Origin of the sequence: Desulfosporosinus sp. OT (assembly GCF_000224515.1) — a bacterium.
Taxonomy (GTDB): domain Bacteria; phylum Bacillota; class Desulfitobacteriia; order Desulfitobacteriales; family Desulfitobacteriaceae; genus Desulfosporosinus.
Map to the genome: position 1 here is coordinate 1 of NZ_AGAF01000169.1, position 57,671 is coordinate 57,671.

63 protein-coding genes and 1 riboswitch are annotated in these 57,671 nt (G+C 45.5%); of the genes, 4 read left to right on the plus strand and 59 right to left on the minus strand.

The features are described from left to right. The 8 genes from DOT_RS16060 to pta all read right to left on the minus strand — a co-directional run. A partial coding sequence (locus DOT_RS16060) for a carbamoyl-phosphate synthase subunit L (protein ID WP_009620905.1) occupies positions 1-303 on the minus strand: 303 nt, incomplete at its 3' end. Continuing rightward, a complete protein-coding gene (gene carA, locus DOT_RS16065) occupies positions 304-1,416 on the minus strand; it encodes a glutamine-hydrolyzing carbamoyl-phosphate synthase small subunit (protein ID WP_009620907.1) in 1,113 nt (370 codons plus the stop codon). A gap of 70 nt (positions 1,417-1,486) precedes the next feature. Next, on the minus strand, positions 1,487-2,803 hold the full coding sequence (locus DOT_RS16070) for a dihydroorotase (protein WP_009620909.1): 1,317 nt from the start codon (positions 2,801-2,803) through the stop codon (positions 1,487-1,489). Next, complete coding sequence (locus tag DOT_RS16075; RefSeq protein ID WP_009620911.1) at positions 2,790-3,725, minus strand: aspartate carbamoyltransferase catalytic subunit; 936 nt, start codon at positions 3,723-3,725, stop codon at positions 2,790-2,792. Before DOT_RS16075 ends, DOT_RS16070 begins: the two co-directional genes overlap by 14 nt. Before the next feature lie 195 nt (positions 3,726-3,920). Next, entirely contained in the window at positions 3,921-4,481 is a 561-nt protein-coding gene (gene pyrR, locus DOT_RS16080; RefSeq protein ID WP_009620913.1) for a bifunctional pyr operon transcriptional regulator/uracil phosphoribosyltransferase PyrR, read from the minus strand. Positions 4,482-4,666: 185 nt separating this feature from the next. Next, entirely contained in the window at positions 4,667-5,671 is a 1,005-nt protein-coding gene (locus DOT_RS16085; RefSeq protein WP_009620915.1) for an RluA family pseudouridine synthase, read from the minus strand. A gap of 36 nt (positions 5,672-5,707) precedes the next feature. Then, the gene (gene lspA / locus DOT_RS16090; RefSeq protein ID WP_009620917.1) at positions 5,708-6,172 is read right to left on the minus strand and encodes a signal peptidase II; all 465 of its coding nucleotides are present in this window, start codon (positions 6,170-6,172) and stop codon (positions 5,708-5,710) included. A 156-nt stretch (positions 6,173-6,328) separates the two neighbouring features. After that, on the minus strand, positions 6,329-7,300 hold the full coding sequence (pta, locus tag DOT_RS16095) for a phosphate acetyltransferase (RefSeq protein ID WP_009620919.1): 972 nt from the start codon (positions 7,298-7,300) through the stop codon (positions 6,329-6,331). 390 nt (positions 7,301-7,690) lie between these two features. Between pta and DOT_RS30575 the strand changes: the two genes are divergently transcribed. Beyond that, positions 7,691-7,840, plus strand: a complete 150-nt coding sequence (locus tag DOT_RS30575) for a hypothetical protein (RefSeq protein ID WP_157998473.1) — start codon at positions 7,691-7,693, stop codon at positions 7,838-7,840. Positions 7,841-7,934: 94 nt separating this feature from the next. Here the strand turns inward: DOT_RS30575 and DOT_RS16100 are convergent, their stop codons facing one another. After that, positions 7,935-8,609: a TraR/DksA C4-type zinc finger protein gene (locus tag DOT_RS16100; protein ID WP_009620926.1), complete on the minus strand. Its 675-nt coding sequence runs from the start codon at positions 8,607-8,609 to the stop codon at positions 7,935-7,937. 244 nt (positions 8,610-8,853) lie between these two features. Here DOT_RS16100 and DOT_RS29810 point away from each other — a divergent pair, with 244 nt between their 5' ends. After that, positions 8,854-9,111: a hypothetical protein gene (locus DOT_RS29810; protein WP_139024230.1), complete on the plus strand. Its 258-nt coding sequence runs from the start codon at positions 8,854-8,856 to the stop codon at positions 9,109-9,111. Positions 9,112-9,151: 40 nt separating this feature from the next. On the opposite strand, the gene DOT_RS16105 is transcribed toward DOT_RS29810, so the two are convergent. The 31 genes from DOT_RS16105 to DOT_RS32440 form a co-directional block, all read right to left on the minus strand. Then, positions 9,152-9,493, minus strand: coding sequence for a DUF5665 domain-containing protein (locus tag DOT_RS16105; protein ID WP_009620932.1), 342 nt, complete (start codon positions 9,491-9,493; stop codon positions 9,152-9,154). A gap of 262 nt (positions 9,494-9,755) precedes the next feature. Beyond that, positions 9,756-10,334 (minus strand): phosphate propanoyltransferase, encoded by a 579-nt coding sequence (locus DOT_RS16110; protein ID WP_009620934.1) that lies wholly within the window; start codon positions 10,332-10,334, stop codon positions 9,756-9,758. Positions 10,335-10,521: 187 nt separating this feature from the next. Further along, positions 10,522-11,253 (minus strand): 2-phosphosulfolactate phosphatase, encoded by a 732-nt coding sequence (locus DOT_RS16115; RefSeq protein ID WP_009620936.1) that lies wholly within the window; start codon positions 11,251-11,253, stop codon positions 10,522-10,524. A gap of 249 nt (positions 11,254-11,502) precedes the next feature. Then, on the minus strand, positions 11,503-12,969 hold the full coding sequence (gene gcvPB, locus DOT_RS16120; protein WP_009620938.1) for an aminomethyl-transferring glycine dehydrogenase subunit GcvPB: 1,467 nt from the start codon (positions 12,967-12,969) through the stop codon (positions 11,503-11,505). Further along, entirely contained in the window at positions 12,966-14,306 is a 1,341-nt protein-coding gene (gene gcvPA / locus DOT_RS16125) for an aminomethyl-transferring glycine dehydrogenase subunit GcvPA (RefSeq protein ID WP_009620940.1), read from the minus strand. Before gcvPA ends, gcvPB begins: the two co-directional genes overlap by 4 nt. Position 14,307: 1 nt before the next feature. Continuing rightward, entirely contained in the window at positions 14,308-14,694 is a 387-nt protein-coding gene (gcvH, locus tag DOT_RS16130; protein WP_009620942.1) for a glycine cleavage system protein GcvH, read from the minus strand. Positions 14,695-14,821: 127 nt separating this feature from the next. Further along, on the minus strand, positions 14,822-15,919 hold the full coding sequence (gene gcvT, locus DOT_RS16135) for a glycine cleavage system aminomethyltransferase GcvT (RefSeq protein WP_009620944.1): 1,098 nt from the start codon (positions 15,917-15,919) through the stop codon (positions 14,822-14,824). Between the two features lie 184 nt (positions 15,920-16,103). Then, a riboswitch (glycine riboswitch) is annotated at positions 16,104-16,211 on the minus strand. Positions 16,212-16,507: 296 nt separating this feature from the next. Beyond that, positions 16,508-16,981 (minus strand): hypothetical protein, encoded by a 474-nt coding sequence (locus DOT_RS16140; protein ID WP_040412471.1) that lies wholly within the window; start codon positions 16,979-16,981, stop codon positions 16,508-16,510. An 86-nt stretch (positions 16,982-17,067) separates the two neighbouring features. After that, complete coding sequence (locus DOT_RS16145) at positions 17,068-17,529, minus strand: DivIVA domain-containing protein (RefSeq protein ID WP_009620948.1); 462 nt, start codon at positions 17,527-17,529, stop codon at positions 17,068-17,070. Positions 17,530-17,542: 13 nt separating this feature from the next. Continuing rightward, positions 17,543-18,340 carry a YlmH/Sll1252 family protein gene (locus DOT_RS16150; RefSeq protein WP_009620955.1) on the minus strand — a complete coding sequence of 266 codons (798 nt, stop codon included), beginning with the start codon at positions 18,338-18,340 and terminating at the stop codon, positions 17,543-17,545. A 4-nt stretch (positions 18,341-18,344) separates the two neighbouring features. After that, positions 18,345-18,578, minus strand: coding sequence for a YggT family protein (locus DOT_RS16155; protein WP_009620956.1), 234 nt, complete (start codon positions 18,576-18,578; stop codon positions 18,345-18,347). A 40-nt stretch (positions 18,579-18,618) separates the two neighbouring features. Beyond that, complete coding sequence (gene sepF, locus DOT_RS16160) at positions 18,619-19,062, minus strand: cell division protein SepF (protein ID WP_009620957.1); 444 nt, start codon at positions 19,060-19,062, stop codon at positions 18,619-18,621. Positions 19,063-19,224: 162 nt separating this feature from the next. Further along, positions 19,225-19,917, minus strand: coding sequence for a YggS family pyridoxal phosphate-dependent enzyme (locus tag DOT_RS16165; protein ID WP_009620958.1), 693 nt, complete (start codon positions 19,915-19,917; stop codon positions 19,225-19,227). 76 nt (positions 19,918-19,993) lie between these two features. Further along, on the minus strand, positions 19,994-20,926 hold the full coding sequence (locus DOT_RS16170) for an HlyD family efflux transporter periplasmic adaptor subunit (protein WP_009620959.1): 933 nt from the start codon (positions 20,924-20,926) through the stop codon (positions 19,994-19,996). A gap of 66 nt (positions 20,927-20,992) precedes the next feature. Then, positions 20,993-22,366 carry a HAMP domain-containing sensor histidine kinase gene (locus DOT_RS16175; RefSeq protein ID WP_040412476.1) on the minus strand — a complete coding sequence of 458 codons (1,374 nt, stop codon included), beginning with the start codon at positions 22,364-22,366 and terminating at the stop codon, positions 20,993-20,995. A 5-nt stretch (positions 22,367-22,371) separates the two neighbouring features. Beyond that, a complete protein-coding gene (locus DOT_RS16180) occupies positions 22,372-23,058 on the minus strand; it encodes a response regulator transcription factor (protein WP_009620961.1) in 687 nt (228 codons plus the stop codon). Positions 23,059-23,116: 58 nt separating this feature from the next. Beyond that, entirely contained in the window at positions 23,117-23,929 is an 813-nt protein-coding gene (gene pgeF, locus DOT_RS16185) for a peptidoglycan editing factor PgeF (RefSeq protein ID WP_040412496.1), read from the minus strand. A 482-nt stretch (positions 23,930-24,411) separates the two neighbouring features. Beyond that, on the minus strand, positions 24,412-24,687 hold the full coding sequence (locus DOT_RS16190) for a YlmC/YmxH family sporulation protein (protein WP_009620965.1): 276 nt from the start codon (positions 24,685-24,687) through the stop codon (positions 24,412-24,414). 327 nt (positions 24,688-25,014) lie between these two features. Then, on the minus strand, positions 25,015-25,788 hold the full coding sequence (sigG, locus tag DOT_RS16195) for an RNA polymerase sporulation sigma factor SigG (protein ID WP_009620967.1): 774 nt from the start codon (positions 25,786-25,788) through the stop codon (positions 25,015-25,017). Positions 25,789-25,845: 57 nt separating this feature from the next. After that, complete coding sequence (sigE, locus tag DOT_RS16200) at positions 25,846-26,571, minus strand: RNA polymerase sporulation sigma factor SigE (RefSeq protein WP_009620969.1); 726 nt, start codon at positions 26,569-26,571, stop codon at positions 25,846-25,848. 3 nt (positions 26,572-26,574) lie between these two features. Further along, the gene (locus DOT_RS16205; protein WP_040412479.1) at positions 26,575-27,492 is read right to left on the minus strand and encodes a sigma-E processing peptidase SpoIIGA; all 918 of its coding nucleotides are present in this window, start codon (positions 27,490-27,492) and stop codon (positions 26,575-26,577) included. A gap of 551 nt (positions 27,493-28,043) precedes the next feature. Continuing rightward, positions 28,044-29,105: a cell division protein FtsZ gene (gene ftsZ / locus DOT_RS16210; protein WP_009620973.1), complete on the minus strand. Its 1,062-nt coding sequence runs from the start codon at positions 29,103-29,105 to the stop codon at positions 28,044-28,046. Positions 29,106-29,373: 268 nt separating this feature from the next. Continuing rightward, the gene (locus tag DOT_RS16215; protein ID WP_009620974.1) at positions 29,374-29,703 is read right to left on the minus strand and encodes a small basic family protein; all 330 of its coding nucleotides are present in this window, start codon (positions 29,701-29,703) and stop codon (positions 29,374-29,376) included. Positions 29,704-29,722: 19 nt separating this feature from the next. Beyond that, positions 29,723-30,448, minus strand: a complete 726-nt coding sequence (locus DOT_RS16220) for a cell division protein FtsQ/DivIB (RefSeq protein ID WP_009620976.1) — start codon at positions 30,446-30,448, stop codon at positions 29,723-29,725. Positions 30,449-30,654: 206 nt separating this feature from the next. Further along, positions 30,655-31,920: a UDP-N-acetylglucosamine 1-carboxyvinyltransferase gene (gene murA, locus DOT_RS16225; RefSeq protein ID WP_009620978.1), complete on the minus strand. Its 1,266-nt coding sequence runs from the start codon at positions 31,918-31,920 to the stop codon at positions 30,655-30,657. Between the two features lie 114 nt (positions 31,921-32,034). Next, on the minus strand, positions 32,035-32,970 hold the full coding sequence (murB, locus tag DOT_RS16230; RefSeq protein ID WP_192807823.1) for a UDP-N-acetylmuramate dehydrogenase: 936 nt from the start codon (positions 32,968-32,970) through the stop codon (positions 32,035-32,037). Beyond that, on the minus strand, positions 32,885-33,754 hold the full coding sequence (locus tag DOT_RS16235; protein ID WP_009620981.1) for a hypothetical protein: 870 nt from the start codon (positions 33,752-33,754) through the stop codon (positions 32,885-32,887). The genes murB and DOT_RS16235 overlap by 86 nt, the downstream gene beginning before the upstream one ends. Before the next feature lie 166 nt (positions 33,755-33,920). Continuing rightward, positions 33,921-35,030: an undecaprenyldiphospho-muramoylpentapeptide beta-N-acetylglucosaminyltransferase gene (gene murG, locus DOT_RS16240; RefSeq protein WP_009620983.1), complete on the minus strand. Its 1,110-nt coding sequence runs from the start codon at positions 35,028-35,030 to the stop codon at positions 33,921-33,923. An 18-nt stretch (positions 35,031-35,048) separates the two neighbouring features. After that, positions 35,049-36,143 (minus strand): stage V sporulation protein E, encoded by a 1,095-nt coding sequence (gene spoVE, locus DOT_RS16245; RefSeq protein WP_040412481.1) that lies wholly within the window; start codon positions 36,141-36,143, stop codon positions 35,049-35,051. 17 nt (positions 36,144-36,160) lie between these two features. After that, positions 36,161-37,519, minus strand: coding sequence for a UDP-N-acetylmuramoyl-L-alanine--D-glutamate ligase (murD, locus tag DOT_RS16250; protein WP_040412501.1), 1,359 nt, complete (start codon positions 37,517-37,519; stop codon positions 36,161-36,163). 329 nt (positions 37,520-37,848) lie between these two features. After that, positions 37,849-37,974 carry a hypothetical protein gene (locus DOT_RS32440; protein ID WP_009620994.1) on the minus strand — a complete coding sequence of 42 codons (126 nt, stop codon included), beginning with the start codon at positions 37,972-37,974 and terminating at the stop codon, positions 37,849-37,851. A 116-nt stretch (positions 37,975-38,090) separates the two neighbouring features. Here DOT_RS32440 and DOT_RS30580 point away from each other — a divergent pair, with 116 nt between their 5' ends. Beyond that, entirely contained in the window at positions 38,091-38,243 is a 153-nt protein-coding gene (locus tag DOT_RS30580) for a hypothetical protein (protein WP_157998474.1), read from the plus strand. 132 nt (positions 38,244-38,375) lie between these two features. Here DOT_RS30580 and mraY read toward each other — a convergent pair whose 3' ends face one another. The 12 genes from mraY to DOT_RS16315 all read right to left on the minus strand — a co-directional run bounded on the left by mraY (position 38,376) and on the right by DOT_RS16315 (position 49,770). Beyond that, complete coding sequence (mraY, locus tag DOT_RS16260; RefSeq protein WP_009620995.1) at positions 38,376-39,383, minus strand: phospho-N-acetylmuramoyl-pentapeptide-transferase; 1,008 nt, start codon at positions 39,381-39,383, stop codon at positions 38,376-38,378. A gap of 51 nt (positions 39,384-39,434) precedes the next feature. Beyond that, positions 39,435-40,859 (minus strand): UDP-N-acetylmuramoyl-tripeptide--D-alanyl-D-alanine ligase, encoded by a 1,425-nt coding sequence (gene murF / locus DOT_RS16265; RefSeq protein WP_009620997.1) that lies wholly within the window; start codon positions 40,857-40,859, stop codon positions 39,435-39,437. Further along, entirely contained in the window at positions 40,840-42,327 is a 1,488-nt protein-coding gene (locus DOT_RS16270; RefSeq protein WP_009620999.1) for a UDP-N-acetylmuramoyl-L-alanyl-D-glutamate--2,6-diaminopimelate ligase, read from the minus strand. The genes murF and DOT_RS16270 overlap by 20 nt, the downstream gene beginning before the upstream one ends. Before the next feature lie 184 nt (positions 42,328-42,511). Then, a complete protein-coding gene (locus DOT_RS16275; RefSeq protein ID WP_009621001.1) occupies positions 42,512-44,566 on the minus strand; it encodes a penicillin-binding transpeptidase domain-containing protein in 2,055 nt (684 codons plus the stop codon). A gap of 47 nt (positions 44,567-44,613) precedes the next feature. Further along, the gene (locus DOT_RS16280) at positions 44,614-45,102 is read right to left on the minus strand and encodes a hypothetical protein (protein WP_009621003.1); all 489 of its coding nucleotides are present in this window, start codon (positions 45,100-45,102) and stop codon (positions 44,614-44,616) included. Positions 45,103-45,132: 30 nt separating this feature from the next. Continuing rightward, entirely contained in the window at positions 45,133-46,065 is a 933-nt protein-coding gene (gene rsmH / locus DOT_RS16285) for a 16S rRNA (cytosine(1402)-N(4))-methyltransferase RsmH (protein ID WP_009621005.1), read from the minus strand. Between the two features lie 16 nt (positions 46,066-46,081). Further along, positions 46,082-46,513, minus strand: coding sequence for a division/cell wall cluster transcriptional repressor MraZ (mraZ, locus tag DOT_RS16290; RefSeq protein WP_176716330.1), 432 nt, complete (start codon positions 46,511-46,513; stop codon positions 46,082-46,084). A gap of 409 nt (positions 46,514-46,922) precedes the next feature. Then, on the minus strand, positions 46,923-47,513 hold the full coding sequence (locus DOT_RS16295; RefSeq protein WP_009621014.1) for a LysM peptidoglycan-binding domain-containing protein: 591 nt from the start codon (positions 47,511-47,513) through the stop codon (positions 46,923-46,925). Positions 47,514-47,719: 206 nt separating this feature from the next. Next, positions 47,720-47,917, minus strand: a complete 198-nt coding sequence (locus DOT_RS16300) for a DUF1858 domain-containing protein (RefSeq protein WP_009621016.1) — start codon at positions 47,915-47,917, stop codon at positions 47,720-47,722. A gap of 125 nt (positions 47,918-48,042) precedes the next feature. Continuing rightward, positions 48,043-48,348 (minus strand): hypothetical protein, encoded by a 306-nt coding sequence (locus DOT_RS16305; protein WP_040412486.1) that lies wholly within the window; start codon positions 48,346-48,348, stop codon positions 48,043-48,045. Between the two features lie 29 nt (positions 48,349-48,377). After that, on the minus strand, positions 48,378-48,713 hold the full coding sequence (locus DOT_RS16310; RefSeq protein ID WP_040412489.1) for a hypothetical protein: 336 nt from the start codon (positions 48,711-48,713) through the stop codon (positions 48,378-48,380). Then, positions 48,706-49,770, minus strand: a complete 1,065-nt coding sequence (locus DOT_RS16315; protein ID WP_009621018.1) for a methionine synthase — start codon at positions 49,768-49,770, stop codon at positions 48,706-48,708. Before DOT_RS16315 ends, DOT_RS16310 begins: the two co-directional genes overlap by 8 nt. A 155-nt stretch (positions 49,771-49,925) precedes the next feature. Here DOT_RS16315 and DOT_RS30585 point away from each other — a divergent pair, with 155 nt between their 5' ends. Then, positions 49,926-50,075 (plus strand): hypothetical protein, encoded by a 150-nt coding sequence (locus DOT_RS30585; protein ID WP_207637050.1) that lies wholly within the window; start codon positions 49,926-49,928, stop codon positions 50,073-50,075. 115 nt (positions 50,076-50,190) lie between these two features. Here the strand turns inward: DOT_RS30585 and DOT_RS16320 are convergent, their stop codons facing one another. From DOT_RS16320 to DOT_RS16345, 7 genes are all read right to left on the minus strand, one after another. Then, complete coding sequence (locus tag DOT_RS16320) at positions 50,191-52,317, minus strand: glycosyl hydrolase (RefSeq protein WP_009621022.1); 2,127 nt, start codon at positions 52,315-52,317, stop codon at positions 50,191-50,193. A 149-nt stretch (positions 52,318-52,466) separates the two neighbouring features. Then, complete coding sequence (locus DOT_RS16325; RefSeq protein WP_009621024.1) at positions 52,467-52,895, minus strand: transcriptional repressor; 429 nt, start codon at positions 52,893-52,895, stop codon at positions 52,467-52,469. A 140-nt stretch (positions 52,896-53,035) separates the two neighbouring features. Beyond that, positions 53,036-53,206, minus strand: a complete 171-nt coding sequence (locus tag DOT_RS28800) for a 4Fe-4S binding protein (RefSeq protein ID WP_009621026.1) — start codon at positions 53,204-53,206, stop codon at positions 53,036-53,038. Between the two features lie 385 nt (positions 53,207-53,591). Continuing rightward, the gene (locus DOT_RS16330) at positions 53,592-54,935 is read right to left on the minus strand and encodes a VWA domain-containing protein (RefSeq protein WP_009621049.1); all 1,344 of its coding nucleotides are present in this window, start codon (positions 54,933-54,935) and stop codon (positions 53,592-53,594) included. Further along, the gene (locus tag DOT_RS16335) at positions 54,916-55,854 is read right to left on the minus strand and encodes a MoxR family ATPase (protein ID WP_009621051.1); all 939 of its coding nucleotides are present in this window, start codon (positions 55,852-55,854) and stop codon (positions 54,916-54,918) included. The genes DOT_RS16330 and DOT_RS16335 overlap by 20 nt, the downstream gene beginning before the upstream one ends. Positions 55,855-55,975: 121 nt before the next feature. Further along, positions 55,976-57,106: an N-acetyl-alpha-D-glucosaminyl L-malate synthase BshA gene (bshA, locus tag DOT_RS16340; RefSeq protein WP_009621053.1), complete on the minus strand. Its 1,131-nt coding sequence runs from the start codon at positions 57,104-57,106 to the stop codon at positions 55,976-55,978. 134 nt (positions 57,107-57,240) lie between these two features. Continuing rightward, positions 57,241-57,609, minus strand: coding sequence for a YlbF family regulator (locus DOT_RS16345; protein WP_009621057.1), 369 nt, complete (start codon positions 57,607-57,609; stop codon positions 57,241-57,243). Between the last annotated feature and the right edge of the window lie 62 nt (positions 57,610-57,671).

Here is a 57,671-nt window from a genome sequence, read left to right on the forward strand (position 1 = left end):
AAGCTGATAGGCTAGGTTCAGCCCTGTTTGCCCGCCCATAGTGGGGATTAAGCCATCGGGCCGCTCCCGCTCAATAATCCGTTCCACGGATTCAACCGTCAACGGTTCAATATAGATTCGGTCGGCAGTTTCTCGATCTGTCATAATTGTTGCTGGGTTGGAATTTACAAGAATGACTTCTACCCCTTCTTCGCGCAGAGCTCGACAAGCCTGCGTACCTGCATAGTCAAACTCAGCAGCCTGCCCAATGACAATGGGGCCTGATCCAATCACCAGAACCTTTTTCCACTCTTTCTTGGGCATTTATAGTCTCCCCTTTTTTGCTAAATTTCTCTCAACTATTGCTCTGAAACGATCAAAAATTTCTGCATTTTCCTCTGGCCCTGGAGCGCCTTCGGGATGAAATTGTACGGATAGAATCGGGTAGGTCTGATGCTCCATTCCTTCTACAGTTCCATCATTGAGATTACGCAACGTTACTTCAAACCCTGAACCCTTTAATGAAGCTTCCTGTACAGCGTAGCCGTGGTTTTGGGAGGTCATAGTCGCCTTGCCAGTTCGAATGTCTATGACCGGATGATTTCCGCCACGATGCCCAAAGGGAAGTTTATAGGTTTCTCCGCCAGCGGCTAAAGCCAAGAGCTGATGCCCCAGACAAATACCTAATACCGGTAGTTTGTCATACAAACTACGAACAGTAGCGACACATTCCGGTAGCTTTTCCGGATCTCCAGGACCATTGCTTAACACGATCCCACTGGGATGATGCCTTAGAATCTCTTCTGGAGTCGATCTAGCCGGGAACACCATGATCCTATACCCTCTCTCCTGAAGATGACGAATGATGTTGCGCTTAGCCCCAAAGTCGAGGACAGCGAGTAGTGAGCCTGATCCTGGGATTTCGTAAGCTTCCTTAACCGTTGATCGATAAACCCAGTGTTCACTGTTACCCTCAAGCTCTTCGTTTTCCTGGAAATTTGCCCAGAATTCCAGGCCGATCTCCCGTGTATGAACCAGTACACCAGGTAAAGTTCCAAATTGGCGCAGGTATCTTGTCAAGGCCCGCGTATCGACTCCCTTTAATCCCTGAACACCGTGTTGCTGACAATAATCCTCCAAGGACCCTTCACAATGCAAACTTCCCTCTCCCTCGGAGAGTTCTCGTACAATGAGTCCCTGAAGACGGGTTTTATCCGCTTCGTTTTCTTCATGGTGCCACCCATAATTTCCTATTTGCGGTTGCGTCAGGACGAGAATCTGTCCGGCATAGGACAAATCTGTGACCATTTCCTGATAGCCGCTCATTGATGTATTGAAAACCACTTCATGCGCTGCCACCGAGGTTATGTCATTCAGCCAAGCCCCAAAGGCTTCTCCCTCAAAGGATGTCCCATCTTTTAAAACAAGATATGCCACGTTCGACACTTCCTCTCTGACCGTAGTAAAATCGATCACTTTTATCTGTCTATACAAACCTTTGCCTAATCTACTTTCCTAAAACCGTCCGGTTCTTTTGCACAAGTTGACCTTCTACCCAAACCATGACTGGAAACCCTTGTAAGTTTTTACCTAAGAACGGGGTATTGCGCGCTTTCGAAACCAACTGAGTCGAATCAATCACCTCTGAAAAATCCGGATCAAAAAGCACCATATCGGCTATAGCTCCAGGTTTCAGCGATCCCCCGGGTAAGCCAAACCGCTTGGCGGGAGATACGCTCCAAGCCTCGATCACTCGCTCAAACGACAACCGCCCAGGCACCACTAGATGTTGCCAAATCGCACTCAGGGCCGTCTCGAGACTCGCAATCCCAAAGGGAGCCTCTGCAAAAGGTCGGGATTTTTCGGCCATGGTGTGTGGTGCATGGTCGGTCGCGATCATATCTAATGTTCCATCCCGGAGTCCTTCAATAAGTGACTCTCGGTCCTTTTGGGAACCCAGCGGAGGATTTACTTTAAGAGCAGTATCGGTAATACCCATCTCTTCATCGCAGAAAATCAAATGATGCGGATTAACTTCTGCCGTGATATTCACGCCTCGTGCTTTAGCCTGTCGGATTAAATCGACACTCTCTGTCGTCGAAATATGGGCCAGATGAAGTTTTCCACCTGTTTCCTCAGCCAGTAACAAATCCCTAGCCACAATCACGCTTTCTGCACTAGCAGGAATTCCTTTTAACCCCATCCGAGCTGAGACCATCCCGCGACGCATTTGCCCTTCTCCAGCCAAGTCCTTATCTTCGCAATGACTGATAATGGGGAGCCCGGTTATTTTGGCATATTCTAAAGCGAGCCGCATCACTTCCGCATTTTGAATGTTTTTACCATCATCAGAAAAGGCTGCTGCTCCACCTGCTTTCATATCCGCCATCTCGACCAATTCGCCGCCCTGCATCCCTTTAGTCACTGTTCCTATGGGTAGTACATGCGCATAGCCAGCGCGTTCACCCTGCATGCGTACAAATTCAATCAGAGCCCGATTGTCAATGACTGGTTTCGTGTTGGCCATGGCCAGAATCGTCGTAAATCCGCCGCGTACCGCAGCGCGTGAGCCACTTAGAATATCCTCTTTTTCTTCTTGCCCTGGTTCACGCAAGTGAGTGTGAACATCAATAAGCCCCGGGAAAAGAAACTTTCCTTCACCATTGATCGTTTCCACCGATTCACCCTGCGCTATCGTTAGAACCTCTTCCTCTGTCATCGAGGCGAACATTTCTAACACCTGCCCACCTTTAATGAGAACATGCCGAGGGGCAGATAAGGTTTGGCTCGGATCAATTACCCATACATCTTTAAGCCACCACATTGCTAGACCCCCCAATCAGTAAGTAAATTAAAGCCATGCGAATGGCCACACCATTCGTAACCTGGCGCTCAATTAAAGCCTGTGCGCTATCAGCCACTTCATCAGAGATTTCCACATTCCGATTCATTGGTCCGGGGTGTAAGATGATACTCTGTTTTTCCGTTTTCTTTAATCGCTCAGTCGTCAATCCATAGAGTTGGCTATACTCACGGAGGCTAGGGAACAACCCGCTTTTCTGCCGTTCAAGTTGGAGGCGCAGGGCCATCACAACATCTGCCCCAGGTAAAACACTATCCAGATCATGAGCTAATTTAACCCCCAGGCCCTCCATTTCAAAGGGAACCAGAGTTGGAGGACCCACAAAGGTCACATCAACACCAAGTTTTTGAAGACACCAAGCATTGCTTCGGGCCACCCTGGAATGCAAGACATCCCCAACGATGACAACTTTCTTACCATTCATGTCACCGAGCTGCTCCTCCATAGTGAAAATGTCTAGTAATGCTTGGGTTGGATGCGCATGCTGCCCATCTCCCGCATTAATCACACCCGCATCAAGGATATCCGCCAAGAATTTTGCCGAGCCAGAACTGGAATGCCTTATAATCACTAGGTCAGCCCGCATCGCTTGAATCGTCTTAGCCGTATCGTATAAACTCTCCCCTTTGCTCACGCTGCTCTGAGCAACTGCAATACTCGTCGTGTCTGCCCCCAACACTTTCCCAGCCATTTCAAAAGAGGTGCGAGTGCGTGTACTTGCTTCGTAGAAAAGATTAACCACTGACTTACCTTTTAACGTAGGCAATTTCTTAATCGGGCGCATCAAAATTTCTTTCATTACTTTCGCAGTATGCAGAATATGGCGAATTTCATCTACGCTCATATCCTCTATTGCTAGAACGTCTTTACGCTGCCACTTCATCGTAACCCTCCCTATCTTCTTTCACCCTTTATTATCTCTTATGGGGTAGTGCTCATACCCCTAAAAAAGTATTAAGCACCTAAAAATAAAATATATCCTCTTCCCCTAGGGGGAGAGGATATATTAATAGGCATAACCTAATCCACTCGCCCCTTGACTATCTCTCTGGATAGCATTTAAAGGGTAAAGTTCCATTTATTTCGAAGTATCTTCTTCGTGCTCCAGGAGAAGCACGTCTTCTTCCTTATCCACTTCCTGCAACCGCACTGCCACAATTTCCCGCCGCGACGTTGGTAAGTTTTTACCAACATAATCCGCCCGTATGGGTAACTCTCGATGTCCACGATCCACAAGCACTGCTAATTGAATGCGCGCCGGTCTCCCTAAATCCATAGTTGCATCTAATGCCGCCCGGGCAGTTCGCCCGGTATACAGCACGTCGTCGACTAAAATCACAGATTTTCCTTCTATGCTTACCGGGATATCCGTTTCATGGACGACAGGATGTATGTCAATGGTACTTAAGTCGTCACGATAAAGAGTGATATCCAGAATTCCAAGGGGAACTTGTACCCCTTCAAGCTTCTCAATGTATTGTCGAATTCGTTCTGCTAAGGGCACCCCTCGGCGACGAATCCCTACCAGAACAAGTCGGTCAGTTCCTTTATTCTTTTCGACAATCTCGTGCGCAATACGAGTTATAGCACGACGAATTCCATCCGCATCTAAAATCTTGCTTTTAATCGTTCCTTCCAAAACCGCTTACTCCTTTCTCCTACTAGGGCTAATCCATAAAGTCTGTAGAAAGGTAATAAAAAAAACTATCTGAACAGCAGACAGTCCTCCCTTGTTTTCCGTCTGCCTTCCCAAGCCTCTCGGGACTTCATTAAAGGCCATATAACTGTCACTAAGTTTACTTTATGATGGCTTAAAAGTCAACGTCAGGATGAATGCAATTTCTCAACAAGCATCGCAAAAGTTTTGGGCACTGGGGCATCAAATTCCATCCATATCCCACTGCGTGGATGCTCAAATCCCAAATGGACGGCATGCAGCATTTGCCCAGGAAGCCCATATTTATTGCGTTTCGGTCCATAAATAGGGTCCCCGAGAACAGGATGCTTAAGATAGGCCATATGGACACGGATCTGATGCGTTCTACCTGTTTCTAAACGTACTTCGAGATATGTAGCCTCACTAAACCGTTCTAATACGGTATAATGCGTCACTGCGGGTTTCGAGTGATGCATTACCACAGCCATTCTCTTTCGCTCAGAAGGGTCCCGTCCGATAGGTGCGTCGACCGTACCGGAAGGTTCTAATACCACCCCATGTACCAAGGCCAGGTACTTCCTGGCCATGCTATGCTCTTTAAGCTGAACAGCGAGCCCTTGATGGGCGATATCATTTTTAGCCACCACCAAAATCCCCGATGTATCTTTGTCAATACGATGTACGATTCCTGGTCGTAATACCCCGTTGATTCCAGAAAGATTGCGGCAGTGGAATAGCAGAGCATTGACCATAGTCCCAGTCCATGCCCCTGGAGCCGGGTGCACTACCATTCCCTGACGCTTATTAACAACCAAAACATCCTCATCCTCATACAGAATATCGAGGGGGATATTCTCCGGTTCGGCCGTAGACTCGCGTAAAATAGGGAACTCAACTTCAATCTGGTCACCCTGGCGTACCTTATAATTAGCTTTTTTAGGAGAACCATTAACTCTTACGCATTCTTGGGCTATAAGTCCTTGAACAAACGATCTACTCTTTCCCAGAACATCCGTCACACCCACATCGAGGCGAATTCCTTCCGCAAGTTCGAAGGTTTCCTTTTTTGCCGCTATGTTAGGACCTACTAAGGAATTCTCTTCCTCAGAAACTTGTTCTTCAAATTCAAAATCTTCTAAGGCAGATTCGTGAATTTCTTTTTCCACTCGCATAACCCCGCCAATTCTTAAAATACCATTTTATCTTTTTTATTCTTCCGTAATCGATTTACGCTCTGCCTTTTCCTCCAAATATAAGCGGAGCATAAATAACCCCACTCCTATAACAATCATACTATCTGCAAAGTTAAAGACAAAAGGCCAAATCTGAAAATCCAAATAGTCCACCACACGTCCGATCACAAGGCGGTCATAAAGATTTCCTAATGCCCCACCTCCGATCATTCCGATCGCTAAACGTGTGAGTCTTTCGCTACGCGGAATACGAAACTGCCCATAAATCACCCCACTCACAACTGCTAGAGCGGTAACAACAAAAATCCAGGTCCGACCGGCCAAGAGGCCAAATGCCGCGCCTGGATTCAAGACAAATGTCAGATGAAATATTTTGGGAATGACTATCAACGTATCACCCGGAATAAAGTTTGACTGGACTAAAACTTTAAATAAGCGATCAATAATCCATACCCCGATCATTGTAAGCCAAACCAACAACCGTCTAACCCCCCTGTGTTTTCCTTCATCTTAACACAGGGCTTAAGTGGGGGCAAATTATTCATGATGAAAATGAAACTGTCCTTGATTGCACGTAAAAGGGTCCTCGCGATAAGTCACGAAGACCCTTGATTTTATCAATGTATGAAAACTATCTTAGTCAAGCACTGCTGTAATGATAGCCATCTTGTAAACTTCTTCTGCGTTACACCCTCTGGAAAGGTCATTGATCGGAGCGTTCAGACCCTGCAGAATAGGCCCGTAAGCATCAAAGCCCCCAAGTCGCTGAGCAATCTTGTAACCGATGTTACCTGCATTAATATCTGGGAAGATAAATGTATTAGCTTGACCTGCAACAGGAGAGTTGGAACACTTTATCTTGGCAACTTCAGGGGAGAAAGCAGCATCAAACTGAAGCTCTCCGTCTACCGGAAACTCAAGGTTCATTGCCTTAAGCTTCTCTGTAGCGTTATGCACCTTATCAACTGATTCGCCTTTGCCCGATCCCATTGTACTATAGGAAAGCATAGCAACCTTTGGCTCAACATCGAAAGCCTTAGCTGATCTAGCTGTTTCAACAGCGATTTCAACAAGCTCATCTTCAGATGGGAAAAGGTTAATTGCGCAGTCAGCCAAAACATACTTCTCAGTGCCGTTTTCTGTCGCACGATTCATAATGAAGCAGCTGGATACAATCTTATTGCCGGGTCTTGTCTTGACAAGCTGAAGAGCAGGACGAACTGTATCAGCTGTAGAATAGGTAGCGCCACCCAAAAGACCGTGAGCTAAACCCATTTTAACAAGCATTGTGCCGAAATAGTTAGACTTTGACAGGGCCTCACGACAAGCAACCTCATCCATCTTGCCTTTTCTCAGTTCAACCATCTTGGCAACCATGGCCTCAAAATCAGCATAGTTCAAAGGATCAACAATTTCAATACCATCTATCGACCAACCGCACTCCTTTGCAGCAACCGCTATTTGATCAGGATTGCCTAAAAGTACCGGAGCAAGGATACCATCCTTATGTAGGCGACTGGCTGCCTCAATAATTCTGGGGTCTAATCCCTCTGTAAAAACAAGTTTCCTCTTATTAGCTTTTAACTTTGCAATCATATTTTCAAACATGATTCAATTCCTCCACTTACATTATTTTCATTAAAAATATTATACACCTAGTACCAAGGATATTTCAACATCAAAGAAGGCCTAAAAATGTCGTTATTCTAAATATTCTTAATATTCTTTAAAAATGTATAAAGAAGAAGTTTTGAAAGTCTTATAGATATAGCATGTGCAAAACAAACAAAGACACCATATCGGCCCAAACCCAGAGAGTTCCTTAACTAAGAGCACTATTACAAAATTACGTCAACATGCAAGCAAGAACCTTCCCTACTTGCAAAGCGTCTTTGCGTTAAAACGCAAGCAGCATTATAACACTCACGTCCCAACCCCGTCAACCCAAGCCAAGAGGAAGTTTCTTAGCTTAGTGAGCACTTTAGTGGAATTGCGTCAATGAGCGCAGCCGATAAGGCGTTAAGAAACGCAACGGGACTTGTCCATGACTCAAACAACAGGACGTTTGAGGTTAGAGCACCGCCCGAAGACACTGTCTTCGCACGTATTAGCCCTCTTGCAGGATGGCAAGGAGCGGCGCACTTGTGACGGAACAGGATGTTCCTAGTGTCGAATGCGCCAAGGATTGCATAGCATTCGACCAGAAAGCACAAGGGTTTTGCGTTTCACTTCCTCCCCCTCCCTAGGTCCGTCCATGCTCTTTGCTATAATGAATTGAATTTCCTCGCCCTTCTGGTTCTCTTTGCGTTTCGAGCGTTTCAATATATTGGACCGCCCCAATTACTTCATCCGCATCTTCATAGTTATTATTCGGATCCCTGACATCTCGATTTGTCCCCAAATCTTGAGCAGAATCCGAGGTCCCGTAGCGAGCCACAGCCTGCCAAGAATCTTCTCCATCGAACCCTACCTGATCTGTGCCATCGTTAAAAGTTCGAGAAAAGGGGCGATTTAGAAGTTCATTCTCAACCGGTTCGCGATGTAACGAATGTTGCTCTTCCCGCTCCTCTTCACGGCTACATTCCGTACATACCGTAGTATAGGGCAGAGCCTCAAGTCGTTCAAAGGGGATCTCATGACCACAGTGTTCACAAACACCATACTTACCTTGGTCATAGCGGTCTAACGCCACATCAATTGCCTCAACTTTGTGAACTAACCGATCATGTTGAGCCACATCCCGAGAACGCTCATATACCTCAGTCGCAATGTCTGCAGGATGATTATCTATGAGCGACAATTCACCCAACGACTCTCGCATATCTCCATTAAAAAGTTCTGTTGCTGTTTCCAGGGAATTTCGTCTCTCGTCACGGAGCGCCTCAATTATTTTAGCATAACGCGTTTGGTTTTCCATAGTTTCTTCCTCCCTATTTCATCTATACTGATTATTGTTCTTACTTTGTTCAATAAAAGTTCCTTCGATACAAAGCGAATAATTAATGCAAGCACAAACCCTCCATAGTGCATCAAAGCATCTTTGCGTCAAAACGCAAACAGTCTACAATACTTTCCCGTCCCTCTTCCGCCTCCAAACCCCGTCGACCACAAGTCAAGAGAAAGTTTCTTAGCTTAGTGAGCACTTTAGTGGAATTGCGTCAATGAGCGCAGACGATAAGGCGTTAAGAAACTCAACGGGACTTGTCCAAGGATGGACTGATGCCGCGGTGCCCGAAGACACTGTCTTCGCACGTATTAGCCTTCTGCAGGATGGCAGGAGCGGCGCACATGCAGAAAGCTCGGAGGTTTTGAGTTTTAGTATTAGCGACAAGCGAATAGCAATGGAACGTGTGCGAATACGATACTCTCCAGTGACGATAGTCTCCAGTGGAGACTATCGCCGAAGCCGTGATCCTTAAACGAACACTTACCGCCGTAGGATGCTAAGAAACTTTCTCCCTATGGCTGATGAACGTACTTGCTTAGCTCTGCAATAAGCCCTCCAATAACGGGCAAATTAAGGATGACGATACGTTTTAACAGGAAATAAGCCACTCCTGCGAGGAAACCGGCTCCCAGTGCAGTTCCTAGTCCTCGTACAAGACCGACTACAAAATTAATCCAGATCAGTCGTCCTGGGCGATTTAGGTACGCTATGTATTCCGCCAATCTCATCTTTTCAAGAGTCACAGCCAATGATGTGACTTGATGTCTTATGTAGGCCCACTCCTGAACTTGCAAAGGATTGACTTCTTCACTCGGAGAAGATGTTAATTCACCTTTTTCATCTAAAACGGTCACTTTTTCACCTCTTATTAAACATCAAATTCAGTGTTCCCATAGGCCGCTAAATTTACGCAGAGATTCAAAGATTACTTAGCTTGTACCAATCCTTCGGACACCTTGTACAAGTCTTAGTTTCACTTATGTGAAAATTTGATGCGTATGCAGAAAGCCAGGAAATATTTCCTGACTTTTTTTCAACCTAATGTGTCCGATTACTTTATGCAACGCTAATGGTATTACTTATAATGAAGAGACCCTACCCTGACGCAAATCAAACTTAATCAAACGAAACGTCCAATTCCTGACCGTTAACCAAACTAAATGCATTACCTTCATCTGTGTCTATATGCATATCCAAAGCATAATTGGCATTGACTCTGACAAGAACATGTTCAAAAATGCCCCCACGAACACCGGGAACTAGAACATGAACATGATCGCCGTCTATTAATGAGTACCGTTCTGCCTCATCGGGGGTCATGTGGATATGACGTGCTGCAAGCATCACGCCTTGCTCCAATTGAATGCGCCCCATCGGACCTTCTATAACTATACCAGGGGTTCCATCGAGCTTGCCTGAATCGCGAACAGGCGGCTTCACCCCCACTTTGAAGGTATCCGTCGCAGAAAGCTCCACTTGAGATTCTCTCCTTGCAGGTCCTAAAACACGAACTCCCGACATCGTGCCTTTCGGTCCAATAATGGTTACGGTCTCTTCACAAGCAAATTGACCTGGCTGGCTCAAGTCTTTCGTCTTTGTCAAGGTATGTCCTGCGCCAAAAAGTGCATCAATATGTTCCTGGGATAAATGAACGTGTCGATTAGAAATACCAACGGGAACTTTAAAAGTTACCATACTAATTATCATCTCCTTGTTAATTACTGTCCATTTTTCATTTTGCCGAAAAAAATACAATTTTATAATTAATATTTAAAAGGACCGAGGCAGTAAAGTTCGTACTGCCTCGGTCCTTATTGTACTTGGATATCTAAACTGCGGAGGGACGGTTGAATCGACATCACCTAGTTATAGGGGGGCCTCTTCACTCCTTCGTCAACCAAACAATTTCCCCATCTTCGAAGGCTGGGATAATCGGCAAAATGTTAGGGGTAGAACAATAAATTAAATCTCGTTCAAACCCTAAAGAAATGAGTTTTTTTCCATGAGCTGAATCTCTGATCTTATCTATGATATGGGTCTCTGAGCTGCGATATAATATACGTGCAGCTTCACCCAAATCATTAAGCACAACATTCGGCCCTAACGCATCAATAAGCATTCCCGCACAAAGAGTATCGGGCAGATCAAAACGTTCTTCTGTACCAGCACAAAACACCACAACCCCATCGAATTTACAGTTGTTTTCAAATTGCTTAACAATCGCCAAAACAATGCTCTGCATATTCAGAAATGAAGCCATCCATATCATAGGCGCAGCACTTGCATCGCGAATAGCTCTTGTGCCATTCGTCGTTGTCATAATGACTCGCTTGCCACCTACCTTCTCTGGAACGTAGTCAAAGGGTGAATTGCCGAGATCAAATCCTTCCATCGGCAGCCCATAGCGTTCCCCCCCTAATAATGACCCCGGAAGGGTTAAACGCTTTTCCAAGGCCTCTTCTGGTGTAAGCGCTGGTATTATAGCCTGACACCCGTTAGCCAAAGCAGTCACCATGGTACTTGTGGCTCGTAAAACATCAATTACGATGACTAATTTATCTTCTAGGTAGGGTAAAAGCGGCGAACCCGCATTTGGTAATACTTCAATCTGCATGCAATCACCCCCATCCCTGAGTTATAATTTATTACACTATTTCTGTTTCCATAGAAATTGGCATTTTACCTACCTTAATATTACTCATTCAACCTTTCAACCGGAAATCCTGCAAATATTTCAAAAGAATAGCGTCTCTTAACTTTTGCCAAGCAAAATACGGTTATGTTTGGGTTAAAAATGCCACTCTTTCTCGAGAAAGAGTGGCATTTCAACTTATTCACAAATCACTTATATCAACCTATCATTTTAACTATTACGCCAACGCAGGTTCGGTTTTCGCGACGCACTTACTTCGTCTAACCGCGTTACTAACGTGGTATGCGGCGCGTTCTTGACGAGATCAGTCTCACTTCGAGCTTCCTCTGCAATTCGGATGAGCACCTGTGCAAATTCATCAAGCGTTTCCACACTTTCAGTTTCTGTTGGCTCGATCATCATAGCCTCTTCGACAATCATCGGGAAATAAATGGTCGGTGGATGATAACCATAGTCCAATATGCGTTTGGCGATATCTAAAGTATGCACCCCGGTAGATTTGAGATTTTTTGGGGTAATAATAAATTCGTGTTTACATACTCGTTCAAACGGTAGAAAGTAGTGTTCTTTGAGAATACTCATTAAGTAGTTAGCATTCAAAACTGCATTCTCAGAAGCCGCCTTCAGCCCTTGCCCACCAAGGCTTCGAATATAGGCATAGGCCTTAACAAGCACTGAGAAATTCGCATAGAATGAACGTACTCGGCCAATCGAAAGCGGTAAATTCTCCTCAAGTGTAAATGTCCCATCATCCTGACGAATCACCATAGGCTTGGGCAGGAAAGGCACCAAGAACTCCTTGACTCCGACTGGTCCAGACCCTGGCCCTCCGCCTCCGTGAGGCGTAGAGAACGTTTTGTGCAAATTCAAATGTACAATGTCGAAACCCATGTCCCCTGGACGAGCGATACCCATAATCGCATTGGTATTCGCTCCGTCATAGTACAATAACCCTCCTACGTCATGAATCACCTTAGTAATTTCTAAAATATTTTCATCAAAGAGTCCCACCGTGTTAGGATTCGTTAACATAAGCGCAGCAACCTCATCATTAACGGCTTTTTTCAAAGCCTCAAGATCGACCCCTCCGCGCTCATTGGATGGAACCTGGATAATGTCATAACCGACCATCGCTGCCGTCGCCGGGTTGGTGCCATGGGCTGAATCTGGAACAATCACTTTTGTGCGTTTATTATCTTGACGGTGTTCATGATAGGCTTTAATAATTAACATCCCTGTCATTTCACCATGAGCACCAGCAGCAGGCTGGAGAGTAAACCCGTCCATTCCGGTCAATTCACAAAAATCGTCTTGAAGTTCTGCCATAAGCTGCAGAGCCCCTTGAGTCATTGACTCGGGCTGGTAGGGATGAAGGGCTGTAAAGCCGGGCAGGCGAGCTAATCTTTCGTTGACCTTCGGGTTATATTTCATAGTGCAAGACCCCAGTGGATAAAACCCAGTATCCAAACCATAATTGAAGGTGGACAACCGTGTAAAGTGACGAACGACATCCACTTCCGCTAGTTCTGGGAGGTGCGAGTCCAGCTCCTGCTGGGAGAGCATATGTTTAGGAATCATCATTTCGACAGGAACTTCCGGTACATCGCAAGCAGGCAAGCTAACGGCACTTCGTCCACTGGCGCTGAGCTCAAAAAGAAGCGGTTCTAATGTTCTCATTGGATCTCCCCCAATCTGGCCACGAGCCGATCAATATCTGCTTTGCACTTCGTTTCCGTCACACAGAAAAGAAGGTGATGATCAAGTTCAAGATAGAAACGGGCCAGATCAAGGCCTCCGATAATTTGATCTTCTAGGAGCAAGGCATTAACTTTAGCCGGCTCAATCTTCGTCTCAACCATAAATTCATGGAAGAATGGCCCTGGGAAAGCTAAAGACATTCCTGGGATTTTAGCGATCTCTCTTGAGGCATAATGAGCGTTCTGCAAATTCAGGTACGCTAATTCCTTGATTCCTGTTTTCCCGAGAGCACTCAAGTGCATGGTAAAAGCCAATGCGCAAAGCGCTTCATTGGAGCAAATATTGGACGTAGCTTTTTCCCGCCGAATATGTTGCTCGCGTGCCTGAAGAGTTAAAACGTATCCCTTTCTCCCGTTTTTGTCTGTGGCAACACCTACAATCCGCCCTGGCATCCGGCGGACGTATTTGTCCCTGGTAGCCAAGAATCCCAGATAAGGGCCTCCAAAATTTAAGGGGTTGCCTAGAGCTTGCCCTTCGCCTACAACAATGTCTGCTCCAATTTCTCCTGGGGATTTTAATAGTCCCAAAGAAATTGGATTGACTGCCATGACCACCAAGGCCCCCTTGGCATGAGCAAGTTGTACAATTTCCTCAGCGCTTTCAAGACTTCCAAAAAAATTGGGATTCTGCACAAGCACTCCTGCAATATCCTCTTGTAGAGCTGCTTCAAGGGCTGACAAATCTGTCACGCCATCTTTATACGGAATTTCGATAAGATTTACACCCCGTGGCGGTAGATAGGTCTTCATGACTTCGCGATATTCGGGATGCACTGTTTGCATTACGAGTACCTTTTTACGTCGTGTCGCATCGCAACACATGAGGGCGGCTTCTGCAAAAGCTGAAGCCCCTTCATACATGGATGCATTAGCCGCATCCATTCCAGTTAACTCGCAGACTAACGTTTGATATTCATAGATCGCCTGAAGTGTCCCTTGACTAATCTCCGGTTGGTACGGTGTATACGCAGTGTAGAATTCGGAACGCAATAACAATTGATCCACAAAACTCGGAATAAAATGTTCGTAAGCACCGGCTCCGAGGTACGAACTGTATTCTTCCACCGTTTTATTTCGACTTGCCAAACCTTTGACGTGTTTGACCAATTCCTGCTCGGCCATCCCCCCCCGAATAGCAAGAGGACGTTGCAAGCGAACTTGCGTTGGAATATCCGCAAAGAGCTCCTCAACAGACTTAACCCCAATACGGCTTAAAAGTTTTTCCTGCTGGCTGTCCGTATTCGGTACAAAATTCATTTTAATGTTCCTCCTCTAATAAAAACGTTTCATACTCAGCAGCCGTCATCATGTTTTTAAGAGGGGCTAAATCATCGGCAGCAACTTTAATTAACCATCCCTCCCCGTAAGGATCACTGTTAAGCAAATCGGGTGCATCCAGGACCAGAGTATTCACCTCAACAATCTTGCCACTGATTGAAGCAGAAATATCCGAGACGGCTTTCACCGATTCCACCGTACCGTATGATTCTCCAACTGTTACCATTGAACCTTCATCGGGAAGTTCTACAAATACAACATCCCCGAGGCTTTCTTGCGCATGATCTGTAATCCCAAACGTCACAATATTTCCCTCAACCTTAGCATACTCATGGTCTTTGTTATACTTCATATCTACTGGATTCATGAAATCATCCTCCTAATATTTTTGTGTTATCTTACCCTAAGGGCATCTAGAAAAATCCACTTCACGCAGACGTCCTCTTCAATTCAGAGTAAAAACTTGACCGCAACTTCTCGCCTCGTGCTTTACCTTAGTTCCCTCGTTTATAAAACAAAGTGGGGATCATTTTAGCTTGCACCGTTTTCCCACGAATCAACACGTCCAGGCTGTCACCTTGAACTGCCAAATCCGCGCGAATAAGTCCCAATGCTATATTTTTATTAAGAGTCGGGGAGAAAGAACCTGAAGTGACAAATCCGATGTTTTCGCCATTCTTTTGAAGTGGGTAATGAGAACGAGCGATTCCCCGCCCAATCATTTCAAGGCCTACAAGCTTACGCGGTATTCCTTGTTCCTTTTGGGCTTGGAGTGCATCCCTACCGATAAACGCTGTTTTATCTAATTTAACAAAAGCACTCAGACCCGCTTCCAACGGAGAAATTTCTGGACCTAACTCATTTCCATACAAAGGAAGGCGTGCCTCAAATCGCAAAGTGTCACGGGCACCCAAGCCAATCGGTTCTACACCTTCCGCTGCACCAATCTCTAAAATTCTTTGCCATAATTGCCTTACATATTCAGGAGCAACATAGATTTCAAACCCGTCTTCTCCGGTATAACCCGTGCGTGAGATAAGACATTGTACGCTGTCAATTTTCCCGTGTTGGAATGCATAATATTTAATTTTGGACAGATTAATGTTGGAAATACGTTGTAAAATAGTTTCTGCAAGAGGTCCTTGCAAAGCGATTTGGGCATACTGATCGGTGACGTTGTCAACACTCACGTCAAAGTTTTTAACCTGTTTAAGCATCCAGGTGTAATCCTTATCGGTGTTAGAAGCATTCACGACGATAAAAAAGTGATTTGAATCATAACGATAAACGAGCAAATCATCGACAATACCGCCGTCAGGATAACACATAGGCGAATAAAGAATTTTCCCATCTTCAAGTTTACTTACATCATTTGTAATCAACATCTGGACAAATTCCAGTGCTTCTTTACCATGGACATCAATCTCTCCCATATGTGAAACATCAAAAAGCCCTGCCTTTGTGCGGACGGTCTGGTGTTCTTCAATTACACCAGCATACTGAACTGGCATTTCCCAACCGCCAAAGTCGATTAGCTTAGCTTTTGCAACCTGATGTCCCTCGTAAAGAGGGGTTCTTTTTAGTTCGACCATATTGGCACCTCCTCCATTCTGTCATTCATTTTGCTTGATGCCGTAAACGGTATGAGAGTTGACTAGCATAAAAAAGGACAGAGAAGATGCGTCATCGCACCTTCTCTGTCCTTGAACCTGAGAGATTCGCCGTTCCCGGCTTCCCCTTTGGTGTTCTCTATGTAAGAGAAACTCTCCAGAGTACCGTCTTCTAGCAGTACTTTTGCCTGAGAGTTTCCTCCCTCGAAAAGCAATTTCAAGGGATTTTCTCCTTCGGCGTCTGGGTTTTCCAGATCTCTCCCACTAGTGTCATCCGATATAAATTATTTAGTATTTACTATATAGTAAGCCTTTTCTCTTATTTAGTCTAGTGCCTTTTGATTAATTTCTTCGGATAATGTCGTGACAATAACTAGCAAAAAATCCCGTCCCTCTTACAAAGGGACGAGATCACTCGCCGTATCACTCTGTCTCCCTAAACAATACTCAGATGTTTCATATACCGCATTCCGCGAATAAATAAAAATTATTTAATATATAAATAAAACTCATTTAACCCAGATAACCTTTTCATATGTTCTATGCCGAATCATCTTGTATAAGTAATAATTAATCCTTTAAAATAACTTTACGCAGGATAGTGACAAGCTTTGCTTGTCCTTCCGACTCAATCGGATCCACCATCCACAGACACAGAAAAGAAATTTTGCGGCTCTTCCATTCCTGCACGTACGTATCCATGTTTTCTTTAGAAAGGTATAAATGCGTCGGATCCTGTGAAGACATTAAACTCACAACGACACAACGTTGCTCAATGTTATCCATAACTTGAAATGCACGATCGAGCAAATCATCGCTCCCGGTCATTAACACATCTCCCGGGCGAAAATTGTGACTTGCTTCAGCAAATCCAACACTAAAAATATTAATATTTTTTGAATCTGATTGCAAATCGTCAATGGAAGGTAAGAGTTCGACCTCTTGGCGTCCTACCTTGCCAACGTAAATCTGATTCTCATCCTGATGCAATCCAAATCCTTGAATGAGAAAGTCGGGAGATATCTCACAAATTATTCTATTCATCGGTGACAATCCTTCTCCTTCAAAGTTATCTGTAGAACATTTTAACACGAAACTAAGCTAATTCGCAACAACAGAGCACTAAGCCCTTAAGCTATGACTTCATTCTGTCCTTGCAAATTCGCCAAATCGAGGTGGGCAAGCAGGAAAGACTTTAGTTGAGTCCTGAGTAAATCACGATTTCTCATAAGTCCCTGTATATCTTCTTGAATTTCGTCCCACCTTTTCTGTGCTTCAGACACTTTGTTTTGTTTTTCATGTTCGGCTTCCCTCAACAAGAGTTCGGCCTCATGACGTGCCGCCTGCTTAACTTCTTCTGCCGTTTGTTGAGCTAAAACCAGAGTCTGCTGCAGAGTATTCTCTAACTGACGATAGTGGCTAATTTCCGTTTCCAACCCTTTTGTCTTTTCTCGGAGTTCGAAGTTCTCGGCGTAAATGGTTTCAAACTCCTGGCTCACGTTCTCGAGAAACTTCTCAACTTCCTCGCATTGATAACCTCGTACTCCTTTGCGAAATGTTTTATTGCGAATATCAAGAGGCGTCATCTGCATCTCTCTTTCCCTCCTAATGCCGTTGTGACCGGAAAAGAACGATTTTCCAAGCCGTCCGTTCTTTGCGGGTCTGGGAACATTCCAAAAATTTTATACGCCCCTGCCCTCGGCAAGAAATTATATCGCCAGGTCGCACTTCTGCTTCCGCTTTGCTCACCACAAGACCGTCTCGTCTTACTTTACCTTGCGTAATCCACTGCAGCGCGTTAGACCTCGCAACCCCAAACGCATTGGCAATCAGCGCATCGATACGTGATGAATTAACTGTGATACGGCTTTCTTCACCTAAGTCAGGATACACATCTGGTTTTTCGCAATAAAGTGAAACTTCAATCTTTTCACGCCCTGCCTGTATCCAATGATCTATTAAAAACGAAGCAATCTCTGCCGTCGTGGCTATATAGAAACCCCGCCGACCCGCTTGAATGTCCCCCAACACATCTCGTTTAAACCCCAGACCCATAAGGGATCCCAAGATCTGGCGATGTTCCAGTTGAGCACGTGAATCCGATGGACGCACCCAGATGAGCGAAATGTCGGCATCTGTGGGATCCAGGGTTTCTCCCCAAGGACCCACAATAATCCGAACACGTTCTGCTTCAGGAAACCCTCCCTCAGTCCTAAACGAAAGATGTTCCTTCCTCAGAACAGCCTCAGCCCACTCCCGCATAGCAAAGCTTAAAAAAGGGGTGACTTGTTTTAACTCCTTTTTGAGCACCCCATCCACTTGATCTAAAAAATGGGCTGCTTCCAGACGCATTTCCTTTTCACTCCAAAATCCAAGGCTACTTCGATCTACCGAATGTTTCATGCTATTAGAAAAGCCTCCAGATCAAAGATCGAATGAGTTCCAATACGATGATAGCAATCATCGGGGAAAAATCGACTGGCATAGCACCCCCGCCGATTTGAAAGCGTTGAAAAGGCTTAATTATTGGATCTGTCACGTCATAAAGAAGGGTAACCAGCTTATTATTGTACGATATCAGATTCGGTACAAAAGAAAGGATTGCCCGAATCACAATCGCATAAATAAGAATTGTAATCACCTTATCAATAACTTGGATTAAAATAATAAGAAATCCCTCCTTATCTCGAACTTGGCCAGAACAATCCCTTATCTTTTAGTTCGTCACGCATTTCTCCAGAAATATCAACGTTATTGGGCACAAACAAGAAAATCCCATTGCCTACTTTCTGCATATTGCCATTTAACGCATAAGTTGTCCCACTAATAAAATCAACAACCCGTTTGGCTAACACCTTTTCCGTATTTTCGAGGTTAACAATAACTGGTCGCCGAGATTTCAGTTGATCTGCAATATTTTGAGCTTCTTCAAAGGAATTGGGTTCCATTACAACCACACGCATTTGTTTTTGAGTGTGAATACTCACAACCTGGGCATTTTTACGACTAGTACGCACTTCTTCTTGGACGTTTTTTTCTCTATCATCTTCTTCAAAAATCTCATCTTCAAGTTCCTCATCAGCGAATCCCATAATTCCAATTACTTTGTCAATCAATTTCGCCATATATATTCCCTCCCTTTCCAGGTTTAATTAGCCACGTTCATGAAGCAAACTTGGGCTAGAGCCCGAAGACACTGTCTTCGCACGTATTAGCCTTCTTTCAGCCCGCAGGCGCCGGCGATCGCCTTAGTTGCACTTATACTTCAAAGAGTATATAACCTTCAGTTATACTTTCTGCCTAGTGCCAAAAATCTGACGTCCAACACGGACAAGAGTAGCTCCTTCTTCAATAGCCAATTCGAAATCTTGACTCATCCCCATCGAAAGCTCTCGTAAATCTACTCCAGACCATTTTCGGGATTGCAAAGTATCGCGTAGTACTCGAAGCTCACGGAAAAAACCTTGTGTTTCAGCCGAACTCGCCTCCAACGCCCCAATGGTCATAAACCCATGAACTCGGACATGGGGATAATCCCCAATGGAATTTAAAAAGTCTGGCACTTCCTCTGGCATGAGTCCTGCCTTTGCGGGGTCCCGGGCGATATTTACCTGGACAAGTGTTGCCCAAATCATCTGACGCCGTTCCCCTTGCTCGTTGAGTGTCTCTAAGAGCGAGAACCGATCCAGCGAATGAATCAGCGAAATGTTTTGGTCCAAATACTTTACTTTATTGGTTTGCAACCTTCCCACCAAGTGCCATTCACAATCGTTTGGCAGAGAAGGAGCTTTCTCCAACCATTCTTGAACACGGTTTTCTGCAAAGGCTCGTTGTCCGGTCTGGTAAGCCCCCTCTAAGCTTGAAACCGGTTGAGTCTTAGACACAGCCAATAATCGGATGGTACTAGGGTCTCTTTTACTCCGTGCTACAGCTTGGTCTATCCGCTGACGAACTTTAATTAAATTTTGCTTGATATCCACAACTGTCAACATCAGAATATCCCCTCGCTTTAATTTCTACGCCCTTTCGTCGGTTTCCTGCTTGTCGAACCCAAACCTAAATATTTTTTACATTGGCTACTAAGCCTTCCAGTCCCTCACGCGGTGTAATCACGACAGGAATACCACTTGGAAGGTTTTCAATACAGGCTTGACTATCATCCTGATCAAGGACAGTTACTTTTTTGAACTGTACAACACCTTCATCCCAAAGAAAGATCCCTAGTTCCTCGCCCTGCGTCCAAAGTGCACTCTTCGGGACAAGAACTCCACTGGTCGAAGGGAGATAGCTCCACGTTACATCTTGACGCCTCTGGGCCGCTGATCCGTCGACATAATGAGGAAACTGGACAATCACTCCTTTAGGGGTATCAGATTTGCGTAGGATTTTAGCACTGACCGTTTGATTTCCCGCAGTTAAACGTAATGTTTTACCAACTGTGAGCCCATCGATACTTGGCAGTTCGATGAAGGCCTGGGTCGGGATGAGATTGTTAACTATTTTCCCTATAATCTCCCCTGCTTGTACCGTTGCTCCCGCAGTTTTCACGTTAGCTTTCTGAGCCAATAATTTATCCAAATCCATTGAATTGAGATTTTGGCTTGTTATGATAGATTCTAAACCATCGCTTTGATGAAAAAACAGTCCTCCCTTCGCTGCCAGAATCGTTTGTTTCATCCCATCCTGTGTCATTCCTGGCGCTGCGCCTTCGGCTTGGAGAATTGCCACAGCCTCCCCACGTCTAAAGCGTTGCCCATTTTCACCTAAAAATTGAATCTTTCCTGTGGACGGAGCAGATATCGGTATTTCCTCATTCGCAAACGTTGCCGTGACTTTACGTTCGTGGGTGATCGTTCCGGTTTGAGCCACTGCAAATTTTATATCCCCAGCGGTTAGACTTGAACGATAGGACCACAGGATTCCTCCAGTCAGAACGATGAATAAAATACCCCAAAACCAATAGATTGGTTTTCTTCTTTTTCCCTCCATTGCACCCTCCAACTCGATATTCGATATTCGCAGTTCCCATTCGAACCTCGAACTACGAACCAGGAACTACGATAACGCTCGTGGCAAATCACACGTAAAGACGGTTCCAACTCCTAGCTGAGAAGAGACATTAATACTACCACCCGTACCTTCCACCATGTGTTTTACAATACTTAGCCCTAGCCCCGTTCCGCCTTGCTCTCGCGAACGAGCCTTGTCTACTCGATAGAAACGTTCGAAGATCCGGGGCAAAATTTCTGCTGGGATACCACAACCCGTATCTCCAAATTCAAGGTGAATATATTCCCGACCCACTTGGGCGTGTAGCCAAACACGTCCCTCTGCCGTATATTTAACTGCATTCTCTAATAAATTGAGAAGAAGTTGACTTAGGAGATCTTCTCCGATTAAAAGTGAAGGCATATTTTCCGGAAGATCAACCTCCACTTTAATTCCCTTGGCCTCGGCAAAACTTTGAATCACCGGTTTGACTTTTTCGTATGCCTCTTGAACCGAACTTACTTTACTATAACTTACCTCAGCCCGATTTTCACGTCCCTCAATATGAGCTAACGTCAGCAGGTCCTCAATAAGCCGCTGTAAGCGCAAGGTTTCTCCTTGGATAATCTTCAAGAATCGGCTGCGTAAGGAAGGATCGTCTGCTGCACCGTCCAAAAGCGTTTCTACGAACCCTTTGATAGAAGTCAATGGAGTTCTTAGTTCATGAGAAACATTAGCAACAAATTCTGTGCGCATTTGTTCCAGGCGCCGAAGCTCAGTCACATCATGAATTACAATGACCGCACCCCTGGGTTTACCCTGCTCACTTAAAATAGGGTTAATCTGGCTTTGTACTGTCCTTTGAGCAATATTCGTTTCCCTCGTAGCTGAAGGCTGCCCGGAAAGCACTTTGCGAATTAAATGCTCTAGTTCAGAATCATAAGTAAGCTCCAACAAATATTCCAATTCTTTGGCCGTGCCTTGGCGTTCAAAAATTTTTTCGGCTGCAGCATTCACTAAAACAACTCGACCAACATGGTCCACAGCAACAACGCCTTCTTGCATGCCTGCCAAAATTGCTTCCATCTTGTGTGCTTCCTGGGTCCCCTTTTGAACGATCATCTCTACGTGACGTGAAAGGCTATTCAGTTCCGCTGTGAATTCCCCGATTTCATCCGTCGAATCTGAAAAATCGATGCGCTCAAAATCGCCTCTGGCAATTCGCTGGGTGGTAAAGTGAAGTTTCTCCAGTCGACGAGATAGTTGACTGGAGTAGAAATAAACAGCCCCTACAGGAAAGCACAAGGCAAGCACAACAACTCCAAAGTCAATCGGTAACCCAGCAGGCCCTAACCTAGCGCTCTCTCCAACCCAAAACAAAAGCAGAGCAAGCCCTGTCATGCCAAAAAAAAGTCCGGTCAATCGCCATTTAATACTCATACTTCTCAACCTTTGAAACGATAGCCAATCCCGCGTAGAGTTTCTATGTACTCGGGATTCGAAGGGTCCTTTTCCACTTTCAAACGCAGGTGACGCACATGTACATCAACCGTCCGAGTATCTCCGTCATATTCATATCCCCAAATTCGATCCAGGAGCTCATCCCGAGAATACACTTTACCCGGATGAGTTGCAAAGACACGTAGAAGCTCAAACTCTTTTGGGGTTAACTCAGTTTCCTCTCCTCGAACATGGACACGAAACCCTGTTATGTCAATCCGCAAATCTCCTCGGATTATTTGGGCGACCGTCTCCTCCGTCGAATTGAGACGACGCAAGCGAGCTTTAATTCGAGCTAACAGTTCTCGCGGGCTGAAAGGCTTGGTCATATAATCATCAGCACCGAGCTCCAACCCTAAAACCGTATCAATCTCCTCACCTTTGGCGGTTAACATAATAATAGGGATTTGCTGAAACTTGGGATTTAAGCGAAGAATTCGGCAAACCTCCAAGCCATCCATTCCCGGTAGCATGACGTCGAGAACAAGGAGATTCGGTAGCTCCTTCTCTATAGATTCCAACGCTTCCTTACCATCTTTCGCTACAGAAACCTGGTATCCTTCTTTTTCCAGATTAAATCTGAGGAGTTCTAGAATTGGTTCCTCATCGTCAACTACTAAAATTGTTGCCACCTAACTCCCCCTTAATCGTGGTTCGTGGTTCTTAGTTTCGTATTCAAACCACGAACTACTAACTACTAACTACGCGACGGATCCACCCTGCCATCCGTCCTGAACGGGCTCCATCACGCCGATACGAAAAGAACCATTCAGGATTGTCTGCAGTACAGACCGAAGCAACCTCTATATTTTCTAGACGAACCCCTTTTCCCAAGAACAACGTCTTGTTGGCCTCCCATAAATCAAGTAGATAATGCCCATCCTCTTGCCTATGCAGAAACGGTGTTTCGTGATAATTCGCTCGAAACTGTACTGCAACACGTTCATCCACTGAATAACAACAAGGACCAATGCTTGGTCCAATCGCAACCCAGGCATCCTCTGTGCGCCCTCCAGCTTCTTCAAAACACTCCAAGACTTTTTGCCCAATCTTATGGGCAGTGCCTTTCCAGCCGGCGTGCGCAATACCTACCGCCTTGAGATCGGGGTAATAGAAAAAAAGAGGGACACAATCCGCAAAAAAAGCCATCAGCCCGACAGAGCTCTGAGTCACTAATCCGTCCGTAGCAGGGATTGCCGTCTCCAATTCACGACTACCTCGGCCCCCGTCTTCCTCATTGATCCATAAGACATTCGTACCATGAACCTGTTCACCCACTGCAACCTTGGACAAGGGAACCCCCCACTGATCCAACCAATGCTCTCTGTTTTGCAAAACTGCAGTAGGATCATCTCCCACATGAAGCCCTAGATTAAACGAATCGTAGGGAACGTGACTGACTCCTCCTACACGAGTAGAGAAACCTAAGTCTATTCCTTCAGCTGACCATTTTGGAATGGTTAGATAGGTAAAGTTTCCTCTTTCATGCCACTTCCAGCTCATCCCTTCAGCTCCTTCGATTTCCTTTAAATATATCATTTAATCTCTCTGAGGACAAACCCGACCTTACTCCTATTAGGGTACAATTTCACCACAATGTGATTAATCATTCCTTAAAGTCCTGATAAAGAAAACTTGGCTGGCGCCCACACACGAAGACACTGTCTTCGCACGTATTACCCCTTCTCGCAGACACTGTCTTCGCACATATTAACCCTTCTTGCAGACACTGTCCCCGCACGTATTAGCCTTCTTGTTAGCCTTGGCGAAGGCAACTGCCCTAGTTGCACTTATGCGTTGGCCAAGGATGGCCGAGTGTCCCTGTAACCAAGACTCGAACAGAACGTTCGAGATTAGAGCGCTGCCATGGATGGCAAGGCGCCGTGATGGTGAGAAGGGACCTTCCAGAAAGTATGAAACAAAAAGTTATACTTTCTGACTAGTACAAAAAAATAAAGAGGCAGGAGCAGATATGCCCCTACCTCTTATCGACGGTCATCATTGTCTGTATTAAATTCAGGTAGATCATTGGCATCGACTAAGATGACGTCAACCCCAATTTTCTTAACACGATCCCACGGAACAACATAGTCTTCTGCCTTGCTACTGCCGAAAAAGCCCCAACTTCGCGAGGGTCCTGGCACAATAATCCCTTTGACGACACCCCGTTCGAGATCCAAATCAAGGTCTTTAATTGGCCCTAACCGACGTCCATCCTTGACATTCACAACATCCAATAATCGTAAATCTGAGATCCTCATTCTAAGCCCCCCCTAATCGATGTTCGGGGTTCGAGGTTCGATGATTCGAAGTCGAATATCACGTATAGCCCCGATATAAGTTCAACTATGACTTATGAAAAACGCTGAAGCTTGATCATAAGTAAGTTTCCTATAGGTCATCATATGAGGGAGGGACAAAAAATAGCCTACTGTTGATACATATTTACTTTATGAGTATCACGAAATATCTAGCCTCGTTTCATAATCGAGTTTTGTGGCTCGCAGTTCGAATCTCCTACAGTCCTTTTGCGTCGTGCTTGGTGCTGGTGTATCCGACTTTGGACTCTGACATCTGACCTCCCGGATTCACACATACTTGCGCATGTGTTGCATAGCAGCTTTCTCCAGACGGGATACCTGAGCTTGTGAGATTCCAATCTCGTCAGCTACCTCCATCTGAGTCTTGCCATCAAAAAACCTCAAAGACAAGATGAGTTTTTCCCGTTCGCTGAGACGTCGTAAAGCTTCTCGGACTGCTAGCCCTTCAATCCAACCTTTGTCAGACTGCTTATCATCTCCAATTTGATCCATTACAAAAATAGGATCTCCTCCGTCATGGTAGATCGGCTCAAATAAGGAAATCGGTTCTTGAATAGCATCTAAGGCGAAAATCACATCTTCACGTGGCAGAGAAAGCTTAGCAGCGATTTCTGTAACGGTTGGTTCTCGTGAGCAATCACAGACTAGCTGATCTCTTACCTGAAGGGCCTTATAGGCAATATCCCTCAACGACCGACTCACCCGTATTGGATTGTTGTCTCTCAAGTATCGACGTATTTCCCCGATGATCATAGGGACGGCATAAGTAGAGAATTTAACGTTTTGTCCAAGGTCAAAATTGTCTATAGCTTTCATCAACCCGATACAACCAACCTGAAAAAGGTCATCTACATATTCTCCCCGATTCGTAAACCGCTGAATCACGCTGAGAACAAGACGAAGATTCCCATGGATAAGTTTGTCTCGAGCGCTGCGATCTCCAGCCTGATAAATTACAAACAACTCTTTCATTTTCACGCTGGATAAGACAGGCAACTTTGAGGTGTTCACTCCACAAATCTCAACTTTATTTAATGCCAAACTACGAGCACCTCCCCAGCAAATTCTGTTGGGAAGTATGCCCGAACACTGTTTAGGTTATTCCAATCGACAAAATTCTTTGCGTAATCTACGAATAATTCTTTTCTCGAGCCGTGAAATGTAGGATTGTGAGATTCCCAGTCGATCAGCTACTTCTTTTTGTGTTTTTTCCACCCCGTTATCCAACCCGAATCTCAATTCCATAATCACCTTTTCCCGGTTTGTTAACCTTCCCATCGCTAAATGCAACAACTGCCGATCAACCTGTTCTTCAATTGGCTTGGAGATAATGTCATTTTCGGTACCTAAAACATCTGAGAGCAGTAGTTCATTACCATCCCAGTCAATATTCAATGGTTCATCAAACGATACTTCAGAACGAGTTTTATTATTTCGTCTAAGATACATTAAAATTTCATTTTCAATACACCGAGAAGCATAGGTCGCTAGTTTAATTTTTTTCTGAGGATCAAACGTATTTACCGCTTTGATTAACCCAATTGTTCCAATCGAGACAAGATCCTCAATCCCTATCCCAGTATTTTCGAATTTACGGGCAATATACACAACAAGGCGCAAATTCCGTTCAATTAAAATATCTCGAATGGACGGATCCCCCATTTCGAGGCGCTCCAAGAGGACCCCTTCTTCGTCTGAGTTAAGTGGTGGCGGGAGCGCTTCACTGCTTCCAACGTAATAAATCCCTCTAACTCCACAGATTTTTTGAAGGAGCATAAACCATAGGCGTCTAACGTTATCTTGAACATCACTCCACCACTTCATTAATCAATCTCCACCTTTCTGCATATGTTCTGGGTGTAGTAACGCTTGGTATTCACCCTCTGAACTTAGCACTTGCTTAACGAGTGCCACCGTTGCATGGATTTGTCGAGATCCCGTTTTGTCAAAACACGTCACGCGCTGAGGTCTCAACCCAAGTAGCCAGCTTTGTCGATCAATTGCTTGAAAAGGTATAAAAACTAGGTGTTTTACTAAACCAGGATTGACCTTCCATAATAACGGCCAAGGGTCAGCGTAGTCTTTCCACGGAATGTTTAGAAATGATCGCACATGATCAGGCATTACACTAGCGGCAATCTCCTCTTCCAGCAAGATAACAGGAAGCCCGGTTAACGGATCTCGCAAATGGTTCCCGGTATCCAACAACGCTTTAATGCAGACAACCCCACTATGTTCATCACCGCCAAAATCAATTTCCAAATCGTAAATGATTTGCTTCAGCACTGCGTTTTTTTCCTGCCATCGCAGCCAAAGACGCTGCAAAAGCCACCACATTAATGCCCCTAGCGGAAGTATCCAAAGATTACTTACGGCCAATGTAAAGAGGCCACTACCTAGTTCATCATCAAATTGCACCCACCCCCATAAGGCATACACAAATCCACCGAGTCCTGCAGAAAGAAGCCAAAACCCAACCATTGCTTTGAGAAAAGTGTATACTCTACGCATCGGGAAAGCGGCTCCGACCATTAGAAATGGAACAACCCATTTACTTAACGTGGTCCATGGCGGAGTGGAATAACAGGCTAGAACCACCGGGATTTCACCGAGAAGGACAGCGGCTAGTATCCGGGTTGGCCGGAGCGGAAGACGAATGAGTCGGCTGGTAAGAGTGAGAATAAATGCATCCATCCCTCCGTTAATGAGAATATCCAGATCGAGATAAGTCTCTACTACGCCCATCAGGTGCATCCTTTCCATACGCTTCTCAGAAGATTATATCTAAAGACGGTAGTAAAAGCTGTCGCTTTCGGTGGGTCGTAATGGTATTTTTTAGGAGAACCAGTGCGAGTGATGTAGGGTTTCATCAATGAGCAATATATATCGACAAGATGTACGAACTTATATGATAGATGACACATTGGAATGCGTATTTAAACAAAAAAAAACCGCCTGTAATAAACAGTGGCCGGCTGATAATGAAAGCTGTAAACTAAAGAAAACTTGGCTGGCGCCCACACGAAGACACTGTCTTCGCACGTATTAACCCTTCTTGCAGACACTGTCTTCGCACGTATTAGCCTTCTTCCAGCCTTAGCGCAGGCGGCTGCCTAGTTGCACTTATGCTACAGAAAGTATGCAACAAAGTTATACTTTCTGATAAGTACTAAAAAGTCTCTGTCGGTTGACAGAGACTTGAGATGTAACAACGTCTTAGATTTGATGGCCACTTCATGCTAGCCTGAGGTTGTCGACTTTTATTTTTTAACCTAAATAAAGTTTACAAAATACTATTAACGACGACGCCTTAGAAACTCTGGGATATCGATATCTACTTCCGTCGCAACCGGTTTGATTATGTTATCTTGGGCTTTTCCAGGTGCAAGACCAAAGCCAGCCCACTGCTGATCAAAACCTGTCGCGATGACGGTAACTCTGATTTCTTCCTTGAGATTCTCATCGACGACTGCGCCAAAGATAATATTTGCCTCAGGATCAGCAGCTTCTGCAATAATTCCGGCAGCTTCGTTTACTTCAAAAAGAGTTAAATTAGTCCCACCAGTAATATTAAGCAACACTCCTTTGGCTCCTTCAATCGAAGTTTCCAACAGTGGGCTGGAAATTGCTTTACGGGCAGCATCCGCTGCACGGTTTTCACCAGTTGCCTGACCAATGCCCATTAGAGCCGATCCAGTATTTGACATAATGGTCTTTACATCGGCAAAATCCAAATTGATTAGGCCAGGAACTGCAATTAAATCTGAAATCCCTTGTACCCCTTGTCGCAAGACATCATCGGCAATGCGAAAAGCCTCATGAATCGTAGTGTGCTTGTCCACTACTTGCAACAAACGATCATTCGGAATCGTGATAAGAGTATCCACTTTACTCTTAAGTTCAGCTATTCCTTTTTCTGCCTGCATAGCCCGTTTACGGCCTTCAAAAGTAAAAGGGCGCGTAACCACACCAACCGTCAAAGCTCCCATTTCCTTGGCAACTTCTGCAACAATAGGTGCCGCACCTGTGCCGGTTCCGCCTCCCATCCCTGCTGTGACGAAAACCATATCCGCACCCTTTAACACCTTAGCAAGTTCTTCACGGCTTTCTTCTGCTGCTTTAGCTCCAATTTCGGGATTTGCTCCAGCTCCAAGTCCTTTAGTCAATTTTATCCCTATTTGAACTTTTTGGCCTGCGCGGGAGAGCTGTAAAGCCTGAGAGTCAGTATTTACAGTTACAAAATCTACCCCTTGTAAGCCGGCAGTAATCATTCTATTTACCGCATTGTTCCCACCACCACCGACACCAATAACCTTGATTTCTGCAAATTGGTTTAAATCCGTATCAAATTCTAGCATCTAAGGCTTTAACCCCCTCGCTTCATTCTGACCTGCCTTGCTTTCAAAAATGCAGGCTATAACTATTAATCAACTTTGTTGTCCAAACGCTCGCTTGCCTTGCAAACAGGCGTGAAACATGCCTATAAACGCGCAAAAACTCTACGTTCAGTACTTTAAATTCAATGACGTAATAAATTCTATATGTTAATGCTTTATCCCTTTTTTTGAAACAAAAAACTTTTTGCTAAAATATTAAATTACGCACCATACTTTTCCTCTATTACTATTACCTTTTTAACAGATGACGGCGTATGCTCCCAATATTTTGAAATAGTCTTACGCCAAATGCAACAACAGCTGCCAAATAAAGATCAACTCCAATCCGATCTCCGACGTAAGCCAAAAAAGCTGCGAGAAGCATGTTAATAAAAAAACCACTCAAAAACACAGAGCTATCAAAATGGTCTTCCTGTGCGGAACGTATCCCGCCTAAAACGGAATCTAAAGCTGCTAAGATTCCGACAGATAAGTATTTAGCATATTCAATTGGCACGGAAAGTGGGCTGACATACCCTATGGCCAATCCTAAAACTAAACCCAATAACGGTAACCACATGTTACTTGTCCTCCCTGATTTAGCGGCCGATGACTGGCTTTGCCGCCGTAAAATCAATGTATCGAACCCCTTGTTGAAATGATTTATACTCTTTATCGCTTACTAGTTGAAAAAGAGCATTTAATTTATCTTTCCAATCATTGGCTTGTCCAAGGCGAACTTCTACTCCGCTGGTCAAGAACACTGTAATTTGTTGACTAGGATCAACATGGAGTTCACCGATCTGAGCAAGTAAACCTGTTGGAGCTTGTCCCAGAAGGTGAAGTGCTGCTGTTAGTGAAGGGTTACCTAGGCTTTGCCCTGGTCCAGCGGTATCCATAAGATTAATTCCAGTAATCACTGGGTGATCCGTTTTAGGCCAACTCTCTAAACGACGTAAAAAGGTCCCTTGTGAATCAACCTCCACAACCCCCTTCGGAACAACGACCAAGGCAACCGGAGTTCGTTCAGTCACTTGAATGACAAGTGTGTGAGGGAGCTTCCGCTGAAACTGAACACTTTGGACTAACGGATGTAATGAAATTTTATAACTTAGCTCTGCTTGATCAAAGAGCAATAAGTTTTGTCCTTGAACCCCAGTAGCCAATTTCAAGATTTCGCTTTCCGGGATCAGTTTAAGCCCTTGCACCGTTACATTTTGAACTCCGAATGCACTGGAACGCAAAAACTGCGTCAAACCCAATGCAAGCAAAATCGTCAAGACAGCAACATAGAGAAAGGACGTATTCATTTTCTTGGGTTGCATTTCGCCTTTCCTCCTTGTCCCAAGTATAACGAATACAGTCCTATTCTGTCATGCCTTTTTGAGAGACTTTTACTGACAAAATACACCAATATTCGATGAACTTTATTTCGAGGCACGATGCTCGTGGCAAAATCGATACTCGAAGTTCGTGGTTCGATATTCGAATTGTGAATTCGATTCTGCGAATCGTGCCTCGCGCTTCGCCTTTACCCCTTCTGGGTAACACGCAGAAGTTTGGCACCTAAATGATGATACTTTTCTTCTAAATTTTCATAGCCACGATCAATAAAATCTACTTTTTCCAGCACAGTTACTTCCTCTGCTGCTAATGCTGCAAGAAAGAGTGCTGCCCCAGCCCTCAGATCTGTGGCTTCCACGAATGCCCCTTCAAGCGTTTCTACCCCACGTATAATAGACGTTCTCCCCTCAACCGTGATTTGCGCACCCATACGACGTAACTCATCCACATGCTGAAAGCGGTTTTCAAAAATAGTTTCAGTAATGATACTAGTTCCTTCCGCACACGAGAGCATAGCCATAAACTGTGGTTGCATGTCCGTTGGAAATCCCGGATAGGGCATTGTCTTGAGGTCCACGCCCCGAATTCTCCCTCGCTGTTGAACACGAATCGAATCATCCTGAAAGGTCACACTGGCACCTACCTGGCGCAATTTAGCAATGACAGGTTCTAAATGTTCGGGTACAACATTCTCAATGACCACATCGCCTTCAGTCATGACCGCTGCAACCATATGCGTGCCCGCTTCGATCCGATCCGGTATGACTATATGTTCTGCAGGATGAAGCATATCCACCCCGTCTATTCTCAAGACGTCCATTCCTGCGCCTCGTACTTTTGCTCCCATCTTATTAAGGAAATTTTGCAAATCAATAATTTCCGGTTCGCGTGCGGCATTGCGAATCATAGTCGTTCCTTTAGCTAAGACAGCAGTCATCATAATATTTTCTGTTGCACCAACACTTGGGACATCCAGGTAGACATCAGCCCCTAGTAACTGATCTGCCCATGCCTCGATATACCCATGTTTTTCTTTAACCTTCACACCCAATTGTTGAAGGCCCTTTATATGTTGATCCATTGGGCGCGAACCAATGGCACACCCTCCCGGTCGAGATAGTTTCACCCGTCCACTCCGGGCTAGTAATGGACCTAAAATTAGATTAGAAGCACGCATTTGGCGCATAAGCCCTTCGTCGACATGGCAGGACTCTAATCCTCCAGCATTGATGAGCATAGCCTCATTTTGGCGTTCTACTTTACAGCCCAGGTGCTCCAGCACCTGAATCATATGCGTAATATCAGCTAACTCCGGGATTTCTAGTAAGGTCGATGTCCCTTCAGCGAGCAAGGTAGCTGCCAGTAAGGGAAGAGAAGAGTTTTTTGCCCCGCTTACCCGAATATTTCCTTCTAACCGCTGTTTTCCGGTGATAACATAGCGATCCAACGCCATGATCTTACCCCCCTTTTCGTCGATGTAATCAGTTCGAGGCACGAGGCACGAGGCTCGATGTCCGAATTGTGAATTCGATTCTGTGAATCGAATTACGAATTGGACTTGGAGCGATTAAGAATTCTGCGAACTTTGTTCGCCTTCGATTCGTGCATCGTACCTCGTGCGTCGTGCATCGTTAAAGTACGCTACTTCCATTTGCAATTTGATTCCATACTTTGACTGAACATCTTTTGATATAGCATCAATTAACGCAAGCACATCCTTAGCCTTGGCGTTTCCGGTATTTACAATAAAGTTAGCGTGTTTGTCTGAAACCTGTGCTCCACCGATACTTTTTCCTTTCCAACCAGCAGACTCAATTAAACGACCAGCTGAATCGCCCGGTGGATTCCGAAAAACGCTCCCAGCATTGGGTTTTTCAAGTGGTTGATTGACCACCCTATTCCTTAAGTTCTCCTTCATCTGGCTTAGAATTTGTTCACGATCCCCTGGAGAAAATGCAAGTTGGGTCTCAACCACCCATGCGTTGCCTCGCAAAGAGCAGGACCGATAAGCAAATTCAAGCTCAGCTCGTTCTAGCTTTTTCACTGTACCATCTTCCCAAAGGGCCGTGACACTAATTATGTGAGGAGCTATTTCGTCTCCATGAGCACCAGCGTTCATCATAACAGCACCGCCCACGGATCCTGGAATTCCCCGAGCAAACTCAAGACCACTCCACCCTCGTTCTCCTGCTTCTTGAGACAGATGCGCTAGAGTGTACCCCGCTTCAACTTGAACCTTGTACTCACCCCATTCAATCGCGCGGAGAGACGTGGTCACCAAAGTAATTCCGGGAAGTCCTTCATCTGGTAATAGAAGATTTGAACCCCGTCCAATCAGCCAAACGGGGATTTTTGCTTCTCGCGCACGCTGCCACAAGATCGACATATCTGCCGAAGTTTGAGGCCAATACACTATTTCAGCGGGCCCACCAATCTTCCACGTATTCAGGAGGTCCAGCGGGTAATTTTTCTCCACACGCCCTGGCATTCCATCCAAAATCATCCTTGTTCCACCTCAAGTTATCCGTCATTATTTGGCTCTTCCAAAGAGGGCTAAGGGCCAACCGAATATCTAACCAAGAAACTCCTAAGTCTATACACATAGCTATATCCTGACAAGCTATTTGCTCTTCTGTAGGTTCCAACCACCTAGGCATTTGACCAATAAATTTCAAGCCCTCTTGCTCACGATAAAAGTCAATCCCAGTTTCACGCACCACCCAAGTCGCTTTTTTTTCGACCTGAACGGTTCCTCTTTTTAATAAATTTTCTTCCACCAGATCCGCTAACCAAGATTCCGGTATTAGCCAATGTAAACCTTGCCTTCTTTCGAATTTCCATTTTCCGTCAGTTGTCAACCAAAGAATGGTTGGTTCAAATCCGGCCCCATTTAATAAATGCCCTAGCAAGGGGCGTCCATCTAGAAAAACCATCGGTTCTGATAATGGGATGATTAGTTCATCATCCAAAATATTATGTATGAACGATTGAATAGATTGCTGATTCACTCCTAGTTCGAGTGCCTTATTTCTCCAGAAATCGTCTGGCTTCTCCTCTGGCCAGAAGACCCATTCTGTCGCAATACCTAATTCCTCGGGCGGAGATGAGGGAGTACAATCAAATGGCTTCTCAAACCAGCTTTCTGAGAATTCTCGGCTTAAATCCTCCGTTGCAGGTTCAACCTCGGAAAATTCCAGCTGAATCCCATTCAGAACGGCCCGAACTCCGTCTATTCCGGGAGCCGCAGAAGAAGCAACCAATTGTATTTTTCGTTTTGGCCACACCATGCTCACTCCTTTTCTTTGTTACTGCCATATGCTATGCAGTGAAGTAAAAAGGTGTGAGCGAACTCGATGTTCGATATTCGCTATTCGTGTTCGAACTTCGAAATCAATGTCCATATGTTTGTTATTTGTTATTTCGAACTACGAACCACGCATATCGAACCACGCTTTAGTGCCATGCCGTGGCCCTACAGAGATTTACAATTTTATTTAAAGCCTCCGGTTGTGCTAGCGTGCGAGCGGCATCTCCCATTTTTGCGAGAAGTTTAGGTTGCGAAATTAGCCCTTCTATTTCCTTCCACAATCGTTCTCCATCTAATTCTGAGTCCAAAATTATTTGAGCTGCGCCAGCCTGAACTAGAGCTTGGGCATTATGCTCTTGATGGTTCTCAGCTGCATATGGATAAGGAATTAAGACACTAGGAATACCAACAACCATCAACTCTGCCAAAGAAGCTGCCCCTGCCCGTCCGATAAATATGTCCGCGCAGGCTAACGCTTCCGGCATGTCTTTCAAATATTCAAGGATACGCCAGCCCGAACGTTCCCAAGATATTCCTCTTCTCTTAAATTCTTCAATAGTTTCTTCATACGTTGTTTTGCCGGTTGCCCAAATCACCTGAATATCCTTGTATTGCGCGAGGTGCTCTAAGACCCCTGTCATGGCCATATTTAACGTACGCGCCCCTCTACTTCCACCGGTCACTAGTAACGTTAGGCGATCCGGTCGTAATTTAAAGTGCTTTGCCCCAACCTCGCGAGAAACCTGGCCAATTTCCGGACGAACTGGGAGCCCAACAAGTTCTAGTTTTTTCTTTGCGCCAAAATGCTCAGTGCTCTCAGAAAAAGTTACCATAACACGGCGGACAACTCGTGCCAATAGACGATTGGTAATCCCAGGCAAGGCGTTTTGTTCATGAAGCAACGTTGGAATGTTAAAAAGGGCAGCAGTCAAAACAACCGGCCCAGACACATATCCCCCGGTTCCAACCACAAGGTCGGGATGAAATTGACGCAGTAGTTTTTTCGTCTCCCAGAGGGCCTTAAAACTTCCACCTAAAACTTTTATCGTATCCAAACTTAATTTGCGCGGAAGTCCTTTCCCTGAAATCCCAGCAAACTCAAGTCCCGCCTCTGGCACCAAACGCGCTTCCATCCCGTCGCGTATTCCCACGTAAAGAATTTGAGTCTCAGCATCACGCGCTAGCAAACCTTTGGCAATAGCTAACGCTGGATAAATATGGCCACCTGTTCCACCACCGGTCAACATTACTCGCACCGTCTATACCCCTTTTCCTTACCGTACTTCTCGGGAAATATTCAGAAGCACTCCAACGCCTAGCATTGTAAAGACAAGTGATGTGCCTCCATAACTTATAAATGGTAAGGTAATCCCGGTTACCGGCAATACCCCGCTAACGACACCCATGTTAATCATCGCCTGAATAGATACCATGGCCGTTAAACCAACTGCGAAGAAACCCGTAAAAGCGTCCGGGGCCCTCATTGCAACTCGAAACCCCCGCCAAGCGAAGAGGAAAAAAAGCAAGACTACCAAGGACGCACCAATAAAACCGAGTTCCTCTCCAATCATTGCAAAGATAAAATCTGTATGGTTTTCCGGCAAATAGAGGAATTTCTGACGACTCTGCCCTAAGCCCAAACCAAACAATCCACCCGGGCCCAACGCTAAAAGTGCTTGAATCGTCTGATAACCATTTCCCAATGGATCAGCCCACGGATCTAAAAAAGCAAAGATACGACGCATTCGGTAAGGAGCTGCTGCTATGGCGGCGACCACCAAACCAAGCCCTGTCCCTCCTAAGCCCAGAATATGTCCAGCCCTTGCCCCAGCCGCAATCAACATAAAAAACGTTGTAGCCGCTATGACCAAAGTCGTACCCAGATCTGGTTGAAGCATAATCAGCCCAGCTATCAACCCCATTAAACCGAGAATAGGCAGAACCCCTTTGCGAAATGATCGAATCTTATGAGGGTCAAGAGCTAGTACATGGGCCATCACTAACACCATGGAAAGCTTAATCACTTCCGAGGGCTGAATTGATAATGGCCCAAGCCCGATCCAACGGTCAGCACCATTTACTCTGCGCCCAATGCCCGGTATTTTGACCGCAACCAATAAGGCAATCGCTACATAAAGGGCTGGCTTAGCAAATCTACGTAACAAACGCAAATCCACAACCATGCTCAGAATCATCGCTACCAGCCCCATAACCGCCCATAAAATTTCCATCTTGAGAAAATGATAAGGATCGTCAAACTGAATGTACCCTCTAACTGCACTCGAACTATAGACCATAACGAACCCTATCCCCAACAAAGCTAAGATCGCTCCTAGCAAGACCATATCTGGTCGGTGATACCTTCGCACATATAGTTCCCCCTTTATTATTCAATGGGTTCCCTATAATGCCTACGCACTAACTCCTTAAACAATTCCCCTCTTTCTTCATAACTTTTAAACATATCCCAACTTGTACAAGCAGGGGACAACAATACAACATCACCAGCTACTGCCTCAGCAATCGCTCTCTCAACACCATCCTCAAATGAGGTAGCTCTAATAATTCTCTGCACACCCTCATCACGCGCAGCCTGTTCCATCTCAGCAGCCGCCAGCCCCAATAAAACTAAGCTTTTAACCTTAACTCGCACAACTTTCATGAAATCATGAAAATCAAGTCCTTTATTTTTACCCCCCGCTATCAGAACCAAAGGTTCCTCGAAAGCAAGTAAGGCCTTGGTGGCTGCATCTGTATTAGTTCCTTTGGAATCATTCACAAAAAGAATCTCCTCAAACTTCCCCACAATCTCTTGTCGGTGCTCCACCCCTTTGAACTGGCGGAGCCCCTCAGCAATCTCTGTCCAAGAAAGCCCTAACGCTCTCGCGGCAGCTGCAGCTGCCATGACATTTTCCAGATTATGAGCACCACGCAGATGGAGGACCTTGCGGGAAATAATGGGGATCATGTTCCTCTTTTCTGAATAAACAATCTGATCATGCCAAAGACTAACCCCCTCTGGCAAAAAAACTGTTGGACTAAAATAGATTACCCGACTTTTTAATTTCGGACCTAAATCATGCACTAACGGATCGTCCCAATTTAAGATTGCCAAATCAGTAGCCGTTTGATTTTTAAAAATCTGAGCTTTGGCCTCCAGATAAGCTTCCAAAGTACCATGCCTGTCCAGATGATCGGGAGTAAGATTAAGTAAAATTGCCACATGAACACGAAGTTTATCGATAAACTCCAGTTGAAAACTAGAAAGTTCAGCCACAACGATGCTGTTCTCTCCCATTCCCTCCACCTGTCCGCTTAAGGCAACTCCAATGTTTCCTGCAACAATCGTACGTCGACCCGTTAGCTTAGCCAATTCACCGATCAAAGTCGTAGTCGTCGTTTTCCCATTAGTACCAGTTACCCCAACACAAAGAGCAGGGCAATCATACATAGCCAACTCAACTTCACTCCACACGACAACGTTTCGAGATATAGCCTCCTGTACAAGGGAAAGCTTTGGCGATACCCCTGGAGATAAGACAATAAGTTCAGGGTTAATCCCTGCTAATTCAGGTACACCACCAAGAAACAAATGCGCCTCATCAAGCCCCAACTCCTCAGCACCCGCAAGCTGCTCCAACGCCTTACTATCTGTCAGAAAAACCTCCGCACCCAAACGCTGAAGTTTCTGAACAGCCGCTTGACCACTTAAGCCTGCACCAATGACCAGAACACGTTTATGCATCCATTCCACGTTAATAATCCTCCGTCTAATCAATTTAAGCTCTATTTGTATCTTATGCAAAACAGTTCGCCTAATTTTCTATTTCACATGTTACCTTCTCTTTTAAACATTGCCATATAATGGGATTATCATTCTGTTAAATCCCAAAGCCGAAAAATAAAATCTTAAGTAACCACATAACAATAACAGTTCGCAGCGCATGTGAAGGAAAAGCCTCGCATGCAACCAAGAACCGTCCCCCGATGCATCCATACGCTTTTGCGTCATAACGTAAACAGCCCCCAAAACCGTTCCTACTCCCGTCGACCCACAAGCCCGGAGGAACTTTCTTAGCCCAGAGGGCACTTCAGCGGAATCGCATCAATGAGCACAGACAATTTTACATTAAAAACCGCAAAGGGACTTGTCCAGGCAGGCAACCCAGCAGGCAACCAAGAACCATCCCCTCGTTGCATTCATACGCGTTTGCGTCAAAAACGCAAACGGCCCCAACACCGTTCCTACTCCCGTCGACCCACAAGCCCGGAGGAAGTTTCTTAGCTTAGAGAAGCACTTTAGCGGAATTGCGTCAATGAGCGCAGACGATAAGGCGTTAAGAAACTCAACGGGACTTGTCCAAGGATGGACTGATGCCGCGGTGCCCGAAGACACTGTCTTCGCACGTATTAGCCTTCTTGCAGGACGGCAAGGAGCGGCGCACTTGCAGAAAGCCCAGAGGTTTTGAGTTTTAGCCTTAGCGTCAAGCGAATAGCAATGCAGCGTGTCGATCACGATAGTCTCCAGTGGAGAGTATCGCCGAAGGCGCAGAGCCATTAACGTATGCTATCGCGCCGTAGGATGCTAAGAAACTGACGACCTACCCCAACGTCGGGATATAAGCAATAATCCCAATAATAGCACAAATCAACGAGGCAGCCCAAAAAGCGAGGACAACTTTCCATTCCCCCCATCCTCCGAGCTCAAAATGATGATGAAGCGGGCTCATCCGAAAGACCCGTTTTCCTCTAGTTTGAAACGAAATAACTTGAATGATTACCGAAAGTGCTTCCAAGGCGAATAATCCCCCGATCACAATCAGCACCAATTCGCTCTTCGTGAGTACAGCCAAACTTACTAAAGCCCCACCTAAGGCCAAAGACCCTGTATCTCCCATAAATATCCGGGCAGGGTAGGCATTAAAGCGCAAAAAACCAAGACATCCTCCAACCAAGGCCGCTGCAAAAACTGCCATATCCGTCTCATGCGCCAGAACTGCTACACCGCCCCCTTGGATCGCAGCAAGTAAGGCAATCACGACATAGCTAATACCAGCACACATCGTACTCCCTGCTGCTAAGCCATCCAGACCATCCGTAAGATTAACAGCGTTCGTCATAACCACAATCACTAAAGAAATCAGGCAATAGTAAAACCAACCCAGTTCTAAGTGAATAGACGAGAAAGGAATAGCCACGTCCGTACCCCGTCCCAACCAATGGACGGACACCCACATAAGAACAAAGGCCAAACCAAATTGCCCAATGAGTTTTTGGTAAGCCCGTAGCCCTAAGGAACGATGCAACACTACTTTAATAAAATCATCAATAAATCCGATTAACCCAAATCCCAAAGTAATTCCCACCAACGTCACCATTTCCAGAGAGGTGGGCTGTTCGGCAGTAACCAACGAACTGGCAATAATGCCAACAAGAAAAATAATGCCTCCCATCGTTGGGGTTCCGGCCTTTTTCAAATGTCTTTTAGGACCATCATCGCGTATAGTTTGACCGAACTTAAGAATCCTTAAGACCGGTATCATAAAAGGGCCAAGGACCAAAGTAATGATAAGGGCTAATCCTGTCGCCAAGACCAAACGCTCAGACATGTGTTATTCCATCCTTTACTTAAGGCACATTCAAGAAAATAACCAGTTCTTTCATATGCCTAATCTTTCTAGATGCATTGTGATCTCTTCCATTTTCATTCCCCGGGAACCTTTAATCAGGACCCACGTTCCTGGACCAAATTGCGCAAGGAGATCTCGAGCTTTTATAATCGCTTGTTCACGCGTAGCAGTCACCTCAATCTGATCTTCTGAGTATCCCGCCAGCCGTGCCCCCTGGGCAATCTCTTCTGCTAATTTTCCCACGGAAATTAGAACACTGACTCCTAACTCTGCAAGGGTTCGACCAACTTCGCGATGCCCTGACTCCGCCGAAGTTCCCAATTCATACATTTCACCTAAAATAGCAACCGTTTTGTTCTCACCCGCTCGCTCTTTAAGAACCTGCAACGAAGCCTGCATCGAAACCGGATTCGCGTTATAGACATCATTAATTAGAGTCGTTCCAAAAACTCCCGATCGAATTTCCAAGCGCATTTTTGATAATTCCAACTCACCCAGCCCCCCACACCCCTCAGCCAGCGGGACATCAAAAGCTGTGCCCACAGCCAGTGCTGCCAACGCGTCCAACACATTGTGTTTACCTGGCAGCGGAAGATTAGCTGTCGTTTTTTCATCATGAAAGCATACGTCAAACGAGGTCCCCAAGGCTCCCCAAGGCCGAAGCTGAACCCCCGCCAGGTGAGGCTGTGCAAAAGCACCTTCTAATCCATAGAAAAGGGTTGAATGCGGATCATTCTTAGCTTTTTCCACTGATAACAAATCCTCAGCGTTTAGGATGGCAATTCCATCCATCGGTAGCGCCTCAATTAGCTCCCACTTGGCCTGGGCAATTCGCTCCTGAGTCAGTAAGAGCTCTAAATGGGTGGTGCCGATATTAGTGATAACACCGATATCTGGTTGGGCAATGTCACATAAGGCTTTGATCTCTCCCAAGCCACGCATGCCCATCTCGAGAACCAGAATCTCAGTTCCTAGTGGCGCATTGAGGACTGTTAACGGAAGCCCCAATTCGTTGTTATGGTTTTCCTTATTGCGATAAACACGAAAGCGCCGAGACAGAACTGCGGCAATCATATCTTTCGTGGTAGTTTTTCCATTACTCCCAGTAACTCCAACAACCTTGACTCCCAGTTCTAAACGCCAGGCTTTGGCCAATTCCTGAAGCGCAATGAACACAGACTTTACAAGAAGCAGGGCCTTACCTTCAGGAGTACGAGGAGTCTTGCCAGACCTCTGAAAGCGGGCTTCATCTGCAACCACAAGAACCGCCCCATTTTTCCAGGCGGCTTCAATATAATCATGTCCGTCCACTTGCTCTCCTGGTAGAGCGAAAAACATTTCTCCACCCTGAGCTTGACGACTATCTATAATACACCCCTGCACCTCTAAATCGGAGTTTCCGATCAAAGTCCCTTGCGCGATTTGAGCTACCGCCTCAACGGTCCACTTGCTCATATCCAAGCCCTCCTAATGCGTCACGCGCTACTTCCCGATCATCAAACGGGTGAACCTCAGTCCCAAAGATCTGATAAGTTTCGTGGCCTTTGCCAGCGATCAAAATTGTATCCCCAGCTTTCGCCATACGACATGCGTTCCAAATGGCTTCTCTCCGATCGCGCAAAGCAACATAGTCGACTCCTGAAACTCCAGTTAGTACCTCTTGAATAATTTGGTCAGGATCTTCAGTACGAGGATTATCCGAAGTCACTATGACAAAATCACTCCATTGTGAGGCAACTTCCCCCATGAGCGGACGTTTTCCCCGATCTCGGTCTCCTCCACACCCAAAGACTGTAATAAGTTTACCTTTGGTGAAACCTCGAGCTGTTCGGGCAACATTTTCCAAGCCATCGGGCGTATGAGCATAATCCACAATCACATGAAAAGGTTGCCCACGACGAACACTTACAAAGCGACCTGGCACACCTGGGATCTCAGCCAAAGCTTCCGCAACTGCTTCAGGTCCATAGCCCTGTTCAACCCCCCAAGCAAAAGCCGCCAAGGCATTATAAACGCTAAAAACCCCAGGGGTAGAATACTTTATATCCTGTATCCTTTCACGGAAACGGACCTGAAAGCTCACCCCCTCAGATGTAACTTCGACGTTTTCCGCCCGATAATCCACGCCATTGTGGATCCCGTAACTCACTATCGGAGCAGCTGAAGCGTGACATAGTTTAGAAAATGCAGGATCGTCTCCATTTAAAATACTGAGTTTGAGATGCTTCACGCCCCTTAAATTTGAAAACAAACGAGATTTTGCGTAAAGATAGTCCTCCATAGTCTTATGATAATCTAAATGATCTTGTGTCAAATTCGTGAAAATACCGACATCAAACTCACAACCAACGACGCGTCCAAGATCCAAGGCATGTGATGACACTTCCATTACTGCAAGGCTTACCCCTTCTTCGACCATCTCCCCCAAGAGCTTTTGAATTTCAATAGCTTCTGGAGTTGTTCTCTCACCCGGGATATCTCGTCCATCAATCCTAGAACCGAGCGTCCCTATCAAACCAACCTTCTTACCTTGCTTAGTCCCTATTTTCTCAATAAGATGGGTGATTGTTGTTTTCCCGTTCGTGCCAGTCACACCGACCAACTCCAACTGTTCACTGGGAGAGCCATAAACTTTAGCTGCTAATCTTCCAATAGCTTGGCGCACATTAGAAACCTTTACTTGGGGAACATTGAGTGGCAAAAAGCGCTCTACAACTAAAGCCACAGCCCCTGAAGCAATGGCACCGGCGGCAAAGTCGTGACCGTCCACCTGAAATCCAGGAATGCAGGCATAAAGATCACCGGATTGAACACGGCGCGAATCCATTGACATCCCACTGACGACGACTTGAAGATCTCCAGATGAGGCTTCCACCTCAATTCCATTTAAAATTTCTAATAGTGATATACTCGCTATAGGCATCTCTCATCATACCTCCCCAATGTTTTCCAGCCTATACATCATTAGGATCATCTGATATAGGTTTATTATAGACAATTTACTCCTTCAACAGTCCTTAACTAACTGTCATCCACGTCCCGTTGCTTCCACTTACAGATCCGACTTCCGGCTTCTGACCTCTGACTTCTGTCTTCTGTCTTCTGTCTTATCGTCCAAGAGGACTGACTGAGATCGGTTGGCGCCCTGTCAAACTACGAATTGCTTCAACATCTTCATCCTCGTCTTCCCACCAATGAGCAAGCGTCGGAGTGGATGCGTCTGTTCCCAGATAAAGGAGAACATTCGATCCAGCCTCTACCTGTGCACCTCCATGAGGAATTTGGTCAAGAACCATTTCGCCCTGACCTTCCGTCATTGACTTAAATCCAGCTTCAGTCAAAGTCTTTTCCGCTTCGGCTAGAGGCAAACCTAAGACTGAAGGAACAGCAGTTGCCTTCTTAATCGGTGAAAATTCGAGCCCAGGCAGGGGTTTACCGGGCGTCATTGGCGCCTGAGTATCTGGTCGAATACCCAGATATCTTAGAGAATCAAGCATAACACTCTGAACCACTGGGGCCGCAACAACCCCTCCATAAAAAGGAACCCCGTCGATCACTGCCAACATAGCCAACTTTGGTTTGTCTGCAGGGGCAAACGCCACAAATGAAGCAATATACTCTCCTTGAATATACCCTCCATTCGCAACTTTTTGCGCCGTCCCAGTTTTTCCAGCCACACGGTATCCAGGAAGAAAAGACCTCCGTCCGGTTCCATTGGTCACAACCGATTCTAAGATTTCTCGTTCTAATTTTGAAGTATCCTCACTGATTACGCGCCGAACTTCTTCTTTGGAGAAGGGCGTCACAACCCTTCCGCTAGGACCGACAATTTCTTCCACCAGTTGCGGTTTCAATAGTGTTCCACCGTTAGCCACCGCTGAGACTGCCGTCAAAAGTTGAATAGGAGTGACGTTATTTGTTTGTCCGATGGACATCGTCGCCAAGTCCAACGCTGTCGCCCTTTTCTTATTCGCCAAAATCCCCACCGCTTCACCGGACATCTCAATGCCTGTTTTCTTACCAAAACCAAAATCTCGCAGATATTTATAAAAAGCGTCCATCCCTAGGCGCTGTCCCATTTCAACAAAACCAGGGTTGCAGGAATTTTCGGCCACTTGAATGAACGTTTGGTCACCATGCCCTCCCGCCTTCCAGCAACGCACATTTTTTCCCAAAACAGTATAAGCCCCTTTATCAAAAAAGTGCTCCATAGGCTTAATTTTCTTTTCCTCCAGCGCGGCCGCCAAGGTAATAATCTTAAAAGTAGACCCCGGTTCATATCCATTCTGAATAGCAATATTCCGCCTGGCGCTGGGATCTGATTCTTGATAATGGTTGGGGTCAAAGGCTGGCGCTGATGCTAAGGCGAGCATTTCTCCTGTATTTGGATCCATTACCAAGATAGAAGCGTTTTTGGGTGCCTGCCCGTTCATATTAATACCTTGACCAGACATCAACTTTTGCAACTCCCGTTCCGCAAAAGCCTGAATGTTCTTATCAATGGTTAAACGCACCGTATTTCCTTGTTTAGGGGCTAAGTACTGATGTTCCGCCTGAGGAAGGGGGATTCCATTTGCCCCAAATTCCTGGAGAATACTTCCTGGTATTCCCTTAAGCTCCGATTCTCTGGTTAACTCTATCCCTTCCAGGCCCTGATTGTCAATCCCGGCAAATCCGATAATATGAGACGCTAGCGCCCCGTTAGGGTAGTAGCGTTGGCTGTCCTCCGTCGTTCCTATTCCCGGTAGCGCTAGCGCTCTCACTTGAGCTGCTATTTCCGGTTTAACCCGCTTTTGAACGTATTCCAACGCCGTCCTTTTCGTAATATGTGCTTCGACTTCGGCTGCAGATTGCCCTAAAATCTGAGACAGAGTCAAGGCCATCTCCTTAGCTCGGCCGGACTGCCTTACCTCCGCTGGAATGGCATAGACTGTTTCACTACTAACGCTCATTGCCAAGACGTTGCCAAGACGATCCTCAATATTTCCACGTTTAGGGGCAACAGGAACACCGCGAAAGTGGGAATCGTCTGCCTTCTTACGTAAGTCCGCCCCCTGGCTGAGTTGCACGAACCCCAGCCGAATAATCAAAACAACTAAAAAGGCACTAACACACAAAAAAAGAAAAGCGATTCGTTTACGCATTACAACAAAAGGACTCACTAGTCCCCCCCTTTCCGGGGTCACCGCGTACCCAAAGCGCCTTTATCTTAACGTTGTGTTGAAGCAAAGAAGCTAGTGAATCTTTGTGAAAACTGATGAAGTGCCGTGGGTTTAGCTTCCGCCTCAGCAGGTTTCGTTTCCGCTTGGGATGACGGATCCCCCTTTTCATTTTTGACCGCAGGCACTGCACCCGCCACATACACTATCCCAGCAGGTTTTTCCATACCCATAGATAGTGCTACGCTTTCAATCCGGCCTACCGCACGTAGTTTGTCAGCTTCCATCTGAAGAAGATCTCTCTGCGTTTTGATTTCGGCAATTTCCTTCTCCAAGGACCTAACTTGTGCCCCCTGGACAACCGTTAATTGAATCGTTTCCGCCCCGATTGCACCAGTCACCCCAACGATCAATGCCAACAATATAATGCTTTTTCCTTTGGCGTACCGTTTCCCTCTTTTGGCTGGCCGAGGGTTTCTCTCGCCGGATTTTTGCTCTAATGGTTCCTGCCACATTAACTTTTCCTGCGCCACTACCAAGGGTATTCCTCCTCCTTTTGCTTTAGACCGTTATATTTTTTCAGCAACCCGTAATTTTGCACTTCTTGAACGTGGGTTTTGCTCAACTTCCTCTTCTGATGGGAGAATAGGTTTTCTGGTCAGTACCTTAGCTACCTTCTTTGCCTCACACCGACATATTGGCAATTCTGGCGGACACGTGCAGCGCCCAAGCCAAGAATTCATTCTGTCCTTCACAATACGATCCTCGAGCGAGTGAAAAGTAATCACTCCAATTCTGCCTCCATGATCCAAACACCGCAGCGCTTGATCGAGCACTCGATCTAAGACTCCTAGTTCATCGTTCACTGCAATCCGGATTGCCTGAAATGTACGTTTAGCAGGATGGGGTCCACTGCGCCGAACCGCGGCTGGCACTGCTGCTTTAATCGCCTCAACCAGATCGCCCGTTGTTTCTAAGGCACGCTCGTTCCGTTTGCGTACGATGAATTGAGCAATTCGTTTCGACCATTTTTCTTCCCCATATTTCCAAATAACCTCAGCTAATTCCTCTTCACTCCAGCTGTTCACAAGTTCCTGTGCAGTCAGAGAACTTAAAGGATCCATTCGCATATCCAAAGGTGCATCCTGCATGTAACTAAAGCCGCGCTCGGCTTCATCCAGTTGAGGGGACGAAACTCCTAAATCAAACAAGATTCCATTCACCGGTAATAGATCTAATTCTTTTAAAGTTTCTTCTAAATATTCAAAGTTCCGATTAACTAAGGTGATTCGCTCATCTTTGCCAAAGATTTCTTGAGCGTGATAAATAGCTTTATCATCTTGATCAAAACAGATCAGTTTTCCGTTGGCATCGAGCTTAGTTAAGACCTTTTGGCTATGTCCAGATCCACCCAGGGTACAATCAACATATCTACCTGAGGGATTCGTAACTACTGCATCAACCGTCTCATCTAATAAAACAGTGACATGATGAAAATCCAAGCAAATCCGTTCCTTTCTATATACCTAGCTGTACTAGGGATTCAGCTGCACTGGCATAAGCGCTTTCTGCTTGCCGACTGTATTCTGTCCAAAGCGTCTCGCTCCAAATCTCAACACGGCTTGACACTCCAACTAAAACCAGATTCTTCTCCAATTGCGCATAGTCACGCAAATTAGCTGGCAATAGGATTCTTCCCTGCTTGTCCAGTTCACATTCCGTCGCCCCTGAAAAAAAGAAACGGACAAAGGCACGAACGTCGGGTTGAGTAAATGGCAAGGCACGCAGCTTCTGCTCTAAGGTATTCCATTCTGAAGGAGGGTAAACAAACAAACAATGATCTAAGCCTTTGGTCACAATAAATTGTTCTCCCAAGGCCTCTCGGAATTTTGCCGGTATAATCAGCCGACCTTTTCCATCGATTGTATGAATATATTCCCCCATAAACAATGTCGTTCACCCCACCGCTGTGGTCACTCGCCCCACTTCGCCCCACTCCACACCACTAATTCTACGCGCAGAAGAATTATCCTGCAACCTAATTCTGTCCTCAAACATAAAAATATCTAAATTAAGGAAGAAGGTCCTACCTCTAGTGCCCATTCGACCAACAAATCTGTCGAACGATCGAACATAATGAAGAATTTATTAGCTATATTCCCTAAATATGGCTAATAAATTCTTTAAAGTTACAATAGTAATTAGCAGAATGGTTAACAACTAGGAAATGCTGACAAATAAAGTCGGTTCTCGCTGAATCAGCTTTGACTGTGAAAAACAAAACCTGAACCCCAAGTGTTAGCTTAAGATTCAGGCTGATTTCTAGATCGTAAAGATTTGACGCTCCTTGGTATAGATTCTAGCCATAATACTCTGACGATGATGCTCCGGGTATAAATAAGATTTGCCCTGGATAAATAAGATCTGGGTTACGCAAGTTGTTTCCAAGAATGATGGCTTGCATTGTCGTACCAAAGCGTTTTGCAATTTTATAAACCGAATCCCCTTTTTTTACCACATAGACTTCGTGAGCAGGGGTAGGTGTATAGCCATGCGAAGGCATTGCCATTTGAGAACCCATTTGGGAACCCATTTGCCCAGCCATATGCGGATGAGTCGGACAATGATGCATTGCAGGTTCATAACACGGTGCACAAGGCATCGGCCCACCCAGATCAAGCGAAACCATACCCGGATCTGTGTCAACATCAAGGTTCACGAAACCAGCAGGGTTATACATCCCAGGACCACCTGCCATCGGTGCCCCCTGCATTCCTTGCATTCCTTGCATTCCTTGCATTCCAGGCATCATACCTTGCATGCCCTGCATTCCTTGCATTCCCTGCATTCCCTGCATTCCTTGCATACCCTGCATTTCGGACATTCCTTGCATCATTCCACCCATACCAGGTGCGGGAGTAGGGTTATAAGCAACGGAACGTAAGTCCATATTAATTTCCTCCTTTAATTACATCAAAATTGATGTTTGTTTAACTTTGCGGTAAACATTTTTCCTCTTTACCTATTAACAATATATGGTAACTAAGGATTAATGTGTTTGTACCTGTAAATTATAAATAACAAATTTAATTATTAAACTAAAAAAGAGCCGACCCTTTTATTCGGGCCAGCTCGTCTAATTAAATCACATTAAAATTAAACTACTTGTATCGCCTTGTTCAATTGTGCAACAAGCTCATCAACATTCCGTCCATGGGTTAAAGCAGCGCCTTCGATACTTTCCATTGTGGAAGACGGACATCCTAAACAATGCATTCCAAGCTCCAAGAAAACTTGAACAGTTTGAGGATATAATTTCAACACTTGGCCTACAGTCATCTCTTTTGTTAACATGTAATGTTCCTCCTTTGGATTCCTTAGTGAAATGCTCGGTTTTATTATAAATCAATTTCGCCAAAGAAGCAACCTCTCAACCCAAGCTCGAATCTAGATGTTCAAATGCCGCAGGGCGCGCTAACTTAGTGCAGACATTTCTTCAATTCACATACCCTTCCACACTGTGCCCACATGAGCGCAACGTCTCTACGCAGAATTAGCAACTCTATTAAAGAAACCTCAGCATGGGGCAGTGCACAAAGTTTTTTCTCACCATCACGGAGCTTGCCATCCTTGGCACGCTCGATGTGATTCGTACGCAACTTATGCAACTCGAGAACCGGCCCTGCTCCCGTTTTCTTACTTTCAGACGGTGCACATGAAATGTGCCGTCTCCACAGCTCTCCGTGACCCAAGCCCACCCAGGACGCAGTATGAGCGCAACCCAAGAACCGTCCCTTCTCCCGTTTCCTTACTTTCAGACGGTGCACATGAAATGTGCCGTCTCCCCAGCTCTCCATGACCCAAAGACCAGGACGCAGTATGACACGAGCGCGACGTCTCTACGTAAGCAGATCAGCAAACTTCCGTTCAAGCGACCGACCCCAAATACAGGGCAGCGCACAAGGACGTGCGCTGCCGCCAATGCGCCAAGGATGGCGCTTTTGGCACGATAGTCTCCAGTGGAGATTATCGCCGTAGGCGGGTTCTTTAAAATAATGCTATCGCCGAAGGATGAACCCTGCTCCCTAAAGCCAGGAGCTTGAACGGTTAGTTTGCTCTGCGTCGTAGGACCGAGCGCTGTGTCATACAAGTCCCCCCATTTCATACGCAAACTCGTAGACATGTTCTGCCAATTCTCTTGGAAGCGCTCCCGTCCCACAACTCGGCGTCAACATACTTCGTTGGCGAAGAAGAGATTCCTCCACACCACGTTTTACGAGTTCCCGGATTTTTTCTTCTAAATTAAGTCTCAGGCTTTGAACATTTTCCTCCCAGGCAATTGGATTAGTAGGAACTATGCCCCAAGAAAGAATCCCTCCACGTGCTAAGAATCTATTTAAGGGCTCTGCTGAAGCCAGCATGCTCTGCATATAATCGTAAGCATCAAAATTTACGACCTGAACCTTTGAATCAAAAACAAGGGTCCAATCCATCCCTGCGCAGACATGCACTCCAGGAATTCCACCTTGACTAAGAATTCCTTCCGCAATCACATTCAGTTCTTCAATAAGTTGCTCTCTAGTTATTGTAACATGGGTTGCGGCACCAAAAGCAAACATCCCTGGATCGTCAATCGACATCAGAACTGGTAAGCCAAACTGTCGAAGTCGTTTCGTCTGCCACTCAGCATGCAAGGCAAGAGTTTTAACCAACATATCCCGAAGGGAATCATTATAATAGCTCGAACGCTTGTTTATATCCATAATTTGCATACCCACAGTCAACGGACCACTAAGCTGCCCTTTCAAAAGCACAGCGTCCCGTGTTCCGAAACGTTCAAGACTACGACAGAAGACCTCGAACCCTTCTCCGCCCTGTACGCTAAATCCAAAGCGGTCAAAAGCTTGTTCATCACCCTCAATCGCTCCAAGATAAAGCGTATAAAACTCTGTCATTCGCTCCGCCCAATCCGACGCTTCGACTTGAAACTTCGGCGATTTAAGATCTGCAATGACTCCAGTTTCAAAAAGGACATTGAGAAATTGCACAATAAAAGAACTTTCTGCCCCACGGCACGGAAGCTGCGGCCAATGTGGCGCTGACGGAAAAGTTCTCCAAATCAAATCTAAAGCTTCTTCACTATTAGTATGAGGCAAACTTCCTACCCCCGTCGTTAGAAAGTGCGGTTTAAAGTCTTCGTTTTGCATCTCTTAACCCCCTCCATTTCTATAGAATTAAAGTTTTTTTCTAGCAGCAGGATCGTCATAAGCACAGAGCGCGCGACAAGTCACTCACTCCCCCCGTCGAACCAAACCCGGAGGAACTTTCTTAGCTTAGAGAGCACTTTAGTGGAATTGCGTCAATGAGTGCAGACGATAAGGCGTTAAGAAACGCAACGGGACTTGTCCATGACTCAAACAGGACGTTTGAGGTTAGAGCGGCGCACATGCGACGGAACAAGGATGTTCCTAGTGTCGAATGCGCCCGAAGACACTGTCTTCGCACGTATTAACCTTCTTGCAGGATGGCATAGCATTCGACCAGAAAAGCCCAAAGGTTTTGCGTTTTAGTCTTAGCGACAAGCGAATAGCAATGAAACGTGTGCGAAAGGGCTAAGAAACTTCCTCTCAAAACCTCACCATATGCCAAAGATAGATCCAATCTGCGCAGTGAAAGATAACCCAAAACAATAGAACACTGGCAATAATGCCAGGTACCCACAAAAACGGCCGATAATGCCCCCCAATACGGTGGATATCGCGAATACGCAAGGGCAGAAATAGGCAGACGAGGATAATGTAACCTAGTATGGGAATGTAGAACGGAACCCCCCAAGGGGACAGAGCCCATCCAATAGCAATAAATACAGCCCATCGATAGCGACGTTCTAACCAATGCACCAGTCCAAGCGCAGGTGGAGCGTCCGGCAAATGCGGAGCAACCACACCAACCTGTAATAATCGAATAAGCATGAACAACACACCCAAGATCGCCCAAATCTGCCAAGGGGATTGCCTTTGTATCAATTCAATTCCGGGCCATAAATGTGAGAACCATGGGCTAAGGTGGATCGGGATGCGGAATATCCCAGAAGTAATCAGCCCAGCGAGCATCCCTTGGCGAGCAAACACAAACAACCCATCCCAGAACCAAGCACGACGTAAACGGCGTCGCGGTCTTTCCTCTCCAATTTCTTTATAACGCCAAGTTACCGATCGGATATTCATCCAAGCCAGAAAAATCATTAACAGAGCCCACACTTCTGCGACAATCGGTTCTTCAAGCCAATGAGGACTGGTGGTAGAAGGAGTTTTGACTGTCACTTGCCCCCATGTTCCTTTAATCTTGTTCCCCTGAACATAAAGCGACTGCTCCACTGGAAGCCCTGCGAGGACGACAGGGGTAGCTTTAAGAGCAAAAGCTAAGTCGGGTTGAACTTGTATTGCAGACTGCCGGAAATACGTTTGGGCCAAGGTGTCCGTGTCCAATCCTTTCCCCAACGTCCAGGCCCATAGGGACGGATGATTCATTTTCTCTACAACTATATCTCGGAAAACTTCAGATTGTGGGAGTCGACTGGAAGGGATCAACTCAACAGGTAACTCTGCCCATATCCCCATTCCCACTTGATCCGCCGCTTGCAGCCAGAGTTCATCAGGGATCTGGCCGATAAAGTAGACAAGGTTTATCCCTTTTTGCCGTTCCGCTGTCAACCAAGACTTGACTTGTCCGGCATGACGCAGCCGATATTCCTCCTGTGGGATTAAAGCCTCTCCTTTAATAGAGATCACCTGGTCATTTAAAACCCATTTTCCTGATGTTAGAGCCATCGAACGAAGGCCCAATGGCAAAGTCAAATCATCGAGATCTCCTCTGTTATTTGTGACAGTTAGGTGAAGCTGATAGAGAAAAGGTGCCTGCAACGTCCACCGCCGGGCGTTCGGAACAGTAAATGTCAACGTCACCGGTTGAGGATCCGTATTCCCCTGAGATTTTACTATCAACGTCTGTTCAGCTATGCCGGCTGAACCATCTGAAAGCACGCCGTAGACCGTCCAAGGTCCTTCCTCTGAAAAACCATGATGCAATAAAGTAGCCTTTACTGTTACCTGCGCCGTCGTTCCATGCCATGAGACATTTAACTGCGGTGGCATTAAGGTCGTCTCTACTACCGCTTCTAAACGAATTTCTCCTGATATTCGACCTGATTTGGGCCAAGCGGAACCCAATAACATAGTGCGTTGCTCTGCGCCTCCGGCAAGTTCAACGACTAAAATGTTATCCTCTCCATAGCGAAAAGCCTTAGGTGGAATCTCCACTTCATCCGCACCGCCGCTACCTTCAAATTCGCCAACTTTCTGTTCACTAGCGATCCCATTCAAATAAACATTCACATGCCCCTGTACTCCATTAAATGTAAGTAGCATCGTCCGCGAACTCCATTCTCCAGGAATTCGAAAACGCTTGGCCACAACCGAAAATCGTTCACTTGAAGGTAACGTTAAAGGCCGCCCACCTGTCAAAAAAGATTGATAGTTTTTCCCTTTGGCGCGTTCGGATTCTGTTGTCCACGCCTGCCGCAATGAGGGGAACTGATCCCAAATCCCGTTTAGATTCTGTGCAAAACGTACCGAGCTTAAACTACTTTGCCCGGCTTGAAGGGACTCGCCTACAGGATTTTGCCAGTTCCACCAAAGTGTTGCTAATGTTAATGCTAATAAAGCAAAGAAGATCATCAAGCGGCGATTGAACATTTATAATACTCCTCATAAATTATCTCACTGCTTACACTTATTCGTGCAAGATTTCGAAAACCCTTTGATGACAAATAAAAAAACCCATTGGCAACGGGTTCACAGAACGGCGTTAAGTCAATGAGCTTAATTTGATTTTTATCTATAGCTTAGTTTAACCGTTCACCTTTGCGACACTCAGGGCAAATCCCATAAAACTCCATACGGTGTCCCAGTATTTTAAAGCCGGAATTGTCCATAACCTCTTGATCTATATCAATTAGAGGGCGATGGTAATCGACCACTCTGCCGCAGTGTGAACATACGATGTGATAATGGTTCTTGGGGTTGCCATCGAAACGGCTAGACATATCACCATAAGACAACTCCAGAAGATGGCCATGCTCTTTAAGCATGTTGAGTGTATTATAAATTGTTCCCAGACTCACTCCAGGGAATTTTGCCTTTACATGATGATAAATTTCATCGGCTGTGGGATGAGACTCAGTTTCCAACAAGAACTCCAAAATTGCCTGTCTCTGCGGTGTAAAACGGACACCTTTGTCTTTTAATTGTTTCAGAATTCCTATTGCATCCATGTCCGCACCTCCTTTCATCATCTTTAATTTTAAAATCATTGTAATTTACATTTTATAATAATATAAGTAGTCTGTCAATAAAAAAGGAGAGCTTAATACTCTCCTTTTTCATGGACCTATTAGTCCAAATTTATTCATGATTAAGCTTGACCTGGTGCCTCAACTGGACAAACACTGGCGCATGAGCCACAATCGGTGCAAAGTTCTGCATTAATGACGTATTGGCCATCGCCTTCGCTGATCGCGCTAACTGGACATTCTGCTTCACAAGCACCACAACTAATGCATTCATTACTAATAACATATGCCATGTACAACATCCCCTTTTCTCCAAACTTCAGAATTAATATACCAAAACTACGGAAAAAAGGCAAGCTAAAACGTTATTATTTACCAGTCGGCAAATTAATTGTAAGTGGCATTTAGCCCATAATTTCATCCAACCAATTATAGGTCCCGTTCTGGCCGGTACGGCACTTGATAAAGTCTACGCAGACAATGAGAGCAATAAGGCAAAACGCGATTGCTCACATGATTCCGGCGGAATAGAATGTGATCTAAATCTTCATGTTCAAAACCACAAGCACGACATTTTTCCAACATTAATGTTTACCCCCCACACTTTGTGTGTTTCTGTACAAATAATTCACACTAATAGTATGCTCTCCTTGTCTGCAAAATAAACCCTCCTGCTTATTAGAATTGCTTGCTTAAAATTGTAGTTAAGTGATCAAGCGTAAAGCATTCATACATTTGGCAAGATGGTAGAAACGCTTTAACGTAGGAAGTCTCTATCCAACGACGCTCAGGAAGTGTATTCAGCCATAGTACCTGGCGGAGATGACGACGGATTCCACCTAGTAAAGTTGCTGCTCTTTCGCCTTCAAGAGTTTGGGCATCACTAACAATAAGAAGTAAAGTTTGTTTAGTAAGTGTATCAGGAAACTTTTTTTGCAAAGTGTCCAAGGCAATAGCTAGGTTAGTCCCTCCCCCCCATTCTTTCCCACTCACTAGGAGGGCTTCTTTAACCATTGCTTCGAACGTTTGCCCTTTCCGGAGTTTCCCGGTCAAGGGAATTAACGATTCCCCAAAGGCAAAGGTTTTTATCCCATTGACAACGTTGGAAAGGCCGTATACGAATTGCCAAATAAATTCTGTATATTTAAGCATAGACCCTGAAATATCACATAACAAAATAATCCTAGGCCGTCCCTTGCGGCGACTGCGATAGCGTCGCTCTACAAGCACTCCACCATAACGAATATTTTTACGCAGTGTGGAGCGCATATCTAAGCCACCCCGCCTTCTGTCTGCCCGATAGCGACGTGTTAACTGGCTGGCAAGACGTTGACTTAGACGGCGGATTAAGCGAATAACTTCCGGCCATTCTTCAGGGGAAATTTTCTTTAAATCACGACTTAAGACCTCAACTTCTCGTTCATGAAGCGCGCGATCCACTTCAGAGAAAACGCCATCCATAGAACCGGGTGCCAGAATCGGCTCATCCTCTTCATTTAACTTCTTGCGCCAATACTCTAATGATCCTCGAAGAACCCGCTCAACCATAGGCTGATGCAAATGATCTACTGGAGCCCCAATTTTCGAACCCATTGATGATTTCTCTAAAAAGTCGCGTAGGCGTTGTTTATCCTTCTCAGGAAGACTGGCATAAACAGCCCGCTCTTCTTCAGTAAGATCCAATTCATTCCCTTGAAAGCGCAGGTCCTGGTGGGTACTCTCTATCTGCTCATTCCATTGGGTAGCTTTCTTTTCTGCTTCCTTCTGCCAAGCCTCTTTTTGTTCCAGAGACGCAAAGTAAGCTCGGAAGGCTTCCTTGAACGCAAAAATATGTCTGTAATCCTTAACAAGGGTCGCCTGCAGTACAGCCTCAACCTTATCTCGATCGACCATTCCAATGACTCTTAGCCCTTCCGTTGCATCTGAAATCTCCGAAGGGCTAACTTTAAGGCCAACCGTTCTTAATAATTGTGCAAATTCTACTAAATGCCGATCCAATTCACTAACTCTGTTGGTGTCCATGGCAATGCCTTTCTCCTTGCGCCCCTTTGCTAGACTCAACCTTGCTTGATTCAAAAAGGAGGCGTTCGGCTCCCATCTCCCGATAGAAAAGTTCCACATCCTCCTGACTCTTAAGCAGCAAAGTCAGGGTTGCATCCACCCAAGCTGGTTCCAGACCGGTTTTACCCATCACGAGCAACGCCTTGGCCCAGTCCATTGTTTCGGAAACAGAAGGAATTTTATTTAAGGAAAGGCGTTCCCTCAGCACGTTAACGGCCCTCGCCACTTCTAAAGCTAATCGTTCCGGCAAATCGGGTATTTTAGCCCGTAGAATACGGACTTCCTTCTTGACCGAAGGAGGCTCCACATGAAGGAAAATACACCTTCGTTTTAACCCATCCGAAAGCTCACGTTCTCCATTTGACGTTAAGACAACAATCGGGCGTTTTTTTGCATGGATAGTACCCATCTCAGGAATCGTAACTTGAAATTCACCTAAAAGTTCAAACAGAAAGGCCTCGAATTCCGAATCCGTCTTGTCGATTTCGTCAATCAGTAATACCGTTCGCTCCTCACTCAAAAGTGCTTGTAACAAAGGACGGGGGAGTAAATATTCTGTGGAAAAAAGATCTTCTTCCTGCAGATGCTCTCGACCCATTTGAATCTTTAAGAGTTGACGCTGATAATTCCATTCATAGAGCGCTTTCGTTTCATCCAGTCCTTCATAACACTGCAAGCGAATCAAAGGAGCCTCAAAGACCCTACTTAACACTTTAGCGATTTCTGTTTTACCCACTCCTGCTGGTCCAGAGACCAAAAGTGGCTTATCCAACTCAGTTGCTAAAAAGGTTGTCAGCGCGATCCGATCATCCCGCTCTGTAATATAGCCAATTTCTTCCAAAATGTTTTCAAACTGATCAAGCGTCATCTGATTAGGCATCTAATCTCCCCCTCCAATTCGATGTTCGATATTTGTGGTTCGTGGTTCGAATAATTAAACTCGAACCACGGACTACTAACTTCGAACTATAAATCTCGAACTACTAGCTGCTAACTACGAATCATGAACCTCTAATAGCGTCCTCGTATACCTTTTCATAACCCTGTACAGCTCGGTCAACTGGAAATGTTTCTCGCGCCCAATTCACAGCTTGTTCAGAAAAAGCCTTGTAACGCGAGTCATCCGTCAATAGCTTGAGTACAAACTCACTCATCCCTTGGATGTCACCGACTTCCGCAAGATAACCTGTTTCACCGTGTTGAACCACTTCAGGTAAACCACCAACCCGGCTGCAAATCACCGGAACACCACAAGCCATCGCCTCAAGTGCCACTAAACCAAAGCTTTCTTGGGCCGAAGGAAGCAGAAAGACATCAACCGTCTGTAAAATCTCCTGAACACTTTCCTGGCTCCCAAGAAATTGAACTTTCCCCTCAAGCCCAAGTTTTACAACCTCCCGTTCAACCCGATTCATCTCCGGTCCGTCTCCGACAAGCAAGAGCTTGCTGGGAACAACCTTCTCAACCAGGGCAAAGATGTTGACCACATCGACAACCCTTTTCACTTCCCGAAAATTCGAAATGTGAGCCAGTATTTTTTCTCCATGCGGAGCAAAATGACACCTACACCTTTGCAGCGATTTCTCCGTTGGCAGGTATACTTTTGGGTCAATAAAATTGGGAATAACCTCAATACCCTGTTCTAACACGCCAAAGGCCTCTTCCGTCTCCCTTGCCAAGGCGCTCGAAACAGCCGTAATCCGATCACTGACTTGCAGTGCCATACGAGTCAACTGAAAGAACTCTTCATAAGCCCCCACCAAAGTGACATCCGTACCGTGCAGCGTCGTCACGAGCGGGAGTGGCCGTGACATCATTTGTTTAGCCAAATACGCACTAATGCTGTGTGGAATCGCATAATGGGCATGAATCACATCGAGTCCCACATAGTTCGCGACTTCGACAATTTTATTGGCCAATAGCAATGTGTAAGGCGGATATTTAAACAAGGGATAACTCACGTCAGTGACTTCATGAAAAAACAACTGCTCATGAAATCTATGTAGTCGAAAGGGTCGAGCTGAGGAAATAAAATGAACCTGATGCCCACGCTCTCCCAGAGCATACCCTAACTCAGTCGCAACAACTCCACTTCCCCCATAGCTAGGGTAACAAACTATTCCGATTTTCATTTATTCGCACCTTCTCTTAATCCAGCATATTCCAAAGATCATAAAACCTGAAGGCTCTTCTGCCAAGTCCCTCGGCTCAAGGTGCTCTGCATCATAACTCCAGCTCCGCATCGACATCTTTTTCTTCAAAAATGCTAACAATTCTCGACTGAACTCTCTTCAAAACCTATTGGCATAACGTCTTGGATCGCTTCTCCAATAATTCTTTGAATATCATTGACCATACGCGAAACCTCGAATTCCGCCTCTAAATATTCTCTAGCTGTGGGGTTTATACTTACCAAACTATATAAACGTTCTAGCTCTTGCTGCTTCTCCTCGCTGATCTCTTGATCCAACATTTGGGCCTCACGAATCTCCCATTGTTTCAATTGAAATTCGCGGAGCATCTTGTGATTACTCGCATCACTCTTAACCTTTTCTTTGGATTTGAGAAACTGCTTGAATTCATTCGATTCTTTCAACGTACGAGCCAATTCATGGGCCAAATCATTAGCAGCCATATCTTATACCTCTCCTCTGTCCCCATCTCTATCAATAGTCTCATTATATAGAATTTCCAGAC

Excerpts from the sequence above, each read along its gene's own strand:
- DOT_RS16070 (WP_009620909.1), bottom strand. The coding sequence starts at position 2,803 with ATGTGGTGGCTTAAAGATGTATGGGTAATTGATCCGAGCCAAACCTTA.
- DOT_RS16075 (WP_009620911.1), bottom strand. The coding sequence starts at position 3,725 with ATGAAGTGGCAGCGTAAAGACGTTCTAGCAATAGAGGATATGAGCGTA.
- DOT_RS16085 (WP_009620915.1), bottom strand. The coding sequence starts at position 5,671 with ATGCGAGTGGAAAAAGAAATTCACGAATCTGCCTTAGAAGATTTTGAA.
- pta (WP_009620919.1), bottom strand. The coding sequence starts at position 7,300 with ATGTTTGAAAATATGATTGCAAAGTTAAAAGCTAATAAGAGGAAACTT.
- DOT_RS30575 (WP_157998473.1), top strand. The coding sequence starts at position 7,691 with ATGAGCGCAGCCGATAAGGCGTTAAGAAACGCAACGGGACTTGTCCAT.
- DOT_RS16100 (WP_009620926.1), bottom strand. The coding sequence starts at position 8,609 with ATGGAAAACCAAACGCGTTATGCTAAAATAATTGAGGCGCTCCGTGAC.
- DOT_RS29810 (WP_139024230.1), top strand. The coding sequence starts at position 8,854 with ATGAGCGCAGACGATAAGGCGTTAAGAAACTCAACGGGACTTGTCCAA.
- DOT_RS16110 (WP_009620934.1), bottom strand. The coding sequence starts at position 10,334 with ATGGTAACTTTTAAAGTTCCCGTTGGTATTTCTAATCGACACGTTCAT.
- DOT_RS16115 (WP_009620936.1), bottom strand. The coding sequence starts at position 11,253 with ATGCAGATTGAAGTATTACCAAATGCGGGTTCGCCGCTTTTACCCTAC.
- gcvPB (WP_009620938.1), bottom strand. The coding sequence starts at position 12,969 with ATGAGAACATTAGAACCGCTTCTTTTTGAGCTCAGCGCCAGTGGACGA.
- gcvPA (WP_009620940.1), bottom strand. The coding sequence starts at position 14,306 with ATGAATTTTGTACCGAATACGGACAGCCAGCAGGAAAAACTTTTAAGC.
- gcvH (WP_009620942.1), bottom strand. The coding sequence starts at position 14,694 with ATGAATCCAGTAGATATGAAGTATAACAAAGACCATGAGTATGCTAAG.
- gcvT (WP_009620944.1), bottom strand. The coding sequence starts at position 15,919 with ATGGTCGAACTAAAAAGAACCCCTCTTTACGAGGGACATCAGGTTGCA.
- DOT_RS16140 (WP_040412471.1), bottom strand. The coding sequence starts at position 16,981 with ATGAATAGAATAATTTGTGAGATATCTCCCGACTTTCTCATTCAAGGA.
- DOT_RS16145 (WP_009620948.1), bottom strand. The coding sequence starts at position 17,529 with ATGCAGATGACGCCTCTTGATATTCGCAATAAAACATTTCGCAAAGGA.
- DOT_RS16150 (WP_009620955.1), bottom strand. The coding sequence starts at position 18,340 with ATGAAACATTCGGTAGATCGAAGTAGCCTTGGATTTTGGAGTGAAAAG.
- sepF (WP_009620957.1), bottom strand. The coding sequence starts at position 19,062 with ATGGCGAAATTGATTGACAAAGTAATTGGAATTATGGGATTCGCTGAT.
- DOT_RS16170 (WP_009620959.1), bottom strand. The coding sequence starts at position 20,926 with ATGGAGGGAAAAAGAAGAAAACCAATCTATTGGTTTTGGGGTATTTTA.
- DOT_RS16175 (WP_040412476.1), bottom strand. The coding sequence starts at position 22,366 with ATGAGTATTAAATGGCGATTGACCGGACTTTTTTTTGGCATGACAGGG.
- pgeF (WP_040412496.1), bottom strand. The coding sequence starts at position 23,929 with ATGAGCTGGAAGTGGCATGAAAGAGGAAACTTTACCTATCTAACCATT.
- DOT_RS16190 (WP_009620965.1), bottom strand. The coding sequence starts at position 24,687 with ATGAGGATCTCAGATTTACGATTATTGGATGTTGTGAATGTCAAGGAT.
- sigE (WP_009620969.1), bottom strand. The coding sequence starts at position 26,571 with ATGAAGTGGTGGAGTGATGTTCAAGATAACGTTAGACGCCTATGGTTT.
- DOT_RS16205 (WP_040412479.1), bottom strand. The coding sequence starts at position 27,492 with ATGGGCGTAGTAGAGACTTATCTCGATCTGGATATTCTCATTAACGGA.
- ftsZ (WP_009620973.1), bottom strand. The coding sequence starts at position 29,105 with ATGCTAGAATTTGATACGGATTTAAACCAATTTGCAGAAATCAAGGTT.
- DOT_RS16215 (WP_009620974.1), bottom strand. The coding sequence starts at position 29,703 with ATGTGGTTACCGTTATTGGGTTTAGTTTTAGGATTGGCCATAGGGTAT.
- DOT_RS16220 (WP_009620976.1), bottom strand. The coding sequence starts at position 30,448 with ATGCAACCCAAGAAAATGAATACGTCCTTTCTCTATGTTGCTGTCTTG.
- murA (WP_009620978.1), bottom strand. The coding sequence starts at position 31,920 with ATGGCGTTGGATCGCTATGTTATCACCGGAAAACAGCGGTTAGAAGGA.
- murB (WP_192807823.1), bottom strand. The coding sequence starts at position 32,970 with ATGATTTTGGATGGAATGCCAGGGCGTGTGGAGAAAAATTACCCGCTG.
- DOT_RS16235 (WP_009620981.1), bottom strand. The coding sequence starts at position 33,754 with ATGGTGTGGCCAAAACGAAAAATACAATTGGTTGCTTCTTCTGCGGCT.
- murD (WP_040412501.1), bottom strand. The coding sequence starts at position 37,519 with ATGCATAAACGTGTTCTGGTCATTGGTGCAGGCTTAAGTGGTCAAGCG.
- DOT_RS32440 (WP_009620994.1), bottom strand. The coding sequence starts at position 37,974 with ATGCAACGAGGGGATGGTTCTTGGTTGCCTGCTGGGTTGCCTGCCTGG.
- DOT_RS30580 (WP_157998474.1), top strand. The coding sequence starts at position 38,091 with ATGAGCGCAGACGATAAGGCGTTAAGAAACTCAACGGGACTTGTCCAA.
- mraY (WP_009620995.1), bottom strand. The coding sequence starts at position 39,383 with ATGTCTGAGCGTTTGGTCTTGGCGACAGGATTAGCCCTTATCATTACT.
- murF (WP_009620997.1), bottom strand. The coding sequence starts at position 40,859 with ATGAGCAAGTGGACCGTTGAGGCGGTAGCTCAAATCGCGCAAGGGACT.
- DOT_RS16270 (WP_009620999.1), bottom strand. The coding sequence starts at position 42,327 with ATGCCTATAGCGAGTATATCACTATTAGAAATTTTAAATGGAATTGAG.
- DOT_RS16295 (WP_009621014.1), bottom strand. The coding sequence starts at position 47,513 with ATGGACTTACGTTCCGTTGCTTATAACCCTACTCCCGCACCTGGTATG.
- DOT_RS16300 (WP_009621016.1), bottom strand. The coding sequence starts at position 47,917 with ATGTTAACAAAAGAGATGACTGTAGGCCAAGTGTTGAAATTATATCCT.
- DOT_RS16315 (WP_009621018.1), bottom strand. The coding sequence starts at position 49,770 with ATGCAAAACGAAGACTTTAAACCGCACTTTCTAACGACGGGGGTAGGA.
- DOT_RS30585 (WP_207637050.1), top strand. The coding sequence starts at position 49,926 with ATGAGTGCAGACGATAAGGCGTTAAGAAACGCAACGGGACTTGTCCAT.
- DOT_RS16320 (WP_009621022.1), bottom strand. The coding sequence starts at position 52,317 with ATGTTCAATCGCCGCTTGATGATCTTCTTTGCTTTATTAGCATTAACA.
- DOT_RS16325 (WP_009621024.1), bottom strand. The coding sequence starts at position 52,895 with ATGGATGCAATAGGAATTCTGAAACAATTAAAAGACAAAGGTGTCCGT.
- DOT_RS28800 (WP_009621026.1), bottom strand. The coding sequence starts at position 53,206 with ATGGCATATGTTATTAGTAATGAATGCATTAGTTGTGGTGCTTGTGAA.
- DOT_RS16330 (WP_009621049.1), bottom strand. The coding sequence starts at position 54,935 with ATGGACACCAACAGAGTTAGTGAATTGGATCGGCATTTAGTAGAATTT.
- DOT_RS16335 (WP_009621051.1), bottom strand. The coding sequence starts at position 55,854 with ATGCCTAATCAGATGACGCTTGATCAGTTTGAAAACATTTTGGAAGAA.
- bshA (WP_009621053.1), bottom strand. The coding sequence starts at position 57,106 with ATGAAAATCGGAATAGTTTGTTACCCTAGCTATGGGGGAAGTGGAGTT.
- DOT_RS16345 (WP_009621057.1), bottom strand. The coding sequence starts at position 57,609 with ATGGCTGCTAATGATTTGGCCCATGAATTGGCTCGTACGTTGAAAGAA.